Annotated in this window: 52 protein-coding genes and 1 pseudogene (1 of these 53 cut by a window edge); 28 read left to right on the top strand and 25 right to left on the bottom strand. The window is 64.8% G+C overall.

Features of this window, described 5'->3' with window-relative positions:
* Positions 1-33 precede the first annotated feature (33 nt).
* The gene (locus W911_RS10395) at positions 34-1,662 is read left to right on the top strand and encodes an acyl-CoA synthetase (protein WP_023787499.1); all 1,629 of its coding nucleotides are present in this window, start codon (positions 34-36) and stop codon (positions 1,660-1,662) included.
* 346 nt (positions 1,663-2,008) lie between these two features.
* Here W911_RS10395 and W911_RS17820 read toward each other — a convergent pair whose 3' ends face one another.
* A complete protein-coding gene (locus tag W911_RS17820; protein ID WP_081717848.1) occupies positions 2,009-2,179 on the bottom strand; it encodes a YdcH family protein in 171 nt (56 codons plus the stop codon).
* A gap of 268 nt (positions 2,180-2,447) precedes the next feature.
* On the opposite strand from W911_RS17820, the gene W911_RS10385 reads away from it, so the two are divergent.
* From W911_RS10385 to W911_RS10375, 3 genes and pseudogenes are all read left to right on the top strand, one after another.
* Positions 2,448-2,654 carry a YdcH family protein gene (locus tag W911_RS10385; RefSeq protein ID WP_023787497.1) on the top strand — a complete coding sequence of 69 codons (207 nt, stop codon included), beginning with the start codon at positions 2,448-2,450 and terminating at the stop codon, positions 2,652-2,654.
* 292 nt (positions 2,655-2,946) lie between these two features.
* Positions 2,947-3,964, top strand: a pseudogene (locus W911_RS10380) (ligase-associated DNA damage response exonuclease).
* A 4-nt stretch (positions 3,965-3,968) separates the two neighbouring features.
* Positions 3,969-5,648: a cisplatin damage response ATP-dependent DNA ligase gene (locus W911_RS10375; protein WP_023787494.1), complete on the top strand. Its 1,680-nt coding sequence runs from the start codon at positions 3,969-3,971 to the stop codon at positions 5,646-5,648.
* Here the strand turns inward: W911_RS10375 and W911_RS10370 are convergent.
* A complete protein-coding gene (locus W911_RS10370) occupies positions 5,620-7,623 on the bottom strand; it encodes a L,D-transpeptidase scaffold domain-containing protein (RefSeq protein ID WP_023787493.1) in 2,004 nt (667 codons plus the stop codon). The two genes, W911_RS10375 and W911_RS10370, sit on opposite strands and share 29 nt — an antisense overlap.
* A 307-nt stretch (positions 7,624-7,930) precedes the next feature.
* Here W911_RS10370 and purE point away from each other — a divergent pair, with 307 nt between their 5' ends.
* From purE to W911_RS10350, 4 genes are all read left to right on the top strand, one after another.
* Complete coding sequence (gene purE / locus W911_RS10365; RefSeq protein ID WP_023787492.1) at positions 7,931-8,425, top strand: 5-(carboxyamino)imidazole ribonucleotide mutase; 495 nt, start codon at positions 7,931-7,933, stop codon at positions 8,423-8,425.
* The gene (locus W911_RS10360) at positions 8,422-9,504 is read left to right on the top strand and encodes a 5-(carboxyamino)imidazole ribonucleotide synthase (RefSeq protein WP_023787491.1); all 1,083 of its coding nucleotides are present in this window, start codon (positions 8,422-8,424) and stop codon (positions 9,502-9,504) included. Before purE ends, W911_RS10360 begins: the two co-directional genes overlap by 4 nt.
* Positions 9,505-9,710: 206 nt before the next feature.
* The gene (gene rpsU, locus W911_RS10355) at positions 9,711-10,067 is read left to right on the top strand and encodes a 30S ribosomal protein S21 (protein ID WP_023787490.1); all 357 of its coding nucleotides are present in this window, start codon (positions 9,711-9,713) and stop codon (positions 10,065-10,067) included.
* Between the two features lie 100 nt (positions 10,068-10,167).
* Positions 10,168-11,859 carry a zinc metalloprotease HtpX gene (locus W911_RS10350; RefSeq protein ID WP_023787489.1) on the top strand — a complete coding sequence of 564 codons (1,692 nt, stop codon included), beginning with the start codon at positions 10,168-10,170 and terminating at the stop codon, positions 11,857-11,859.
* A gap of 14 nt (positions 11,860-11,873) precedes the next feature.
* Here W911_RS10350 and W911_RS10345 read toward each other — a convergent pair whose 3' ends face one another.
* The gene (locus W911_RS10345) at positions 11,874-13,076 is read right to left on the bottom strand and encodes a D-alanyl-D-alanine carboxypeptidase family protein (RefSeq protein ID WP_023787488.1); all 1,203 of its coding nucleotides are present in this window, start codon (positions 13,074-13,076) and stop codon (positions 11,874-11,876) included.
* A gap of 147 nt (positions 13,077-13,223) precedes the next feature.
* Complete coding sequence (locus tag W911_RS10340; protein WP_023787487.1) at positions 13,224-13,916, bottom strand: hypothetical protein; 693 nt, start codon at positions 13,914-13,916, stop codon at positions 13,224-13,226.
* A gap of 293 nt (positions 13,917-14,209) precedes the next feature.
* On the opposite strand from W911_RS10340, the gene W911_RS10335 reads away from it, so the two are divergent.
* Complete coding sequence (locus W911_RS10335; protein ID WP_041318365.1) at positions 14,210-16,150, top strand: acyl CoA:acetate/3-ketoacid CoA transferase; 1,941 nt, start codon at positions 14,210-14,212, stop codon at positions 16,148-16,150.
* A gap of 100 nt (positions 16,151-16,250) precedes the next feature.
* Positions 16,251-17,177 (top strand): hypothetical protein, encoded by a 927-nt coding sequence (locus W911_RS10330; RefSeq protein WP_023787485.1) that lies wholly within the window; start codon positions 16,251-16,253, stop codon positions 17,175-17,177.
* On the opposite strand, the gene W911_RS10325 is transcribed toward W911_RS10330, so the two are convergent.
* Positions 17,167-18,285, bottom strand: a complete 1,119-nt coding sequence (locus tag W911_RS10325; RefSeq protein ID WP_244438491.1) for an aminotransferase-like domain-containing protein — start codon at positions 18,283-18,285, stop codon at positions 17,167-17,169. The genes W911_RS10330 and W911_RS10325 overlap by 11 nt on opposite strands.
* The gene (locus tag W911_RS18750) at positions 18,261-18,512 is read right to left on the bottom strand and encodes a GntR family transcriptional regulator (RefSeq protein ID WP_244438489.1); all 252 of its coding nucleotides are present in this window, start codon (positions 18,510-18,512) and stop codon (positions 18,261-18,263) included. Before W911_RS18750 ends, W911_RS10325 begins: the two co-directional genes overlap by 25 nt.
* 132 nt (positions 18,513-18,644) lie before the next feature.
* Between W911_RS18750 and W911_RS10320 the strand changes: the two genes are divergently transcribed.
* From W911_RS10320 to W911_RS10305, 4 genes are all read left to right on the top strand, one after another.
* Positions 18,645-19,055 carry a DUF983 domain-containing protein gene (locus W911_RS10320; RefSeq protein ID WP_023787484.1) on the top strand — a complete coding sequence of 137 codons (411 nt, stop codon included), beginning with the start codon at positions 18,645-18,647 and terminating at the stop codon, positions 19,053-19,055.
* Positions 19,056-19,129: 74 nt separating this feature from the next.
* The gene (locus W911_RS10315) at positions 19,130-20,038 is read left to right on the top strand and encodes an EamA family transporter (RefSeq protein WP_023787483.1); all 909 of its coding nucleotides are present in this window, start codon (positions 19,130-19,132) and stop codon (positions 20,036-20,038) included.
* 57 nt (positions 20,039-20,095) lie between these two features.
* Positions 20,096-21,298: a putative DNA modification/repair radical SAM protein gene (locus W911_RS10310; protein ID WP_023787482.1), complete on the top strand. Its 1,203-nt coding sequence runs from the start codon at positions 20,096-20,098 to the stop codon at positions 21,296-21,298.
* Complete coding sequence (locus tag W911_RS10305; RefSeq protein WP_023787481.1) at positions 21,298-22,731, top strand: UdgX family uracil-DNA binding protein; 1,434 nt, start codon at positions 21,298-21,300, stop codon at positions 22,729-22,731. Before W911_RS10310 ends, W911_RS10305 begins: the two co-directional genes overlap by 1 nt.
* Here the strand turns inward: W911_RS10305 and ettA are convergent.
* From ettA to W911_RS10285, 4 genes are all read right to left on the bottom strand, one after another.
* Positions 22,712-24,373, bottom strand: coding sequence for an energy-dependent translational throttle protein EttA (ettA, locus tag W911_RS10300; protein ID WP_023787480.1), 1,662 nt, complete (start codon positions 24,371-24,373; stop codon positions 22,712-22,714). The genes W911_RS10305 and ettA overlap by 20 nt on opposite strands.
* Before the next feature lie 212 nt (positions 24,374-24,585).
* Positions 24,586-26,433, bottom strand: a complete 1,848-nt coding sequence (locus W911_RS10295; RefSeq protein ID WP_041316470.1) for an inverse autotransporter beta-barrel domain-containing protein — start codon at positions 26,431-26,433, stop codon at positions 24,586-24,588.
* 111 nt (positions 26,434-26,544) lie between these two features.
* The gene (locus W911_RS17405; protein ID WP_158412859.1) at positions 26,545-27,285 is read right to left on the bottom strand and encodes a CPBP family intramembrane glutamic endopeptidase; all 741 of its coding nucleotides are present in this window, start codon (positions 27,283-27,285) and stop codon (positions 26,545-26,547) included.
* A gap of 103 nt (positions 27,286-27,388) precedes the next feature.
* Complete coding sequence (locus W911_RS10285; protein ID WP_023787477.1) at positions 27,389-28,369, bottom strand: mitochondrial fission ELM1 family protein; 981 nt, start codon at positions 28,367-28,369, stop codon at positions 27,389-27,391.
* Between the two features lie 185 nt (positions 28,370-28,554).
* On the opposite strand from W911_RS10285, the gene W911_RS10280 reads away from it, so the two are divergent.
* Both W911_RS10280 and W911_RS10275 read left to right on the top strand, forming a co-directional pair.
* The gene (locus W911_RS10280; protein ID WP_023787476.1) at positions 28,555-29,040 is read left to right on the top strand and encodes an Lrp/AsnC family transcriptional regulator; all 486 of its coding nucleotides are present in this window, start codon (positions 28,555-28,557) and stop codon (positions 29,038-29,040) included.
* 178 nt (positions 29,041-29,218) lie between these two features.
* Complete coding sequence (locus tag W911_RS10275; RefSeq protein WP_023787475.1) at positions 29,219-30,163, top strand: sensor domain-containing diguanylate cyclase; 945 nt, start codon at positions 29,219-29,221, stop codon at positions 30,161-30,163.
* A 22-nt stretch (positions 30,164-30,185) separates the two neighbouring features.
* Here W911_RS10275 and W911_RS10270 read toward each other — a convergent pair whose 3' ends face one another.
* The 7 genes from W911_RS10270 to carA form a co-directional block, all read right to left on the bottom strand.
* Positions 30,186-31,442, bottom strand: a complete 1,257-nt coding sequence (locus tag W911_RS10270) for an MFS transporter (RefSeq protein WP_023787474.1) — start codon at positions 31,440-31,442, stop codon at positions 30,186-30,188.
* A 41-nt stretch (positions 31,443-31,483) separates the two neighbouring features.
* Positions 31,484-32,377 (bottom strand): penicillin-binding transpeptidase domain-containing protein, encoded by an 894-nt coding sequence (locus tag W911_RS10265; RefSeq protein ID WP_158412858.1) that lies wholly within the window; start codon positions 32,375-32,377, stop codon positions 31,484-31,486.
* Between the two features lie 8 nt (positions 32,378-32,385).
* The gene (gene greA, locus W911_RS10260) at positions 32,386-32,859 is read right to left on the bottom strand and encodes a transcription elongation factor GreA (RefSeq protein WP_041318354.1); all 474 of its coding nucleotides are present in this window, start codon (positions 32,857-32,859) and stop codon (positions 32,386-32,388) included.
* A gap of 121 nt (positions 32,860-32,980) precedes the next feature.
* Complete coding sequence (gene carB / locus W911_RS10255) at positions 32,981-36,334, bottom strand: carbamoyl-phosphate synthase large subunit (protein WP_023787471.1); 3,354 nt, start codon at positions 36,332-36,334, stop codon at positions 32,981-32,983.
* Between the two features lie 173 nt (positions 36,335-36,507).
* A complete protein-coding gene (locus W911_RS10250) occupies positions 36,508-37,191 on the bottom strand; it encodes a hypothetical protein (RefSeq protein WP_023787470.1) in 684 nt (227 codons plus the stop codon).
* A 101-nt stretch (positions 37,192-37,292) separates the two neighbouring features.
* Positions 37,293-37,937, bottom strand: a complete 645-nt coding sequence (locus W911_RS10245) for a hypothetical protein (protein WP_210163465.1) — start codon at positions 37,935-37,937, stop codon at positions 37,293-37,295.
* 93 nt (positions 37,938-38,030) lie between these two features.
* Complete coding sequence (gene carA, locus W911_RS10240) at positions 38,031-39,233, bottom strand: glutamine-hydrolyzing carbamoyl-phosphate synthase small subunit (RefSeq protein WP_023787468.1); 1,203 nt, start codon at positions 39,231-39,233, stop codon at positions 38,031-38,033.
* Positions 39,234-39,488: 255 nt separating this feature from the next.
* Between carA and W911_RS10235 the strand changes: the two genes are divergently transcribed.
* From W911_RS10235 to rpoD, 3 genes are all read left to right on the top strand, one after another.
* Positions 39,489-39,941, top strand: a complete 453-nt coding sequence (locus W911_RS10235; RefSeq protein ID WP_041318351.1) for a GatB/YqeY domain-containing protein — start codon at positions 39,489-39,491, stop codon at positions 39,939-39,941.
* A gap of 299 nt (positions 39,942-40,240) precedes the next feature.
* Entirely contained in the window at positions 40,241-42,211 is a 1,971-nt protein-coding gene (gene dnaG / locus W911_RS10230) for a DNA primase (RefSeq protein ID WP_023787466.1), read from the top strand.
* A 236-nt stretch (positions 42,212-42,447) separates the two neighbouring features.
* Positions 42,448-44,418 carry an RNA polymerase sigma factor RpoD gene (gene rpoD / locus W911_RS10225; protein WP_023787465.1) on the top strand — a complete coding sequence of 657 codons (1,971 nt, stop codon included), beginning with the start codon at positions 42,448-42,450 and terminating at the stop codon, positions 44,416-44,418.
* Positions 44,419-44,463: 45 nt separating this feature from the next.
* Here the strand turns inward: rpoD and W911_RS10220 are convergent, their stop codons facing one another.
* Positions 44,464-44,658, bottom strand: coding sequence for a hypothetical protein (locus W911_RS10220; RefSeq protein ID WP_023787464.1), 195 nt, complete (start codon positions 44,656-44,658; stop codon positions 44,464-44,466).
* A 334-nt stretch (positions 44,659-44,992) separates the two neighbouring features.
* Here W911_RS10220 and W911_RS10215 point away from each other — a divergent pair, with 334 nt between their 5' ends.
* Positions 44,993-45,676: a hypothetical protein gene (locus W911_RS10215; RefSeq protein WP_023787463.1), complete on the top strand. Its 684-nt coding sequence runs from the start codon at positions 44,993-44,995 to the stop codon at positions 45,674-45,676.
* A gap of 345 nt (positions 45,677-46,021) precedes the next feature.
* Entirely contained in the window at positions 46,022-46,393 is a 372-nt protein-coding gene (locus W911_RS10210; protein ID WP_023787462.1) for a hypothetical protein, read from the top strand.
* Between the two features lie 69 nt (positions 46,394-46,462).
* Here the strand turns inward: W911_RS10210 and W911_RS10205 are convergent, their stop codons facing one another.
* Positions 46,463-46,699 (bottom strand): hypothetical protein, encoded by a 237-nt coding sequence (locus W911_RS10205; RefSeq protein WP_023787460.1) that lies wholly within the window; start codon positions 46,697-46,699, stop codon positions 46,463-46,465.
* 185 nt (positions 46,700-46,884) lie between these two features.
* On the opposite strand from W911_RS10205, the gene W911_RS10200 reads away from it, so the two are divergent.
* Positions 46,885-47,361, top strand: coding sequence for a YbhB/YbcL family Raf kinase inhibitor-like protein (locus tag W911_RS10200; RefSeq protein ID WP_023787459.1), 477 nt, complete (start codon positions 46,885-46,887; stop codon positions 47,359-47,361).
* A gap of 168 nt (positions 47,362-47,529) precedes the next feature.
* Complete coding sequence (locus W911_RS10195) at positions 47,530-49,053, top strand: GGDEF domain-containing protein (protein WP_158412857.1); 1,524 nt, start codon at positions 47,530-47,532, stop codon at positions 49,051-49,053.
* Positions 49,054-49,077: 24 nt separating this feature from the next.
* On the opposite strand, the gene W911_RS10190 is transcribed toward W911_RS10195, so the two are convergent.
* The 3 genes from W911_RS10190 to greA (W911_RS10180) form a co-directional block, all read right to left on the bottom strand.
* The gene (locus W911_RS10190; protein ID WP_023787457.1) at positions 49,078-49,629 is read right to left on the bottom strand and encodes a BPSL1445 family SYLF domain-containing lipoprotein; all 552 of its coding nucleotides are present in this window, start codon (positions 49,627-49,629) and stop codon (positions 49,078-49,080) included.
* A 167-nt stretch (positions 49,630-49,796) separates the two neighbouring features.
* Positions 49,797-50,261, bottom strand: coding sequence for a hypothetical protein (locus tag W911_RS10185; RefSeq protein ID WP_023787456.1), 465 nt, complete (start codon positions 50,259-50,261; stop codon positions 49,797-49,799).
* A 111-nt stretch (positions 50,262-50,372) separates the two neighbouring features.
* On the bottom strand, positions 50,373-50,840 hold the full coding sequence (gene greA, locus W911_RS10180; RefSeq protein WP_023787455.1) for a transcription elongation factor GreA: 468 nt from the start codon (positions 50,838-50,840) through the stop codon (positions 50,373-50,375).
* Between the two features lie 86 nt (positions 50,841-50,926).
* Between greA (W911_RS10180) and W911_RS10175 the strand changes: the two genes are divergently transcribed.
* The 5 genes from W911_RS10175 (at position 50,927) to W911_RS10155 (ending at position 54,504) form a co-directional block, all read left to right on the top strand.
* A complete protein-coding gene (locus W911_RS10175) occupies positions 50,927-51,346 on the top strand; it encodes a secondary thiamine-phosphate synthase enzyme YjbQ (protein WP_041316467.1) in 420 nt (139 codons plus the stop codon).
* Between the two features lie 451 nt (positions 51,347-51,797).
* The gene (locus W911_RS10170; protein WP_051388543.1) at positions 51,798-52,058 is read left to right on the top strand and encodes a hypothetical protein; all 261 of its coding nucleotides are present in this window, start codon (positions 51,798-51,800) and stop codon (positions 52,056-52,058) included.
* Positions 52,059-52,423: 365 nt separating this feature from the next.
* Positions 52,424-52,849 (top strand): ketosteroid isomerase-related protein, encoded by a 426-nt coding sequence (locus tag W911_RS10165; protein WP_023787452.1) that lies wholly within the window; start codon positions 52,424-52,426, stop codon positions 52,847-52,849.
* A gap of 156 nt (positions 52,850-53,005) precedes the next feature.
* Positions 53,006-53,596, top strand: coding sequence for a hypothetical protein (locus tag W911_RS10160; protein ID WP_023787451.1), 591 nt, complete (start codon positions 53,006-53,008; stop codon positions 53,594-53,596).
* Positions 53,596-54,504, top strand: a complete 909-nt coding sequence (locus W911_RS10155) for a carbon-nitrogen hydrolase family protein (protein WP_023787450.1) — start codon at positions 53,596-53,598, stop codon at positions 54,502-54,504. The genes W911_RS10160 and W911_RS10155 overlap by 1 nt, the downstream gene beginning before the upstream one ends.
* A 55-nt stretch (positions 54,505-54,559) precedes the next feature.
* Here W911_RS10155 and W911_RS10150 read toward each other — a convergent pair whose 3' ends face one another.
* The 3 genes in view from W911_RS10150 to W911_RS10140 are tightly spaced (at most 9 nt apart) and all read right to left on the bottom strand, a layout consistent with a single transcriptional unit that may run on beyond the window.
* On the bottom strand, positions 54,560-55,381 hold the full coding sequence (locus tag W911_RS10150) for an ABC transporter permease (protein WP_023787449.1): 822 nt from the start codon (positions 55,379-55,381) through the stop codon (positions 54,560-54,562).
* Positions 55,378-56,274, bottom strand: a complete 897-nt coding sequence (locus tag W911_RS10145) for an ABC transporter permease (protein ID WP_023787448.1) — start codon at positions 56,272-56,274, stop codon at positions 55,378-55,380. Before W911_RS10145 ends, W911_RS10150 begins: the two co-directional genes overlap by 4 nt.
* A 9-nt stretch (positions 56,275-56,283) precedes the next feature.
* On the bottom strand, positions 56,284-56,588 hold the end of the coding sequence (locus W911_RS10140; protein WP_023787447.1) for an ABC transporter ATP-binding protein. The gene runs 898 nt beyond the window's last position; only the last 305 of its 1,203 coding nucleotides appear in the window; the start codon falls outside the window, past its right edge; its stop codon occupies positions 56,284-56,286.

Below are 56,588 nucleotides of genomic sequence, written 5' to 3'. Positions count from 1 at the left end.
CCTTCTTCCACGGCAGAGAACCGAACGGCCCTGATGAGCGACAATCCCTACGCGACCGGCCTCGACAAAAATCCGGCGAACTATCAGCCCCTCTCCCCAATCGGCCTCCTGGAACGGGCGGCGACCGTCTACCCGCAGCACACCGCGATCGTTCACGGGAGCCAGCGGACAAACTACGCGACGTTCTACGCTCGGAGCCGGAGGCTTGCGTCGGCGCTCGCGAAGCGGGGTATCTCTCCGGGCGACACGGTCTCGGTGATGCTCTCGAACACACCCGCCATGCTCGAAGCGCACTATGGCGTGCCGATGACGGGCGCCGTGCTGCATTGCCTCAACACGCGGCTCGACCCGCCCATTCTCGCCTTCCAGCTCGACCACGCGGAAAGCAAGGTCCTGATCACCGACCGCGAGTTTTCGGCGTCGATCAAGGAGGCGCTTGCGCTCGCGTCCGTCAAGCCGCTTGTGATCGATTACAACGACCTCGAATTTCCTCAGGCTGGCGAAGCGCTCTCCGGTCTCGACTATGAGGCGTTCGTCGCCGGGGGCGATCCCGAGTTCGATTGGCGCAAGCCCGACGACGAGTGGGAGGCGATCAGCCTCAACTACACGTCCGGCACGACGGGGAATCCGAAGGGCGTCGTCTATCATCATCGCGGCGCGGCGTTGATGTGCTACGCGAACACCATCGCGACAGGCATGGTCCGCCATCCGGTGTACCTCTGGACCCTGCCGATGTTCCACTGCAACGGCTGGTGCTTCCCGTGGACGCTGTCGCTGGTGGCTGGCACGCACGTGTGCCTGCGCTGGGTGCGCGCCAAGGCGATGTACGACGCCATCGTGGATCACAAAGTCACCAACCTTTCCGGCGCGCCGATCGTGATGGCGACGCTGCTCAACGCCAGCGACGATGAGAAGCGCGAGATCAAGCATCGCGTGGCATTCAACCACGCGGCCGCCCCGCCGCCAGAATCAGTGATGGCGCGCATGAACGAAGCAGGCTTCGCGCTGACGCATCTCTACGGGCTGACGGAAACCTACGGGCCCGCCACGCTCAACGAATGGCATAGCGCGTGGGACGATCTGCCGAAGGCCGAGAAAGACGCGCGGCGGGCCCGGCAGGGCGTTCGCTATCCGGCGCTCGAAGGGCTCACCGTCATGGACCCTACGACGATGACAGAGGTGCCAGCCGACGGCGAAACGCTGGGCGAGGTCATGCTCCGCGGCAACATCGTCATGAAGGGCTACTTGAAAAACCCGGAGGCGACGGCGGAGGCTTTCGCGGGCGGATGGTTCCATTCCGGTGACCTCGGCGTGCTGCATCCGGACGGCTATATCCAGCTCAAGGACCGCTCGAAGGATGTCATCATCTCCGGCGGCGAGAACATCTCGTCGATCGAGGTCGAGGACGTTCTCTACAAGCACCCGGCCGTGGCGCTCTGCGCAGTGGTGGCCAAGCCCGACGACAAGTGGGGCGAGACGCCGTGCGCATTCGTCGAGCTCAAGCCGGGAGCAACCGCGACGGCGGACGAAATGATCGCGTGGTGCCGCGAGCGGCTCGCGCACTACAAGGCGCCGCGCCACATCGTGTTCACCGAGGTGCCCAAGACGTCCACCGGCAAAGTGCAGAAGTTCAAGCTGCGCGAACTGGCGAAAGACGCCTAACAACGACGCATGGCAGAGAGCGCGGCGAGCGAGCGCATCTACGCGCCCGCGCAACGCCGCCGCTCTCAACTTTTTAGCGTCAGATCACGAATCAGCACAGCGTCGAGTGCATACGCATGCCCTCGCACCCGCTGAATGTCGGCATCTCAAAAACGGGGACGCGGGGCTGCTTCGCTAACGGCACGGACAGATCTTCGCCGACAACGCGCGACGCAAAAATCCCCGCATGCACCCTCCCTCGTCGGATCCGGCCGGAAGACTGACCGGCTCGAAGTTTGCCGGCTCGGCTTCCGATTTCGGATCGATGCGAAAAGGAAGGGTGGTGGGGGAAACCCCGCAGTCTACGTCAGTGGCGTGTTTCGAGCCGGACGATCTCGTCCTTCAGCTTCAGTTTTTCTTGCTTAAGCCGGCGGATCGTCACGTCGTCCGAACCGGGTCGTGCCGTCTCCTCTTCGATCCGGCGCTCAAGGAGCCGGTGCTTCTCTGAGAGTTCCTGAAGATGAGCCGAAAGCGCCATCCTGACCTCCTTTTCAGAGTTGAAGACCGTAGCATTGTTACAGATATGCCACGGATTGTCCATTGGAAGGGGTGCGTCCGAAAGGAACACGTTGAACGAATTCTTTACCGCCAAGAGTGTGCTCGCGCCGCTTTATGCAAAGCCATTCGCGCGCTCAACGCCCGACTTGCTTGCGGAACATAACGTTTGGCCCGATATTGCCTTTTGTCGAGCAGGGTACGCGGGGTCCCCGGCAACGCTGCCGGCTGACCTTCGAGCAGTGAGCGACATGCAGCGGCAAAACGACAGGGAGCTTCGAGACGAACTCGTGCAGCTCCGGAGTGAGCACCGGGCTCTCGACGACGAGATTTCGACGCTCGAAGCCGATGGCGCCATCGATCAACTCACGATTCGCCGGTTGAAGAAAAAGAAGCTCGCCCTCAAGGACCAGATCACCAAGATCGAGGATCAGCTTCTGCCGGATATCATCGCCTGATCCCGGTTCCCCGCGTAACGATCCAGGGGCACGCGCCTAAGCGCCGGTGGGCTTCCGCCCCCTTTGTCATCCCGGCCAAGCGAGGGCGGAAGCCCGAGCGCCGCGCCGGGAGCCAGCAAAAGCTCCTATCGCAAAATATCGCCTCTTCGACGAGCCTTGCGCTGGGTTCCGGACAAGGCTTCGCTTGTGTTCCGCCTTTCCGGGATGACAAGGGCAGGGCAACCGCCGGCGGCTGCCCTGCGTTTGTTGGCAGCCGGCGTCAGGCCGGGTAGATCAGCGGGTGTTTTCGTTCATGCGTTCTTCCGGCGTCGATCAGTGGCTCTACCCAACGGACCGCGGGCTCTATTGCGCACCCGCCGACGTCTACGTCGATCCAGCCCGCCCCGTTCCCCGCGCCATCATCACGCACGGACACAGCGATCATGCGCGCGCCGGGCATGACGCCGTGCTGGCGACGCCCGAAACCGTCGAGGTAATGAAGCTCAGGCTCGGCATGGACGGCGCGGGGCGCTTCGAAGCGGCGGCATACGGCGAGGCGCGCAACCTCGGCGGCGTCACTGTTCGTCTGGTCCCCGCCGGGCACGTGCTCGGCTCCGCGCAGGTTGTGCTCGAATGGCAAGGACAGCGGGCCGTCGTCTCCGGCGATTACAAACGCGCGTCCGATCCCACGTGCCCCCCGTTCGAACGCGTTTCCTGCGACGTGTTCGTGACGGAAGCGACGTTTGCGCTGCCTGTGTTCCGACACGAGCCCGCGGAGCGCGAGATCGGCCGCCTCCTCGCCTCGCTCGCGCGCAATCCCGAGCGCACGCATCTCGTTGGCGCATACGGGCTCGGAAAGGCGCAGCGCGTCATGCGCCTCGCGCGCGATGCCGGGTACGATGCCCCGATCTATCTTCATGGCGCGCTCGTCGAGATGACGGCGCTCTACGAGCGGCTCGGCGTCGCTCTCGGCGACGTCCGCCCCGTGCCGCTCGATGCGAAAACCCCCCGAATTCACCGGCGCGCTCGTGCTCTGTCCCCCGTCCGCGCTCGGCGACCGCTGGTCGCGCCGCTTTGCGGATCCGGTCACCGCGTTCGCCTCCGGGTGGATGCGGATCCGGGGGCGCATCCGGCAGGCAGGCGTCGAACTGCCGCTCGTCATCTCGGATCACGCGGACTGGCCCGAGCTGATCGCGACCGTGACGAAGACCGGCGCGGACGACGTCTGGGTCACGCACGGGCGCGACGACGCACTCGTCTACGAACTCGCACGCCGCGGACGCAAGGCGCGTGCGCTTTCGCTCGTCGGCTTCGAGGACGAGGGAGAATAGCGTCATGCAAGCGTTCGCGCTTCTCCTCGACACGCTCTCGACCACGCCCTCGCGCAACGCGAAGCTGGCGCTTCTCACCGAATATTTTCGCACAGCCCCGGACCCGGATCGCGGGTTTGCGCTTGCGGCTTTGACCGACGGGCTGTTTCCACGCCTCCCGCTCCGGCGCAGCCTCGCTCTCCTGATGGACGGGCGCATCGACCCCGTGCTTTACGCGCTCTCACGCGACTATGTGGGCGATACGGCCGAGACGGTCGCGCTCATGTGGCCCGATCCCGACGCCCCGCCCGTCACGCCGGGGCTTGCGGAGACGGTTGAGCTTTTGGCATCTGCCGCGCCCGCCGATATTGCCGGCACGCTCGGCCACCTGCTCGACCGTCTCGATGCACGCGGACGATGGGCGCTTTTGAAATTGATCGGCGGGGCACCGCGTGTCGGCGTGTCCGCGCGCCTCGCGAAAGCGGCGCTCGCCGAGATGGGCGATGAGCCTCTCGCGGAGATCGAGGAAGTCTGGCACGCGCTTGCCCCACCCTACACCGATCTTTTTCGATGGCTTTCAGGCGAAGGTCCACGCCCCGATGCAGCAGGCAAACCCATCTTCCGCCCGCTCATGCTGTCCCACGCCATCGAAGAGACCGATTGGTCGGGCTTTTCCGCCGAAGATTTCGCCGCGGAGTGGAAATGGGACGGCATCCGCGTGCAGATCGCCGCCCATGGCGCAAGCGTGCGCATGTTCTCGCGCGCGGGCGATGACATCTCGCGCGCATTCCCAGAGATCGTGGCCGCCTACGAAGGGCTCGACGTGCTGGCGGACGGCGAGCTTCTCGTCGTACGCAACGGGATCGTCGCGCCGTTCAACGACTTGCAGCAACGCCTCAACCGTAAGGCCGTAACCGGCCGGCTCATGCGCGAGCATCCGGCCCACATCCGTCTCTACGACCTCCTGATCGAGAACGGCGAAGACATGCGCGCGCTATCTTTCCGCGAGCGCCGGGCTCGGCTCGAAGGCTGGGTGTCCAGGTATCGCCCACCCCTCAGCGACGTCAGCGAACTCGTTTCTTTCGACACCCGCGAAGAGCTGGGCGCGCTCTGGGCCGAAACGCGCAGCAGCGGCATCGAAGGGCTGATGCTCAAGCGTTGGGACAGCCCCTATCTGTCGGGGCGGCCGCGCGGACATTGGTTCAAATGGAAGCGCGCGGCGCTGACGCTCGACTGCGTCTTGATGTATGCCCAGCGCGGCTCGGGAAAGCGCTCGTCCTATTATTCCGACTACACGTTCGGCGTCTGGCGCGAGATCGCGGACGCTCCGTCCGGCGGGGCGCGCGGTGACATTCTGCCCGGCCATGAGCTGGTGCCGGTCGGCAAAGCCTACTCAGGCATGACGGACGCGGAACTGATCGAAATCGACCGCTTCGTGCGCAATCACACCGTGGAGCAGTTCGGCCCCGTGCGGGCGGTGGAGCCGAAGCTCGTGCTCGAAATCGCGTTCGACGCGATCTTTCCCTCCGCGCGGCACAAGTCGGGCCTCGCCATGCGTTTCCCGCGTATTCACCGCATCCGCTGGGACAAGCCTGCGGCAGAAGCCGACACGCTCGATGCTGCGCGGCAGTTGGTGACGAAAGCGGAGAGCGAGGTGGAGATGCCGCGCGCCCGGTCTAAAACCCGATCCCGAACTGGCTCATGAACGTGCTGTTGGCCGTGCCGGAGCGCGGCGTCGCCCGCTGTTGCGCGCCGCTTTGCGCGCGCGAGATCTGCCGCCGGTCGGGCACATGCGGAGCCAGATGATTGCGCCCCTTGTTGATCTCGTCCCACTTGCCGTCGAGAGCGAGCGTCACGCGCTTTTCGTGGCCGTAGATGTCGCTGTAGGTCTTGAGCGTGCCGTCCTCGTCCACCCATGCCGTCTGGTAGACGATGTGCATCGGGATGCGCCCGTCGATCAGCACCTCGTTGTTGAGGGGCCCGCGCTTCGCCAGCTCATCCACCTTCGCCGCGCCCCAGCCCTTGTCGTGTTCCAGCACGAGTTCCGCCATGCGCAGCGGATTGCGCAACCTCAGGCAGCCCGCAGACAACGTGCGCTGGCGCTGGCCGAACATCCATTTGTCCGGCGTGTCGTGCATGAAAATCGTGTGCTGGCTCGGGAAGGAGAACTTCACGTAGCCCATGGCGCTTTTCGCGCCCGGCGGCTGCACGACCTCGTAATCGCGGATGTCGGTGTTGGCCCAGTCCATGGTGCGCCAGTCGAGGCGGCGACCGCTCTTGGTTTCGACTTCAAGACCGTACTGGCGCATCATGCCGCCCCCGCGCAGCAGGCTCGGCCACAGCTCGCGCACCTTGATGCTTTCGGGCACGCGCCACATGGGCCGGAACGTCACGTCCTGCAGGCGGCGCGAGAAGATCGAGGTCTGCTTGCCGAGTTCGCCCACGACGATGCGCTCGGTGTGGATCGTCTTGCCGTCCTTGACGACGTCGATCGTGTAGGAGGGGACGTTGGCGATGATGTGGAACTCGCCGATGTCCGGCCACTTCCACCGCCACATCTCCATGTTGGCGCGGAGCCGCTTGGCGGCGGCATTGGGCGTGGCGTGCTTATTCTTGCCGAGGGCTGCGACGTACTTCTCGCGCAGCAGATGGAACTGTGGATGCTTGGGATGCGTGTCGAGCAACGCCGCGCCCTTATCGGAAGCATCTGCGACGCTCGCCAGCACGTCGGCCGGCTCGATGAGCTGGGCGCGCCGGTCGAGGTTCGAATTGAGCTGCTCGGACGGCTGCATGATGCGCCCGCCGCGCGCGTGGCGCGCGTACTTGAGCACGATCTGCATGAGATCGACCTCGGCCGCGGCCTGGTCGGCAGGAGAGAAATCCCGGCTTTGCGCATCCGACAATGCAGGACGCGGGAAGTCCTCCGGATTGAGGCCCCATTCGTTGGCCGTGCCGAACGCGTCGATGACGGACGTCGCGTCGGCGTTAAGCCCATCGGCGCTCACCCACAGCGGTGCGTAGCCGCGCGTCGCATAAAAATCGAGAAGCGCCTCGCGCTCCTTGACCTCCTGCTCTTCTCCCTCTTCCGGCAGTTCGGCGAGACGCGCACGGATGGCCTCCGCGACGGGCGTTGCCGGATCGATGGGAGGCTTTTCCGTTTTCTCGGTGACCTGCTCGGCAGGGACGTGCGCGCCGGATTCGTCAGCGATCACCGCTTCGGTCGCGTCCGTTTCCGCCACAGGCGTTGCGGGCGCATCGGCGGCGGTCGTCTCTTCGGCGGGTTCGGTTTCCTCGTTCGCGGCGGTCTCGTCGCGTTCGGTCCCGTGATCGGCTTTGACGGTCGCAGGATCAGCGTCTGCCGCCCCGGCCTCGATCTCGACGTTCGCCTCGGTTGACGGTTCCGGTTCGGCGTCGGGCGTCAGGGCCGCTTTCTCTCTTACCGGCTCAATCTCCTCAGGCCGACCGGCGGTCTCTTCGGCCGCGCGCTCGGACTGGACCTCATACGTGACGTATCCCGCCGGAACCGTCGTCACCTCGGGGATCACGGACGAGACCGGCGCGCCGGGCTCGATCGCTCCCGTCTCCAGGCTCCCGGCGGACCGGCGCGGCTCGGCCGTCGGCGCATCGGCCAAGCCGAGACCCAGCATCAAAGCCAGCGCCGTAAGAGCGAGGCGGCCCATCACGCGTCTCCCATGTCAGCTCGCATATCTGCGTCGCCCCCGGCCCGTTTCGGAGCGCTAAGGCGCGGAAACACTAGGTGATTCGGCGTGCGCCGAAGAAAGACGCCGCGCACTGCTCCCACTTTTCTCGCGCGACTTTGGGCCGGGAACGGGGCGGCATCCCCCCTTCCCTTAAGGAAAATGAACAGTGGGTCCCGTTTGCAACGGTGCCGGATCTGCCTTGCCAGAGGTGGCCCTCTTCCTCTAAATGCCCCGTTTTCCCGTTGGGCCCGCCTCGCGAGGCTGCCCAGGCACCGGAACCAAAGGCATGACCGAACGCCGCGCGGACGTGGGGATCATCATGGGCAGCCAGTCGGACTGGCCCACCATGAAGGCGGCTGCGGCCATCCTGGATGCGCTTGCCGTCCCCTACGAAACCAAGATCGTCTCGGCGCATCGCACGCCCGACCGGCTGGTGGACTACGCACGGTCCGCGGCGGAACGGGGCATCAAGGTGATCATCGCGGGCGCGGGTGGCGCGGCGCATCTCCCCGGCATGACGGCCTCCATGACCGCCCTTCCCGTCCTCGGCGTGCCGATCAAGACCAGCACGCTGTCCGGCATCGACAGCCTCTATTCCATCGTGCAGATGCCGGGCGGCGTTCCCGTCGGCACGCTCGCGATCGGCGAAGCGGGCGCAACGAACGCGGGCCTGCTCGCCGCCCAAATCCTGGCGCTTTCGGACGCGGCGCTCGCGGCCCGCGTCGCGGACTGGCGCGCCGATCAAACCGCATCCGTGGCCGAGGTTCCGAAGTCCGAATGAGCGCACTTCCTCCCGGCTCCACCATCGGCATTCTCGGCGGCGGACAGCTCGGCCGCATGATGTCGCTCGCGGCGGGCCGCCTGGGCCTCAAGTGCCACATCTATTCCGACGTCCGGGGCCCGGCGTGCGACTTCGCGGCCGCCTCCACCATCGCCCCTTATGAGGATACGGCGAAGATCCGCGCCTTTGCCGAAGCCGTGGACGTCGTCACCTACGAGTTCGAGAACGTGCCGCTTGAAGCCGCCGCCGCGGCCGAAGCCGTCGCACCCGTTCGTCCGGGACCCAAGGCGCTCGAAGTTGCGCAGGACCGGCTGGCGGAAAAGACCTTCATTCGCGATCTCGGCATTCCCGTGGCCCCGTTCGCCGCCGTCGACAACGCGGCCTCGTTCGACGCGGCCGCCGCCGGGATCGGCGGGGCCGGCATCCTCAAGACGCGCCGGCTCGGCTACGACGGCAAGGGGCAGATGCGCATCGCAAGCGCCGCCGAGTTGCCGGGCGCATTCGAAGCGCTGAAAGGCGTGCCGTCGATCCTCGAAGGGCTGGTGCCGTTCGCGTTCGAGGTGTCGGTGCTGGTCGTGCGCGGCGTCAACGGCGAGACGCGGTTCTACGACGTGCCGCTCAACACTCATAAGGAGGGCATCCTCGACACCTCTACGGTGCCCTCGCCGATCCCGCCCGCCCACGCCAAGCGCGCAACCGAGCTTGCCGCCGCAATTGCGGACGCGCTCGGCTACGTCGGCGTGCTGGGCGTCGAGATGTTCTATCTCGGAGCGGACGCACCCGAGCCGCTCGTCATCAACGAGATCGCGCCGCGCGTGCACAACTCCGGGCACTGGACGCAGGACGCCTGCCTCGTCAGCCAGTTCGAGAATCATATCCGCGCCGTGGCGGGCTGGCCGCTCGGCGCGACGGAGCGGCATTCGGACGTGACGATGACCAACCTGATCGGGGCGGACGTCGACCGCTGGGCGGCTCTCGCAGCCGAGCCCGGCACCGCGCTCCACCTCTACGGCAAGCCGGAAGCCCGCCCAGGCCGCAAAATGGGTCACGTGAACCGCATCAGGCCGCGGAGCGCATAAGCCCTCGCGTTGGGACTCCATCCCGATTGGGTTTGGGGCCTAAAGCCGCATTTTGGGCCCCAAAATGGCGCCGTCCCCGTGGACAAGCGCGGTAACGTTTGATAGAAGCCAGCCAAATCTTAAGCGCTCGACGCGCCGGCGGGTTGGTTCGCCGGGGCTTTGAGCGGTGTTATTTTCAGCCAATTCAGAACTTTAGAGGTCACCGCTTGCAGGTACTCGTTCGCGACAACAACGTCGACCAGGCCCTCAAGGCGCTCAAGAAGAAGATGCAGCGCGAGGGTATTTTCCGTGAGATGAAGCTCCGGAACTACTTCGAGAAGCCGTCCGAGAAGAAGGCGCGCGAGAAGGCCGAGGCCGTTCGCCGCGCCCGCAAGCTCGCCCGCAAGAAGCTGCAGCGCGAAGGCCTGCTGCCCGGCAAGCCCGCCGCCGCACGCGGCGCCAAGGGTCCGGGCCGTGGCGGCCCGGGTGGTGCGCGTCCGGCCGGTAGCGGCTTTGGCGGCAACAGCGCTGGCGCAGGTGCGAGCGCTGCCGGTGGCAGCGGTGGCTACTCCAGCAACCGCTAAACGCTTGGGTCCTCCGGGGATCCGCACAACACCTTGAATTCGATGTCGCCGCCGGCTGATTGTCCGGCGGCGATTTTCTTTTTGGGGATCGTTAGGGCGGATGCGCTTCCGCTCCGCCGTTGCGCTGGCTCCCGCGACGGGCCTCGACTATCGTCGCGGCATGGCCAAGCTCTATTTCGCGTCCCTCCTCACCCTCTCGCTGCTCGTCGCCATGGTGGCGGGCGTCGTCATCGCAGCGCTCGTCGCGACAGGTGCGATGAATGTGGGCCCCGCGCTCGTGCTCGTCGTGCTCATCAACGGCGTGACCTTCCTCATCAGCCCGTGGCTCACGGACCTGATGCTGCGCTGGGTCAACAAGGTCCAGTTCATCGACGATGCCACGCTCAAGGCCCGCTATCCGCACGTCCACGCCATCGTGCACGACGTGGCGCGGGATTACCGCTTCTCGGCGCCCTCCATCGGCATCATTCCGGACCGCAACCCGACGGCCTTCACCTACGGCCTGTTCCGATCCAATGCGCGGATCGTGCTGACAGACGGCATTTTCGAGTTCCTGAACGAGGAGGAAACGCGGGCGGTCGTGGCGCACGAACTGGGCCACATCGTCAACCGCGACTTCCTCGTGATGACGGCGGCGGGGATGCTCGTGCAGATGCTCTACGTGCTCTACGCGAGCTTCCGGCGGGCGCGGTCGGGCGGCGGCGACAGCAAGGGCCGCGACAAGCTCTTCATCGTCGCGATCGCCGCCTACGTAATGTACGTGCTCGGCACCTACATCCTGCTCTACCTCTCGCGCACGCGGGAATATCTCGCCGACAGCTTCGCCGCCGAGCGCGTGGAAGCCCGTCATCTCGCGAATGCGCTGGTCAAGATCGCCTACGGCATCGCGACGGCTGACGACACCGAGCAAGGCCGGGAGCTTCTCGCCTCCACGCGCCACATGGGCTCGGTCGACTTCAAAGGCGCGCGCCATCTCGGGCTCGTCGTCGAGGCGTCCCGAGCGCGGCCGGAGGCGACGGCGGAGGCCATGCTGTTCGACATCTACAATCCCTGGGCGCGGATCGTTGAGCTTTCGTCCACGCATCCGCTGACGGGCAAGCGCATCAAGGCGCTCTCCGTGATCGCGAAGGAGAAGCGGCAGGCGTTTGCGGACATCGACGTCGCCGCGGCCGCGAAACGCGCGAACGTGAACCCGGCGGCACTCTGGAGCAAATTCCTGCGGGAGCTTGGGATCGTCTCGCTGCCGACGCTCGTTTTCATCGGCGTGGGGCTCGCCGGGCTCGCGAGTTCATCGCCGTTGTTCGCGGTGCTTGCGTTTCCTGCCGCTGCGCTCGCCTGGGCCGCCATGATCCCTGTCGTCTACCCGTTTCACGCAGCGCAGCACACCGACGTGGTCTCGCTCATGGGAGATGTGGCCGCTTCCCCCATCGTCGGCAGGCCGGTGCATCTCGACGGGGAGGTGATCGGTCGCGCGGACGCCGGTTCGATCGTCGGCGAGGATACGATTTTCGCCGACCCGACGGGACGCATGACGGTGGATTTTCGATCCTTGCTCGGGCCGCTCGGCGATATGTGGGCCGGATGGCGCCGCGTTGCGCGCCACATCGGGCAGAAGGGCGAGGTCGTGGGCTGGTTCCGCCGCGGCATGGGCGGCCACGTCATCTTGAGCGAACTCAACACGACAGCGGGGCGGCTCAAGGCCTATCCCTATCTGGCGGGCGTCTCGACAATGCTCATCGTGTTCGTCGTGATCCTCGTCATCGCCGGCGTCGTGGCGGTTTCCGGCGCTTAGGCGGCACCTTGCGGCTAAAGCGGAACGAGGCGCAGCGCGAGGTGCAGGATGGCATCGACCCCGCGCCACATGAAGCCGCCCTCGTCGACATCGCTCTCGGCATAGAGCGGCGTCTCGCTGACAGCGACGGGCTCGGGATTGCCCGGCACCGTGCTGGTGACGCGGAACATCGCGACCTGCTCGCCCTTGCGGATCGGCGGCTTCAACGGCCCCTCGTAGACGATCTCGCCGCGGATGCGCTGATCGAGCGGAAACTTCGGCAGAATGACTTCGAGGTTCCCCTGCCCTGTGAGCGGCACATAGAAATTCTCGCCGCCCCAGACGCGCGCATAGCCCACGGCCTCGCCCGCCTCGAACAGCTTGGCGCGCGAGACGCTTTTGGCACCCCACTCCAACATGCGGCGCGCTTCGCTGCGCCGGTCGCGCTCGCTTTCGAGACCCATGATGACGCCGATCAGGCGGCGTCCTTCCGTCACCGACGACACGACCAAGCCATAGCCCGCGGCGCTGGTGTGGCCGGTCTTGAGACCGTCGACGCCGAGCCCTTCCTCGGACAGCAGCGGGTTGCGGTTGTAAAATTTGTGGCGGCGATAATCGAACTGGCGCTGACTGAAGGCCTTGTAGTGCTCGGGATACTCGCGGATCAGGTGGCGCGCGAGCATCGCCAGTTCGCGCGCGGTCATCAGGTGCTCGGGATCGGTGAGGCCGGTCGGGTTGCGGAAGGTCGATTTCTTGAGCCCGATGCGGGACGCTTCCTCCGCCATCAGCTTGAGGAAGCCTTCGACGGAGCCGCCAATCCCTTCCGCGACCGTGATCGCGGCATCGTTGCCGGACTGAACGGCGATGCCCTGGATCAGCTCTCTGACCGGCGTCTTGGTGTTGATGGGAATGAACATCGCGGCCGTGCGCGACGGCGCGCCGCCCGTCCGCCAGGCATGCTCGCTGGTGGTGAACTCGGTTTCGAGCGTGACATCGCCCTCCTTGAGCTCCCGGAACAGCACGGCGAGCGTCATCAGCTTGCTCATGCTCGCAGGCGGGACAAGCTGGTCGGCGGCCTTCTGGTAGATGATCGAGCCCGAATCGTAATCCATCAGGATCGCGTTGCGGGCCTTGGTGGAGAACCCGCCCTGCTGGGCCATGGCGCTCGCGGCAAGCGGCGGCACCGCCGCAAGCACAAGCATACCGATCGTCAGCAACCGTCTCGTCAGACGTTTCATGGGGGCCGATCGACCTCGTTCGCCGCTAGGATAGACGACGTTAACTAAAGTCGGCTCAACACCCAAGTCAATTGCGGGCGAGCCCTAACGGGCGCTGGCAACGCGGAACAAACAAGATGCACGATCTCGCGGACAGCCAGAAGCGCGTCAGTCGCTTTTGACGTTTGTCGATGTCGTCCAGTCCGCGGCGTGCATGGAGATGGTGCCTTCATTGAAGGCGCGTGCATCGTAGAAGGGCAGCGTACGCTCGAACGTCACCGAGACCGCATCCTTCGCGTCCTCGATGCCGAGCACGCCGCGGTCCTCCGCCTGCCTCACGGTGAGCGTAAAGGTGTAGGGGCCAGTCTCGCGGATGATCTGCTCGGGCTTTTCGCCGTCGCCGCGCGTGTAGAACAGCACCTGTTCGGTGCGGCTCGTGCGGCCCACGAGCGGCAGCGGCGCGAAGCTGTCATAGCTCCGTGTCCGCGTGCGCTCCATCGACCAGACGCCGAGTTCGGCCGCATAGAAATGCTTCGTCTGCTTCGTCCGCGGGTCGGTGACCGCGAGGTCGAGATCCAGCACCGTGCCCGTCCGCGCGCCCTCGTTCGACAGCGTCACGGGGATCGAGATCATCTCGAAGTTCGTATTTTGATACGGTGCAGCATAGGAAATGACGCGGGGCACAAAAACCTGCACGTCGGCCGTCTTGAGCGAGCTTTCCCATAAGCTGTACCCGGAGAACAGCACCGCGACGCCCGACAAGATCGTCGCTCCGAGACCACCGTTCGAGACATGGCGGGCCGTGTCGGTCGCGATTTCAGTGGCGTCGTGCGTGGTGCCACGCGGCTTGAAGATTTTCATTATACGCTCCCCAACTCCCCTTAGCTCCCGCGCGGACGCAAATGTCCGCTCAAATCCGGCGAAGGTGTGGCTCTGCCGATGTCCGAGCGGTTCTCCCGTGGTTAAAGACGGGTGGGTAGGTCGATCCAACCCCTTGGAGTAGGACGATCCGCGGCGGGTTCGTGGCATTGCGGAGAGGCTAGGCGCTCTCGTATACCGGCGCCCTATAAACACGCATGGCCTCGGCACGTCCTCCGATCGGCGATCCGGCGGAAGACGTAAGCAAGGCGGCCGCTCCCGGGGAAGAAACGCTCATGCAGAACAGCAAGGTCATGACGGCCGACGAGGCCATCGCGCGGATCAAGGACGACGACGTCATCGCGACGACGGGCTTCGTCCAGAGCTGCATCCCGGAGATGTTGCACGCCGCGCTGGAGAAGCGTTTCGTCGAGACCAGGGCCCCGCGTGATCTGACCCTCATCATGTGCGCGGGCGCGGGCGACAGCAAAGGGCTCGGCACGGGCCGCCTGCATCACGAAGGCCTTTTGAAGCGCGTCATCGCCGCCAACTTCGGCCGCATGCCGAAGGTTGCCGAGGCCGCGCAGAACAACAAGATCCAGGGCTACAACCTGCCCCAGGGCGTGATCTCGAAGCTCTACCGCAGTTGCGCCTCCGGCAGTCCGGGCCTGTTCACGAAGGTGGGGCTGCACACCTACGTCGATCCGCGCTTCGGCGGCGGCAAGGTGAACACGGTCACGCGCGAAGACCTCGTCAAGCTGCTCGAAGTCGAAGGCCAGGAGTGGCTGTTCTACAAGGCGACGCCGATCAACGTCGCGCTCATCCGCGCCACCAGCGCCGATCCGCTCGGCAACCTCAGCATGGAGAAAGAGTGCCTGACGCTCGACGTGCTGGCGCAGGCGATGGCCGCGCACAACAACGGCGGCGTCGTCATCGCGCAGGTGGAGCGTCTCGTCGCCGACGGCTCGATCAAGCCGAAGGACGTGAAGGTTCCGGGCATTCTCGTCGATTGCGTCGTCGTAGCCGATCCACCCGAGATGCATCGAATGAACTACGGCGTCGTCTACGATCCGGCGCTTGCGGGCGAAGTGCGCGTGACGGTCGATAACCTGCCGACGATGGCGCTCGACGAGCGCAAGATCATCGCGCGCCGCGCCTCGTTCGAGCTGCCGCTCAACGGCGTGATCAATCTCGGCGTCGGCGCGCCGGACGGCGTGGCGAACGTCGCCAACGAAGAGAAGGTGACGCCCTACCTCGTCATGACGACGGAAGCGGGCGCCATCGGCGGCGTGCTGGCGGGCGGGTCGAGCTTCGGCTCATCGGCCAACGCGCATTCGATCATCGACCAGAACCAGATGTTCGACTTCTACCACGGCGGCGGCCTCGACCTCACCTGCCTCGGCATGGCGGAGTGCGACAGCCTCGGCAACGTCAACACATCGAAGTTCGGCGGCCGTCTCAACGGCTGCGGCGGCTTCATCGACATCTCGCAGAACGCGCGCGCGGTCGTGTTTGCCGGAACGTTCACGGCAGGCGGTCTCAAGATCGCCATCGAGGACGGCAACCTCAAGATCGTGCAGGAAGGCCGCGCGCGGAAGTTCGTCAAACAGGTCGAGCAGGTTACGTTCTCGGGACAGTACGCCGCCGACAAGAGCCAGCCCGTAATCTACGTCACCGAGCGCTGCGTGTTCCAGCTCACCGATCACGGCCTCGAACTGATCGAGGTGGCGCCCGGCATCGACATCGAGCGGGACATTCTCGCGCACATGGCCTTCAAGCCGCACATCCACAGCCCCATCGCCATGAACCCGGCGCTGTTCGCGGAAGGTCCGATGGGCTTGCTTGCCGACCTCCTGAACGAGGGCCTTAAAGACCGCATCAGCTACGACGCGAGCCGGAACCTGCTCTCGATCAACCTCTCGGCGTGGGCTGCGCGCAAGAAGGCCGATGTTGCGGATCTCCAGCGCGCGATCTCGGAAGCCTGCACGGCAGCCGGGCGCAAGGTCAACGCCGTGGTCAACCAGGACGGCTGCCGCATCGCGGAAGACCTCTACGACCAGTACGCCGACATGGTCGCCTACGTGAACAAGCACCACTACGAGCGCATGGCGCGCTACGCCACGAGCGCCATCACGCGCACGAAACTGCAGGACGCGCTGCGCCGCCGCGGTCTCGAAACGCGCGTGTACGACAGCGCCGAAGCGGCTTATGCGTCGCTTGGGATTTCGGCGGCCTGATCGGTCTTCGCAATCCGGTCGTCTCGGAAGGCCGTAAATACGTCGGCGGCGATGGTCGGTTAGCCATGCCGTCGGCTTTTTCATTCCAGGCGATCTCGCCATGTCCAACCGCAGTCTCGGCCTCATCTGGTGCGCTGTGTTCGTGGTGCTCGACGCGGCCCAGGCGGTGGTGTTTGGTACAGTCCTCCAGCGGATGGACTCTCTGCTGGTCGGAATTTACGTCTTCGGGACGTCGGCGCTTCTCTGCCTCGTCATCGTTGTGGTTCGCGCGCGCCACGAGTTGCAGATCGCTTGTGTCAACCCGGCGCTCTTAGCGGCACTCAACGTCTCGTCGGCCGTTGGATGGCTTTTCTATCTCGGCGCCGTTCAGCTCATCGAGCCCGCGGTGGCGTTCACGCTGTTCTCCGGGATCATTCCGCTCTCGATCGTCGTTGCCCGTAGAGCGGACGGCGACGGCCCACGTTTGCCTCTGTCGGCGTGGGAACGCTGCGGGCTCTTCATTTTGGCGATTGGCCTCGTCGCACTCGCAGCATCCACAATCGGGGGGCTCTCAGGATTTGTGCGAGGAGGATTTTTCGTCGCCGTGTGCGGCGTGCTGCTTTCGCTTTTTTCCGGTGTCGCGATGGCCGGGATGGTTCTTGCAAGCTATCGACTGAGCGACCGCGGGCTTAGTCCGGCGGCTGTGTTCGCGTTGCGCTTTCCACTCTATCTCCTCTTCGCAACGTGCGGCTATCTGCTGGGGTTCGACGACAAGGGCGCCGTTCCTGCAGCAGATTTCGCTGCTGCCGTTGCGCTCGGTCTCGCGGTCCTCGCGTTTCCGATTTATGCGGTTCAGAAGGCGGTCTCGCTCAGGTCATCGTTGACGCTCGGCGCGGCGACCGCGCTGATCCCAGTGGCCGCACTGTTTTTGCAAACTCTGGAAGGCCGCGTCGGTTTTTCGGCGGCGACCGCGCTTGGCCTTGCGATCTACACGGTGGGAGCGGTGATAGCTGCGGCAGCCCGCACGCGTGCCGAACTCAAACGATAACGTCGCCGGTCGCACCTTCGCCGAGCGCTTCGGCCAGGATCGCGAGCGCGCGCGCCAACTGCGCCTGATTGCGCGCCGCGCCCAGCGCGAGGCGAATGGCGTTGGGTGGCGCGGCATCGGTCGCGAAGGCATCCGCAGTGACGACGGCAAGGCCGCGCCCGCCCAAATGCGCGACGAAGCGCGGCGCGGGCCAGCGGTTCGGCAAGCCGAGCCAGACATGCAATCCGGCCGGATGCGCAATCGCGTCTTGTCCTTGAAGCGCGTCGCGCGCGAGCGTCTGACGGGCCGCCGTTTCCTTGCGCGTCGCCTTGATGAGATCGGCGGCCGTGCCGTCGCGCATCCATTGGGTTGCGATTGCGGCCATCAAGGGCGACGACATTTGCACCACCGCGCGCAGAAGCGCCGCGCAGCGCGCAGCGGCCGCCGCATCTGGCGCCACGACGATCGACGTGCGCAGGCCCGGTGCAATCGCCTTCGACAGGCTTGCCGCGAAATAGCTTCGCTCCGGTACGAAAGATGAAATCGGCGGAAGGCCAGGCGCGAGGAAAGTGTAGGGATCGTCCTCGATCAGCACGAGGCCACGCTTGCGCACGACGGCTGCGATGCGTTTGCGCCGGTCGGCACTCATCGTTGCCGTCGTGGGATTTTGCATCGTCGGCGTCAGATAGACGATCTTTGCGGTCCCGCCGCGGGCCGCGCGGTCGAGCGCCCCCGGGATCATCCCCTCCCCGTCCATCTCGACGCCAATCAGCGCCACGCCCAGCGCCGCCGCCGCCGCCTTGAACCCCGGATAGGTCAGCTTTTCCGTGAGGATCGCGTCTCCCGGCGCGGCATGCGCGAGAAGGAGCGCGAACAGAGCGGGCTGCGTGCCCGGCGCGAGGATCAGACGATCCGCTGTCAGTCCCCCTGCGAGATCCGCCACCATGCCGCCGAGCCATTCGGCTGCGGCCTTCCGCTCCGCACCGGTGCCGCCCGGCTGCTGATACGTGAGATAGGGCGCAAGGCCGCTCTCGGCGCGCACCTCCGCAAGCGCCCGCGCCAGGCGTCCGTCGAGATCGGCATCCGCCGGCTGCGGCGGCAGGTTCATCGAGAGATCGATGCCCGGCATGGCGCTCGCCCTGAGGCCGCCTGCCGGCTGTCCCTTGACGAACGTCCCCGCCCGACGGTTGCGTCCGTCAGGCCTTGGCGCCGCGCTTCGGCATAGGCGCGCGTCACGGTCGTAAGATCGATACCCAGCGCACTTGCGAGCGCGCGGTGCGTCGGCAACGTCTGCCCTGCCCGCAGACGCCCGTCCTCGATGGCTTCCGCCAGTGCGTTGACGATGCGCTGAAACATCGGCCCCTGTCGGCCGGAAATTGTATGCGTCCAATCCATACAAATGGGTCATATAGCGCATTGATCATCCATACAATGCGTTTTATGCCTTTCCGTGCCGGCGTGCAAAAAGCCCATCGCAGGAGCATCGCAATGACCAATGTCGAGGACGAGCCCACCGTCTCCAAAGCGCTCTTTAACGGCGTGCGCTGCACCTGTCCGAGCTGCGGCGAAGGGAAACTCTTCCGCCGCTTTCTGAAGGTCACGGAGACGTGCCCGGCCTGCGGCGAAGCGCTCCATCACCATCGCGCCGACGACATGCCGGCCTATATCGTGATGTCCATCGTCGGACACATCGTCATCGCGCTCGTGTTCTGGGTCGAGTTCCGCCTCGGCGGATGGCCGACGTCGCTGCACCTCGCATTGTGGCTGCCGTTGACCGTGATCCTCTCTCTTGCCTTGCTGCAGCCGGTGAAGGGGTTCATCGTCGCGCTTCAGTGGGCATTTCGGATGCACGGGTTCGGCGGGAGCCGGCCTCCGAGACCGGCCGACGCCGCTGGCTGACAAGGCGGCCTGACCGTCGAGCGTTATTAATCCGGGCGCGTTTCGCGTTGCCTTTCTAGAAAAGCGTCACGGCCTTGAGCCCTTCCTCCTCCGCTTTGCCGCTCTCCCACGCCTTCCTGGCGCTCGCAGTCACGGCGGTGTGGGGGACGAACTTCGTCGTCATCCACATCGGGCTCGACCACCTGCCGCCGCTGCTCTTCGCTGCACTCAGGTTTCTCGGCGCGCTGCTCCCGGCCGCCCTGCTGCTGAAGTGGCCTAAAGGTGTGCCGTGGCGGAACTTGGCGGCCTACGGCGTTCTCGTCGGCGCCGGGCAATTCGGCCTCCTCTACATCGCCATGAACGGGCACATCACGCCGGGGCTCGCCTCGCTCGTGGTGCAGACGCAGGTGTTTTTCACCATCGCCATGGCAGCGGTCTTCAACGGCGAGCGATTGCATCGGCGGCAGGTGCTCGCGCTTCTCGTCACGCTCGTGGGCGTCGGTGTGATCCTCATGCACACGGACCGCACAACGACGCCGCTCGGCCTCGCGCTCGTTCTTGCGGCTGCGGCCTCTTGGGCTGCGAGCAACATCGTCGTTCGCGCGACACCCTCTGCCGACATGCTGGCCTACGTCGTGTGGGCGAGCCTGTTCGCGGTGCCGCCGCTGTTCGCCCTCTCCTTCGCGTTTGAAGGATGGCCCGCGATCCGCAACGGCCTCGCCGGCGCGGATGCCGTCACGTGGGCCGCCGTTGCGTGGCAGGCGGTCGGCAACACATTGTTCGGATATGCGGCGTGGAGCTGGCTGCTGGCGCGCCATCCCGTCGCCAACGTCGCGCCGATGGCGCTGATGGTGCCGGTGTTCGGCATGGGCGCGTCTGCCATCTGGCTCGGCGAGCCGCTGCAGGCGTGGAAGCTCATCGCGGCGGCGCTCGTGATGCTGGGGCTGGCGCTCAACCTGCTCTGGCCGCGGGTCGCCGCCTGGCTCCGTGCACGCCCGCTCTGACGCTCTGCCCTTGACGTTTTTACGTAAGAACATATAGCGAACATCATGGAGGTATCCATGGAGATTCTCGATAAGCTTGCCGTTCTCGCCGACGCCGCAAAGTACGACGCTTCCTGCGCCTCCTCCGGGGCGCCGAAGCGCAAGGCCGCGGCGGACGGGCTCGGCTCGACCACCGGCGCCGGGATCTGCCACGCCTATACGCCGGACGGGCGTTGCGTCTCGCTGCTCAAGATCCTGCTCACGAACTACTGCCTGTTCGACTGCGCCTATTGCATCAACCGGCGCTCATCGAACGTGCCCCGCGCCCGCTTCACGGTGGACGAGGTCGTGGCGCTCACGCTCGGGTTCTACAAGCGCAACATGATCGAAGGCCTGTTCCTCTCCTCCGGCATCGTCCGCTCGGCGGACCACACGATGGAACAGCTCATGCGCGTGGCGAAGACGCTGCGGCGCGAGCATGGCTTCGCCGGCTACATCCACCTCAAGACCATCCCCGAAGCGAGCCCCTGGCTGATCGAGCAGGCGGGGCTGTGGGCGGACCGGCTGTCCATCAATCTCGAACTTCCGACCGCGGCGGGCCTCTCCCGCCTCGCGCCGGAAAAGAGCGACACGACGATCCGCGAGGCGATGGGGCACATGCACGCGCGCATCACCGAAGCGCGCGCGGAACGGCGGCGCTTCTCCCCGGCAGGCCAGAGCACGCAGGTCATCGTCGGCGCAGATGCGGCAACGGACACCGACATTCTGACGGCGAGCGACGGCCTGTACCGGCGCTTCAAGCTAAACCGTGTCTACTACTCTGCGTTCAGCCCCATCGATCATGCAAGCGGGCTCCTGCCGCCGAAGCCGCCGCCGCTCGCGCGCGAGCATCGGCTCTATCAAGCGGACTGGCTGCTCCGGCACTACGCATTTTCCGTCGATGAGATCGCGTCCACGAGTGCGGACAACATGCTCGATCTCGATATCGATCCCAAGCTCGCCTGGGCGCTGAAGAACCGCGGCGCGTTTCCAATCGATGTGAATACCGCACCCAAGGAGATGCTGCTGCGCGTGCCCGGGCTCGGCGCGCGGGCGGTGGACAAGATCGTCGCCGCGCGGCGGCATACGACGCTTCGCGCGGCCGATGTCGCGCGCTTGACGGTTTCGTTTCGCCGGGCAGCACCGTTTCTGATCACGCTCGACCATCGTCCCGGTGCGTTGACCGACCGCGCGGATCTCCGTGCACGCGTTGCGCCGCCAAAGCAACTAAGCCTCTTGTGATGGGAGTTACGCCTGTCACGCTCGGAGAGGGCGCCGATTTGGACGGATTCCGCCGGGCCGTGCGCCGTCTCATCGCGGAGGCGAGGCCGCCCGACGCGGTCGTCTGGCAAACGGATGGCACGCCATCGCTGTTCGACGGCAATCGGGGCGAAGCTGGCGCCGACGCGCCGCCGATCTCGCTGCCGCGCGCAGCCGCAGATCTCATCCGCCTCGTCGTTTGTCATCGCGATCCGGAGCGGTATGCGCTGCTCTACGCTTGCGTTTGGCGCCTTCTCCATGGCGAGGGCGCGCTGCTCGACATTGCGAGCGATCCCCTGGTCGCGCGCCTCGCGCTCATGGAAAAATCGGTGCGCCGCGATCTTCACAAGATGCACGCGTTCCTGCGCTTCCGCCGCGTGACCGATGACGAGGACGAACGCTACGTCGCGTGGTTCGAGCCCGAGCATGACATCCTGGAGGAAACCGCGGATTTTTTCGTCGATCGCTTTCGCCGCATGACCTGGTCGATCCTGACTCCGACCGGCTCGCTGCATTGGGACCGCGAAACGCTGACCGTCGGGCCGCCCGGGGAGAAGAGCGCGCTGCCCGCGACGGGCGCGGTCGAAGCCGGGTGGAGCACCTATTACGCGAGCACGTTCAATCCGGCGCGGGCGAACCCTTCGGCCATGCTGCGCGAGATGCCGAAAAAGTACTGGGCCAACATGCCCGAGACGAATTTGATCCCGGATCTGCTTCGCGCCGCCGGCTCGCGCGTTGAGACACTCATGAGCAATGCCCCTGCCCCCTCCCGCAAGAAAGATCCGGCCAAAGCCGTGGCGCGGATGCGCGAGGACCACGTGCGGACGCTCGCGGATCTCAACGCCGTGATTGCGGCTGCGGAGCCGTTCGTCACAGGCGGCACGCGCGCAGTGCTTGGCGAGGGGCCGCTGAAGCCGTCGCTGGCATTCGTCGGCGAACAGCCGGGAGACCAGGAGGATGTCCAGGGGCGTCCGTTCGTCGGCCCGGCGGGACAGATTTTGGCGCGCGCAATGGCGGAGGCGGGCATCGACCGCGACGCCTGCTACCTCACCAATGCGGTCAAGCACTTTAAGTTCGAGCCGCGCGGGAAGCGCCGATTGCACAAATCACCGACCGCGGGAGAGGTCCGCCACTACCGCTGGTGGCTCGACAAGGAGCTCGACCTCGTCGCGCCGAAACTTATCGTCGCCCTCGGCGCAACGGCCGTGCAGGCGCTTACCGGCAAGGCGCTGCCGATCATCAAGACGCGCGGTCCGTTCGACTTCAACGGTCGAGCCGGTTTCGTCACCGTGCACCCGTCCTATCTGCTCCGGGTACCCGACGAGGCGGCGAAGCGCGAGGCCTACGCCGCCTTCGTCGAAGATCTCGCGGCAGCCGCGGCGCTCGCCCGCAACCCTACCGCTCGAAGCGCTTGAACTTGATGCGATGCGGCTCCACGGCAGCGTCGCCGAGGCGGCGCTTCTTGTCCTCCTCATACGCTTCGAAGTTGCCCTCGAACCATTCGACATGGCTGTCGCCCTCGAAGGCCAGGATGTGGGTCGCGAGGCGGTCCAGGAAGAAGCGGTCATGCGAGATCACCACGGCGCAGCCGGGGAAATCTTCGAGGGCCGCTTCCAGTGCACCCAGCGTCTCGGTGTCGAGATCGTTCGTCGGCTCGTCGAGCAGCAGCAGGTTGCCGCCCTCCTTCAGCATCTTGGCAAGATGCACACGGTTGCGCTCGCCGCCCGAGAGCAGGCCGACCTTCTTCTGCTGATCGGCGCCCTTGAAGTTGAACCAGCCGCAATAGGCGCGCGAGCTCATCTCGCGCTTGTCGCCGAACTTCATGATGTCGAGACCGCCCGAGATCTCCTCCCAGACCGTCTTCTTGTCGTCGAGGTGGCTGCGGCTCTGGTCCACATAGGAGAGCTTCACCGTGGGCCCGAGCTTGATCGTTCCGTTGTCCGGCTTCTCGGCGCCCGTCAGCATCTTGAAGAGCGTCGTCTTACCGGCACCGTTCGGGCCGATCACGCCGACAATGCCGCCCGGCGGCAGCTTGAACGAGAGATCGTCGATCAGGAGACGGTCGCCGAACGCCTTCGTGAGGCCCTCGGCCTCGATGACCATATCGCCGAGGCGCGGACCCTGGGCGATGGAGAACGACGCCTTGCCCACCTCTTCGTGGCCGGCCTGTTCGACGAGCTTGTCGTAGGCCGAAATACGGGCCTTCGACTTCGCCTGACGTGCCTTGGGCGACGAGCGGATCCATTCCAGCTCGCGCGCCATCTGCTTCTGGCGGCTTTCCTCGGCGGATTTTTCGCTCTCGGCGCGCTTGGCCTTCTGCTCCAGCCAGCTCGAATAGTTGCCCTTCCACGGCACGCCCTGGCCGCGGTCCAGCTCCAGCGTCCAATCGGTGAGGTTGTCGAGGAAGTAGCGGTCGTGCGTGACCAGGATCACGCAGCCCGTGTACTCCTTCAGGTAGCGTTCGAGCCACGCGACGCTTTCGGCGTCGAGGTGGTTCGTGGGCTCGTCGAGCAGCAGGATGTCGGGCTTCGAGAGCAGAAGCTTGGTCAGCGCCACGCGCCGCTTCTCGCCGCCCGAGAGCTTCGTCACGTCCGCGTCGCCCGGCGGACAGCGCAACGCGTCGAGCGCCTGTTCGACCTGCGTGTCGAGGTCCCATAGATCCAGCGCATCGATCTGGTCCTGGAGCGCCGTCATCTCGTCGGCGGTTTCCTCGGAGTAGTTGGCGGCGATCTCGTTGTAGCGATCGAGAATGGCCTTCTTCTCCGCCACGCCTTCCATGGCGTTGCCGAGCACGTCCTTGTCGGCATCGAGCTCCGGCTCCTGCGGCAGGTAGCCGACCTTGACGCCGTCGGCGGCTTTGGCTTCGCCCAGGAAATCGTCGACCGTGCCGGCCATGATCTTCAGGAGCGTCGACTTACCCGCGCCGTTGAGGCCCACGACGCCGATCTTCGCGCCCGGCAGGAACGACAGCGAGATGTCCTTCAGGACCTGCTTGCCCCCCGGGTAGGTCTTGGAGAGCTTGTGCATGTGGTAGACGTACTGGTGGGCTGCAGCCATTTGGGCGCCTCTTCTGCGAACGGGTTTGGGAATTGGAGCGGGTTTTAGCCCATCGGGCGGGCAATCTCAATCGCGCGCTGGCGGCGGGGTCACCGCGCCTTGGGAGCCTTATCGGCGGGTGCCGCGTGGCGGCCCACGCAACCGTTCAATTCTCGGGCTCGGAGTCACTCGTGACGGGTCCAAACCGTATGCGGCCCGTTCGCCCCGCTGCCTCAGCAATCCGCGTCGGTGTAGGTCGTGCCATCAAACTCGAATGAGCCGTTCCAGCTTCCACTGTCACAAAACGCATTCGTGTGGGTGGTGCCGGGTGCGATGGTGTTGCCCGTGCCCGCGACGGTTGTCCCGCCCGTCCCTGCATCGATGACAAGGATATTGCCGCCGAAAAAAGATATCGTCTGATCGAACGCCCCGCTTACGGTTAGTCCCGTAAACGACACCGTTGCGTCGCCGCGGATGACTAGCGCCAAGCCCGAGCCATTGGCGCCATGTATGGTCGAGTCGGAGAGCGTCGCCTCGCTGTTGCGGCCGAAAAATATTCCGGTGAAGACGCCGCTCATTTCAAGATTGGTGAGAGTTATATCTCGGGCACGGTCTCTGATCAGTATGCCGCCATACGTGTTCCCCACAATCCGGCCAAGGTCAAAGAATGAAGAGTTTCTCACAGTAACATCTGACGAATCCTCTCCGATAAAAATGCCGGAGGCGGTCAGAGTGCGAATATCGACATCGTCGATGAGGACGTTGTCGCTGCCGTCAGCCAGCACAATTCCATAAATCATTGGGTAAGCCGACGAGGTGGCGCCGGCGATATTGATCCCGGTAACATGCGTGTCGCTGGCCGTATTGAGCACCACCTGATCGCCTCCCGCACCGGCGGACGGTTGGAAGGTCGGGCGGGAGCCTTCTGCGGTGAATGCCATCACCGTGCCTGACGTCGTGCCGCGCACCTCGATGGTCGAGCCTGCGCCCATCAGGGTTTGCGCCCCCTCTATGGTGTGTTCACCGACGAGCGCGCCCGCGTCGCCGTTGGCAATGATAAGCGAGTTCGCGCCGGCTGTTGACGATGTCGTGGTCAGGTCTCCCGTCGCGTCGACAGTTGCGACGCGGTCGAAGCGAACGCCGGTCTCGGCGTCTTCGACGGCTTCCGTGGCTGTCGAGTCCGTCGTCGTGCTCGTCGTCCGGGTATCGGTGACGATGTCGGTATCGCGCTCCAGGCCTTCCGACATGCGGCGTTCCTGAGCTGTGAGCGCGCGCGAGGCGTACGCGGAGCGGCCTTCCGCTCCGAACGGCAGGCGAAGCCTCGCGCCAATCTCGAAGCGATCGTCGCGCAGGTCGTCGTGAGAGTATTCTCCTTCAAACGTCAGGCGGGAGCCGTCCCACTCGCCGAGGATCTCGTCCACACGCCATTCCGCGCGCAGTCGCGGCCCGGTAAGCGAATCGGGCAAGTCCGGATGGTCGAAGTGGTAGGCGCCGGCATAGACCCGCAACTCGTGGCGCGGTCCCGGAAGATCGAGTGGCGTCGCGTACAGCTTGGCGCCGATCTCGGCATCGATGCCCCACAGCGCAAGCTCGTCCTGGCTGATCGTCGTGGTGGTTGTGTTTGTGACAAGTCCGATGGTCGACCCGGTGAATTCCAATACCGGGGCCGTCGTGACGAAAGACGACGCGCGGAACAGGTTCTCGCTGTCGTTCAGCGGCAGATAGGCGTTGGCGCGGAAATCCCAGCGGTCGGAGAGGGCCTCGATGCCGCCCGTGAGCTGTCGGAAGGTGTTGCCGAACTGGCTTTCGCGGATGTCGTAGCCGCCCCAGAAACCGAGGTTCCAGCCGCCGGAACTCATTTGCCGATAGCCGAGCGCGAAGTTTCCTTCGCGCATGTCGTCCTCGAACAGCTTGCCGCGCATTTCGCCGAACAGCAGCGAGGTGGCCCCCTGCGCCAACGGCACCCAGAGCACCGCTTCGCCTCGGCTTGTGTCGCTCGAACCGTAGAAACCGCCAAGCTCCAGCCATGGCGCCCATTTCTCCTGGGCAGCGACCGGAGACGCCGAGCCGAGCAGAAACATCGCACAAGCGGCAGATCGTCCGACGGCTAATTTCAACGGAATTGCCCGATAGTTAAATGCGATTCGTCAGTATGGCGAACTTCCTGATAACGAAATCGATCGATCCAATGGTCACAAGTTGGACACACCTGTAAAAAAGTAGCGGCCGAGGCCGATGGTGAAGATCAGCCAACCCCACAGCGTGTGCTCGATGAAGACGGCCCAGAACGAGCGCGTGACCGCATAACGCGCGGCCAGGATCAAGCCGCCGAGCGCCGTCGCGGCAATGGCGAACGGAGAGCCCATGACGATGTGCGCGTATCCGAACAGAAGCCCGTTCACGATCACGATGAGCCAGACCTGCGAGCCGAACATCGGCCCGTAGCGGTGGAAGAAGAACGAGCGGTAAAGCAGCTCCTGTGCCGCCACCGAGAAGACGGGATAGCCGATCATGATGCGCATGTACGTGTCGGGGCGATTGGCCGGAAATTCGAGGAACCACGCCGGGTGATAGCTTTTCACCCACCATGTCGCCGCCCCGCCCATGACGAGAAAGATCAGCACAATCGAGAGCGCGTTGCGCCACCGGATGCCGCGCCGCAACTCGTCGCGCAGGCGGAACGTCGGATCGATTAGAAGCAGGAACGCGGCGATGAACAGCACAGGGAGAAGCGCGACGAAGATCGGGATCTTGGTGCCCGCCGGAATGTAGTCCGACAGCAGCGGAATGCGCTCGCCGTGGACGAGCCACATCATCACGAGCGGCGCGAGCCCGAACAGCAACGCCATCTCGGCAAGCCGCCAAGTCCATCCAAAAGGCGAGAGCCGCTCGGGCGAGGCCACCGTGCCGCCCGCCTTGATCACGTCCGCCACGGCGTCCCCCAACACATCCCCTTGCCTCGGCATCCGCTGCCGATAGTTCTCGTCTCCGAGAGTTTCCCGCCCGTCGCAGCTACGTCAAGCTGGTCGACGGACCTTAGCGGCGCTGCCAGCGGTGCTCGATTTCGGCGGCAATGGATTGTGCCGCGTCGAGCGCGGGATAGCTCCACGTCTCAAGCGTTTCGAAGCGCTCCGGCGCGGGCCGCGTCACCCCGAGATCGTGCAGGGCGGCGTGGAACACCTTGAATTTCTCGGCGCCGCCTTCGGGCTCGAAGACATAGATAGGACGGCCGGTCGCCGCCGCCTCGCCCGCCATGTTGACGCTGTCGGCCGTGACGAGGAATGCGTCGGCGCCCGCTAGAAACGCGGGATAGGGATTTGGCCCCTCCCCCGTCCACAGCAGCGCGCCGGTCTCGCGTTGCAGCGCTTCGAGCGCGGTCACAAGCGCATTCGGCGTGCGCCGCGACGTGGTGATCATCAGACCGGCGCCAAGCATCGCAAGCGACCGGACAACATCCTGAAACCTCCCAATCACCGGCTCCGGGTAGAGGTAGCGCTCGTTCGGCCCGCCGACGAGGACGGCAACGCGGGGGGAGCGAAGTGCGCCGATGGCGGCGTCGGGCTCGGCACGGATGTCCGCAAGGCGGCGCGCGGAAAACCTGTGCGGGGCCGTCAAGGTCGTGACGACATTCGCCCCGCGCCGTTTGTCATGCTGCGGCACCCAGAAGAGATCGGCCGTCGCGGGGCTTGTCTTAGGATCGAGCATCACGACCGTGTACGTCTTGAGGCCCGCTCGCCGCTTCAAGGCGCGGATATAGGGCGTGGTCGTGCGGCCCGCCGCGAACGCGATCGGCGGCCACGGCGGCGCAAACAGCGAGCCTGCACGGCCGAACCGTTCGGCAGGCGAGACCGGCCCCCATGGCGCCATCGCCGTCCAAATGCCGGACGGCCGGATGCGCTTCATCTCGACGTCGAGCCCGAGGGCTTCCGCGACCCCGAGGCACAGGGCTTCATGCCCCGCCTTCCCGTCACTAATGATCCACGCTTTCGCACCCGCCATGGCGCGCTCAGGTTCCATGTGCGCGCTCCGTCGGCCGTATCGCGTTCTGCATGGGGCTCACATTGTCTCGCGGCGAGGGAGCTGTCTACTGCTTCCGGCAGCGGTATTTCGAGCAATAGACCGCTCTTTATGCACAGGAAATCTTTGCATTTGTTGCCGTCCTGCCCTACGCCGGGAGACACCGACGCCATCGAGGACATGTTATGGCCTTCCGCCTGGACGCAACCGACCGCCGCATTCTGCGCGAGCTGATGGCCGATGGCGCGCTTACCAACGTCGCATTGGCCAAGAAGGTGGGGCTGTCCGCGCCGCCATGCCTCCGGCGGGTGCGTGCGCTCGAAGCCGCGGGCGTCATCCAGGGCTATACGGCGCTGGTGGACGAACGGGTGCTCGGCTTCGAGCTGACGGCGTTCGCCCTCGTCGGGTTGCACAACCAGGCCGAGCCGGACCTGCGCGCCTTCGAAGACCTGGTGCTGTCCTGGCCCGTCGTACGGGAGGCTCACATGCTGTCGGGCGAAAGCGACTACATCCTGAAGTGCGTGACGCCCGATCTCTCGACCTTCCAGGACTTCGTCCTGAAGGAGCTGACAGCGGCCCCGAACGTGGCCAGCGTCAAGACGAACCTCGCCATCCGCCGCGCGAAGCTCGCGCCCGGCGTGCCGCTCACCGTGCCGGACGATGCGGGCTAACGCCCGCTATTTGTGGTGAACGCTAAGGAATTTCTAACGTTTTTCGCCGAGGCTCTCGCGCTTGGACGCGATCCTGCGAGCAGATCGCCTCCTTTCCTCCCCTGCCATCCGCGGTCGGTACGCCCGGCGTTCGAAGCGGTTTCTTCGCTCGCAGGTTTGCGTGCGGAGTCGTTTCTCAATGGTCACACGGTTTACGAACCAGGCGGGGCAGGCAACGTTCTCGGACGAGGATCTGCGCGTCTTTCTCGATGCGATCCCCACGCCCCTGTCGTGGGCCAGTATCGCCGACGAAAAGATCCGCTTCGTCAACCGAAGCTTCAAGAGAACGTTCGGCTACACCGACGACGCCTTCGACACCGTCTTCCAGTGGATCGATCAAGTCTACCTCCGCGCGGAAGACCGTATCAAATCGCGTGCGCTCTGGGAGCGGCTCTGGATGGGTGGCCAGGGCGCGATCGACGATGTCGACACCGTCGAGCTTCAGATCCTGTGCGGCGACGGAAGCGTCAAGACGGTGCAGCATCGCGGCGTTCTGCTGCATGACCTCGGAATCGCCATCGCGACGTTCGAGGACGTTTCACATCACAAAACCGCAGAGCACGCGTTGCGCTCGATTGCATTTCTCGATTCCTTGACCGGCCTGCCCAACAGGCGCGCGCTGGAGCTTCGCTGGGCGCAGGATCTCCCCACACGAGAGGCCGGCACTGCGATGGCCGCGTTGTTGCTGATCGATCTGGACGGCTTCAAGGCGGTCAACGATGGCCTCGGACACGAGGCCGGGGACGAAGTTCTCGTCGAGGTCGGCCGGCGCCTCCGCGCAAGTGTGCGCCATGACGACTTGACGTGCCGTCTCGGGGGCGACGAGTTCGTCGTCTACCTGCCAACGCTCGCGGACATGGCCCGCGTTCCACATGTGTGCCAACGCATCAAATCGGCCGTTTCACGTCCCATCCAGATCGGAAACGAGCGCGCGACAGTGGGATGCACGGTCGGCGTCAGCCTGTTCCCTCAGGATGGGCGGGACTTGAAGGAGCTGCTGAATTGCGCGGACCAGGCGCTCTATCGCCTCAAGGCGGCGCGCAAGGGAAGCTGGGGATGGTTTCGCGTTCCGGCCGTGGCGTGATGGTGCACAACGGCTGCGGCGATCACGTCACCTTCTGCTTGTTGTAAAGATCGGGGAACAGGCGCGCCCACAAGGCTGCGATGCCGATCGCGCCCGCGCCGCCGATCACGACGGCAGGTACCGCACCGATGAGCGCGGCCATCGTGCCGGCACGGAACTCTCCCACCTCGTTCGATGCGCCGATGAACACGCTGTTGACGGCACTGACACGCCCACGCACGTCGTCGGGCGTCGCGAGTTGGATCAGCGTCGCACGGACGTTGACGCTCAGCATGTCGGCCGCGCCCATCATGAACAGCATCGGGACCGAGAGCCAGAGCGTCGTCGACAACCCGAAAATCACGATCGAGAGGCCATAGACCGCAACGCCCGCGAACATGATGCGGCCTGCGTGATTGCGGATCGGGTTGCGCACGAGATAGATGGCGGTGACGAGCGCACCGACGCCCGCCGCCGAACGCAGGAAACCGAGACCCATCGGTCCCGCATCGAGGATGTCGCGCGCGAAGATCGGCAGCAGCGCCATGACCCCGCCAAGCAGCACCGCGAAAAGGTCGAGCGTGATCGCGCCGAGCACGACGGGATTGGAGCGGATGTAGCGCACGCCCGCCAGCATGGTTTCGACGGAGCGTTTCTCTCCGCTCGCGCGCTGCGTCGTTCTCGGAATGAGGGCCGTCAAGACAATCGCCACGCAAAACATCGAAAAGGCGACGATGTAAGGCACCTGAAAGGAGAGTCCATAGAGCAGGCCGCCGATGGCGGGGCCGATCGTGAAAGAAGCCTGCATGGCCGAGGAATTCCACGCCACCGCATTGGCGAAGACTTCGCGCGGCACGAGATTGGCGGCGAGCGACTGCAACGACGGCGTCAGGAACGCGCGCGCGAGGCCGAACAGCGTCAGGACGGCGAACACCGGCCAGATGGGGTGGCCCGAGTCCACCTCCGCCGTGTGCAAGACCCAGAACACGCCGAGAGAGGCCGCACAGATCGCTTCGAGCGCGATGCAAAGGCCCATGACGGCGCGGCGGTCGTAGCGATCCGCAACGGCGCCCGTCGCGAGCACGAACAGCAACGCGGGCGCGAACTGCACGAGGCCAACCATGCCGAGCAGAAAGGCGTTGCGCGTCTCGTCGTAGATCTGCCAGCCGACGGCGACGGACACGATCTGGATGGCAAAGCTGTTGCAGAAGCGCGCCAGCCAGTAGAGCACGAACGCCCGGTAGGCGAAGGCGGATTTCGGGGCAGTGGCCGCCGCGCCGAGGCTTTTTTTCTCACTCATCGCTCAGCTCGCACTCAAACGCCGGGGCATTGCATGCCCTTTCAAATAAGGTGCAGGTCTCGTGCTGCGGACTTCACGATCTCGACGCGCGATTGCGCCGATGCGGCATTCGCCATGTCGATGTTCAATACAAACAAACGCGATCCCTTGCCGCTCTCGATCCAGCCAACGAACCAGCCGAGCGCGATCTCGTCGGCCCATCCCGTCTTCCCGCGAAGGACATAGTCCGACGTTCGCTCGACCTCCATGACCTCATGGACGAGCGTTTGTGCGCGCTCGGAAACGGCCAGGCGTTTTGCACGCAGCTCATCGAGAAAACGGATCTGCTCAAGCGCGCTGATCCGAAGCTTGCCGGTGAGCCAGAAGGCGTCGATCGCCGCGCCGGAGAGATCGCAGTTTCCGTACCCCATTTTATCGACAAACTGCTGCATGCGCTCCCGGCCGATACGCCGCGCGACGTCCTGATAGACCCAAACGGCAGAGTTGCGGAAAGCATCGCGCAAAGGCTGGTCGCGGTTCCAGGCCGCAACGGGCTGACCCGAAAAACCACGCTCCTTGCCGTCCCACCGAAACACCGGCGCATCGAGGCTGTCGGCAACGCCGGTTTCGAGCGCGATCAGCGTGTTCGGGATCTTGAATGTCGAAGCGGGCAGAAAACCCCGCTCGGCACGCGCCCGGTCGGAAACGCCGATGTCGCCGTTTTCGAGTTCGAAGACGAGAACGCCGGTCTGCCCTGCTGCCGCAATCGGACGCGACAGGCTTGGCACGAGCGATACGGGTTTCGTCGCTGCAAAAGCCGCGGATCCCACCGACGCGAGAAACCCGCCGACAGGGAGAGCGGCGAGCGCCGTGAGCAGGCGCCGCCGGTCGAGATGCGAACTCGGTGATTTCCCCGCGAGCGAAGAGCGCACCCCAGCGTCAGTGTCGCGGGGCACGGCCGCCCTCACTTCCACTCGATCTTGAGGACTTCGTAGGAGCGCGCGCCTTTGGGCGTCGTGACTTCGGCGGTATCGCCCTGGCCCTTGCCGATCAGCGCGCGCGCAATGGGGCTCGAAATCGAGATCTTGCCGGCCTTCACGTCGGCTTCGAGATCGCCCACGATCTTGTACTTCACCTTCTCGCCGGTGTCCTCGTCCTCAAGATGGACGGTCGCGCCGAACTTGATGGACGTGCCCGAGAGCTTCGACGTGTCGACGACCTCGGCGCGATTGATCTTGTCTTCGAGTTCGGCCACGCGCGCTTCGTTAAAGCCCTGGGCTTCCTTCGCGGCGTGATACTCGGCGTTCTCCGAGAGATCGCCGTGTGCGCGAGCCTCAGCGATGGCCTGGATGATCCGCGGGCGCTCCTCGGCTTTCAGACGATGAAGCTCCGTTTCGAGCGACTTGAAGCCCTCGATCGTCATCGGAACCCGTTCCATCGACATCGCTAAATTCTCCCATTCGGTCTGGCCGCTTGACCAGAACCCACATGATCCCAACGATTTCGGTACTCGGTAGTGCGACTTTACGCAGGCTAACGCCCGACAGAGCCAAAACGCCTCAAGAGGCGGGGCCCACGTAGGCCTGCAGAGGAGCCACTTTGAGGATATCGGCCTTCAAGGCCTTGATCGCGCGCGTCACGGCGACGGCGCCTGCCAAAGTTGTATAATACGGCGTGTGGTGAAGCAAGGCCGTGCGCCGGATGTCCTTGCTGTCGGACACCGCCTTGGCGCCTTCAGTTGTATTAAAGACCAGGGAAATTTCCCCGTTCTTGATCGCGTCCACGATGTGGGGACGCCCCTCCAGCACCTTGTTTACAACTTCACATTGTACGCCGTTGGCTTCGAGGTGCCGTTTGGTGCCACGGGTGGCGACAACCTTGAAGCCAAGCTCCACTAGCTCGCGGAGCGGAGCCAGGATGCGATCCTTGTCGCTGTCCTTGACCGAGACGAAGACCGTGCCGGAAAGCGGCAGCTTCTGGCCCGCGCCGAGCTGGCTCTTGGCGAACGCAATCGAGAAGTCGCGGTCGATGCCCATCACCTCGCCCGTGGAGCGCATCTCCGGCCCGAGGATCGGGTCCACGCCCTGGAAGCGGGCGAAGGGGAACACGGCTTCCTTGACCGCAACATGCTCGACGCGCGCGGGCTTGAGGCCGAAATCGGCGAGCGGACGGCCCGCCATCACCTCGGCGGCGATGGCAGCGATCGGAAGACCGATCACCTTGGCGACGAACGGCACCGTGCGCGACGCGCGCGGATTGACCTCAAGCACGTAAACGGCCTCGTCCTTGATCGCGAACTGGACGTTCATGAGGCCGACGACGCCGAGCGCCAGCGCCATCTCGCGCGCCTGGCGCTCAAGCTCTGCGATGACGGCGGGCGAAAGAGAATGCGGCGGCAGCGAGCACGCCGAGTCGCCCGAATGGATACCGGCTTCCTCGATGTGCTCCATGATACCGGCGATGAACGTATCCTTTCCGTCGGAGAGACAGTCCACGTCCACTTCGATAGCGTCGGCGAGATAGCGGTCAATGAGCAGCGGGCGCTTGTCCGACACGACAAGCTCCGACGGACGGTCGAGCGTCGCCGACAGGCGCGTGATGTAGCGCTCCACTTCCGCGCGGTCGTGGACGATCTCCATCGCGCGGCCGCCCAGCACGTAAGAGGGGCGGATGACGACGGGGAACGTCACAGCTTCCGCGATGCCCGCCGCTTCGCCCGGCGTGCGCGCGATACCGCTTTCCGGCTGCGTGAGACCGAGCTTTTCGATCAGCGCCTTGAAGCGGTCGCGGTCCTCCGCGAGGTCGATGGCGTCCGGCGAAGTGCCGAGGATCGGCACGCCTGCCTCCTCCAGTGCCTCCGCGAGCTTGAGCGGAGTCTGGCCGCCGAACTGCACGATCACGCCCTTGAGCGTGCCGTTCTCCTGCTCGCGCCGGATGATCTCGATCACGTCTTCGGCCGTCAGCGGCTCGAAGTAGAGCCGGTCCGACGTGTCGTAGTCGGTCGAGACGGTTTCGGGGTTGCAGTTGACCATGATGGTCTCGTACCCGGCCGCCGTCAGCGAAAAGCAGGCATGGCAGCAGCAGTAGTCGAACTCGATGCCCTGGCCGATACGGTTCGGGCCACCACCGAGGATGACGATCTTTTCGCGGTCGGAGGGCGCGGCTTCGCAGACCGGCTGATCCGTTAGACCCCGCTCATAGGTCGAGTACATATAGGCGGTGGGAGAGGCGAACTCCGCCGCGCAGGTGTCGATGCGCTTGAAGACCGGGCGCACGCCCGCCGCGTGGCGCGCAGCGCGCACGTCGGCTTCGGTCTTTCCGGAAAGCGTTGCGAGGCGGGCGTCCGAGAAGCCCATCGCCTTGAGGAAGCGGATATGCTCGGCCGACGTCGGAAGCCCATGCGCCTTCACGCGCGCTTCGACGTCGACGATCTCCTGAATGCGCGCGATGAACCACGGGTCGATCTTGCACGACGCGTGCACCTGCTCGGCATCGACGCCGAGACGCAGCGCCTGCGCGACTTTGAGCAGGCGATCCGGTGTCGGGCGGCCGAGGGCTGCGCGGATCACGTTCTTGTCGTCGCCCGCACCGAGGCCTTCGAGCTCGATGTCGTCGAGGCCGGTGAGACCCGTCTCCATGGAGCGGAGCGCCTTCTGCAGGCTTTCGGCGAAGGTGCGGCCGATGGCCATCGCCTCGCCGACCGAGCGCATGGCGGTGGTGAGCGTCGGGTCGGCGCCCGCAAACTTCTCGAACGCGAAGCGCGGAATCTTCGTGACGACATAGTCGATGGTCGGCTCGAACGACGCGGGCGTCGCGCCGCCCGTGATGTCGTTCTCCAACTCGTCGAGCGTGTAGCCGACCGCGAGACGGGCCGCGACCTTTGCAATCGGGAACCCCGTCGCCTTGGAGGCGAGCGCAGACGAGCGTGACACGCGCGGGTTCATCTCGATGACCACAAGGCGGCCGTCGTCGGGGTTGACGGCAAACTGCACGTTCGAGCCGCCGGTCTCGACGCCGATCTCGCGCAGCACCGCCAGCGAGGCGTCGCGCATGATCTGGTATTCTTTGTCGGTAAGCGTGAGCGCGGGCGCGACGGTGATGCTGTCGCCCGTGTGCACACCCATCGGATCGATGTTCTCGATCGAGCAAACGATGATGCAGTTGTCCGCACGATCGCGGACCACCTCCATCTCGTACTCCTTCCAGCCGAGCAGGCTCTCGTCGATCAGGATCTGGCCGACTGGCGAGGCGTCGAGGCCGGAGCGGACGATCTGCTCGAACTCTTCGCGGTTGTAGGCCACGCCGCCGCCGGTGCCGCCGAGCGTGAAGGCCGGGCGGATGATGGCCGGAAGTCCGACCATATCGAGCGCGCGCATGGCTTCCGCGAAGCCCGCCTGCGTGTCGTAGCGGACGATCTGTCCCGTTTCGTCTTTGATCGGCGGCGACGAGGCGATCATCGCGCGCGGGCTTTCGAGACCGATGCGATCCATGGCCTCGCGGAAGAGCTTGCGGTCCTCCGCCTTGTCGATGGCTTCGGCGCGGGCGCCGATCAGCTCCACATCGTATTCGGCGAGCACGCCCTGCCTTTCGAGCGCGAGCGCGGTGTTGAGCGCCGTCTGCCCGCCCATCGTCGGCAGCAGCACGAGCTTATCGTTCGGGCGCGCCGTCCGCTCCGCCGCGATGATCTTGGCGACGATCTCGGGCGTGATCGGCTCGATGTAGGTCGCATCCGCCAGGTCCGGATCCGTCATGATCGTGGCCGGATTGGAGTTGACCAGAATGATCCGGTAGCCCTCGGCTTTAAGCGCCTTGCAGGCTTGGGTTCCGGAATAGTCGAACTCGCACGCCTGGCCGATGATGATCGGGCCGGCACCGATGATGAGAATGGAGTCGATGTCTGTGCGTTTGGGCATGGCGAGGGCGGTTCTATTCGACGGTTTCGGGTTTGGCTATAGCCCAGACGCACTCGTTCCAGCGGTCGACCTGCGACCCGTTGGACGGCGGCGGGCAGTGAACGGCTTCCGACAACAAGCGAGGGCACCTTTCGGCACCCTCGCAGATTCTTTCAACCCCTTTTCCGGCGATGTTACTGGCCACCATCCGTTTTCGGCGGCTCGATCACATCCTTAGGGGGCTCGATCTCGATTTTGTCGGGGTAGGTGTAGACTTCCTTGAAGAGCGGCTTATCCAGGTGCCCCTGCCGGGCCAGGATGCTGCGCACCGGCAGACCCGTTTCGGGGTTGAGGTACACCATGCGGACGGCCTCGTTTTTCTGCGCGGTGCTCGGCATCTGCCTCATTTCCTCAGGCATATCCGTCGGCGGATCCGGATCGAGCCCGCGATAAGCCCGAACCTTCTCGCCCTCAAGCGTCTCGGCGCCGAGGCACTCGAACTTGCCGACCTCCTGATAAACCTGGGCAATGCTCTTGATCATGTACTGAAGGAGCATATCGGTCTCGGCCGCCGGCAGCAGGGTCCAGCCCTGGCCGCTGTTGGTCCAGGCCTTCTCGTCCACGACGACGCTTTCCACCCGCGGGCCCGTGCCGCCGATGGGCTCCACGATCTGGCGCATCCGGTTGGGCGTCTGATACTCGACGGTCATTTTCACCGGGCCCGATTCGGTAATCATGTTCGTCTCTTTGCGCAGGAACGGCTGCTTGCCCTGCGACATCACCGCGAGTGCGACCTCCTGGGAGCAATCGGCCGCGGCGGGCGTGGTCATCAGGCTCGCGGCAACTGCGAGGGCGGCGAACGTCGCATGACGTATCATCGTGTCGGTTCCTTCCCTTTGGCGGCTTCTTAGCCCCTTTTTTCAGGGGTCCGAAGCTTCGTGTGTGAATTAAGTCGTTTTCCGTTTGCCGCAAGTGGTCGTCACGGCTGGGCGTCGAGATCCCTGTTGCCCATCGGCGGAATGATGTTGATGTCCGTCGGATAGGTAAACTCTTCGCGGTGAACCGGCACGCCGCTGCCGTCCGGCGCACCGACGACGTTGAACGCTGGGAGGCGCGTGTCCGGGTCGACGTAGATCGTGCGCGCCAGAACTGCCCCGTTCTCGCCTGTCTCCGCCGGGCTCTGATAACCGAGGTAGGTTTTACCCTCGTAGCTCACCTCGCCGAGACATTTGAAATCGATGCTCGCCTTGGGCGGCTGGAACGTGTTCAGGATGTGGATCGCGACAACCCGGGCGTGCGGGGCTTCCATCTCGCTCCAGGCGCCGTTGTCCGCGCTCCAGGCCCAACGGTTCACCCCGATCGTTTCAACCGTCTGATCGCCTACCTTGACCGTGCGGTGCATGCGGTTCGGCGGCTGATAATCGAAAATCTGCTCCTGCGCGATGCCCGCGTCGCTTTCCGACACGATGCGCGTGCGCCACGGCTGCTCCTGTTGCTTCACAAAAGAGGCCTCGACCTCGGCACGGCCATCGCAGGCCTGCGCCGCGGGCGCGCCGGCGCACAAGGCAAAAAGCGGAAGAACAAGTAGTTTCAAGCGCATGGGGCCACTCATTTCACGACGCAAGGTTTCATCTACCGACGGGCGCGCACTCTATACGCCTCAGCAGGAAAAAGTCGATCATGATATGGGAACTTTGCTAAAGCGCGGCCGGCGACATCACCGTTCGGGCTCGGCAGTGACGCCCTTCTGCGCGCGCATGGCGTTCACGAAGCGGGTAAACAGGTAGTGGCTGTCCTGAGGACCGGGCGAGGCTTCGGGGTGGTACTGGACCGAGAAGATCGGCCGCCCTTCGAGCCGAATCCCGCAATTCGAGCCGTCGAACAGCGAGACGTGGGTCTCCACGACGCCCGCGGGAAGTGTTTCCCGATCGACGGCAAAGCCGTGGTTCATCGACGTAATTTCGACCTTGCCGGTCGTGGAATCCTTCACCGGATGGTTCGCGCCGTGATGGCCCTGATGCATCTTCTGCGTCTTGGCGCCGAGCGCGAGGCCCAGCATCTGGTGGCCGAGACAAATCCCGAACATCGGCAGGCCGGACTCGACCAGCTTCTGGATCTCCGGCACCGCGTAAGTGCCGGTGGCCGCCGGATCCCCCGGACCGTTCGACAGAAAGACGCCGTCGGGCTTGCGCGCGAGCACATCCTCGGCCGAGGTCGTGGCCGGCACGACCGTCACCTTGCAGCCGGCGGACGCGAGACAGCGCAAGATGTTGCGCTTCAGGCCGTAGTCGATGGCGACGACGTGAAAATCGGGGCTCTCGTTGCGGCCGTAGCCCTCGCCCCAGACCCAGCGCGTCTCGTCCCACGAATAGCTCTGCCCGCTCGTCACGTCGGGCACGAGATCGAGCCCGAGCAGGCCCGGCCATGCCTTCGCGTCTCCCTTGAGCTTCTCGATGTCGAACACGCCCGACGGATCGTGCGCGATGACCGCGTTCGGCATCCCCTTCTCGCGGATGCGCGCGGTGAGCGCGCGCGTATCGATGCCGGCGATGGCGATGATCCCGCGCGCCTTGAGCCACCGATCGAAGTGGGCGGTCGCGCGATAATTCGACGGGTCGGTGATGTCGGCGCGGAGCACCGCACCGCGAACCCCCGAGCGCGAGGCGAGATTCGACGTCTCGGTGTCCTCGTCGTTGGTGCCGATGTTGCCGACGTGGGGGAACGTAAAGGTGATGATCTGCCCGGCGTAGGATGGATCTGTCAGGATTTCCTGATAGCCCGTCATGGCGGTGTTGAAGCAGACCTCACCGGCCGCGCTGCCGGTGGCGCCGAGGCCCATGCCGGCGATGACGGTGCCGTCATCGAGCACAAGGCGGGCCGTGAGCGCGGTCTCGGTCCAAGGTGCGGGCGTGGCGGTCATCGTGAGCTCGATTTTGGGCTCGCAGGGGACGGTCTCGCACGCTCAGGTCACATGCAAGGGACAGTCCGCTCGAAGCCTGGTCCATGGATCGCGGCGGACCCTATGCGAGGGTGTTTGCCGCGTCAAGAAATTGGCAACCGCATGCGTTGGCACACGCTGTCGCTCCCCGCGCCCGAGCCGAACGCCGCCGTTGCTCGCGTTCGGAGGGCTCTTGTCCTATATAGCGGCCAAACATTCGGACAGAGAGAGGGTTCCATCATGCGCGCGCGCATCACGCAGGACATCAAGGACGCGATGAAGTCGGGCAACAAGGCGCGCCTCTCGACGCTCCGGCTGATCTCGGCGGCGATCAAGGATCGCGAAATCGGCGTCGGCGGCGCGGCCCCGGCGGAGGTGGGCGATGCGGACGTCGTCACCATCCTGCAGAAGATGGTGAAGCAGCGCCGCGAGAGTATCGCGACCTACGAAAAGGCCGGACGACAGGATCTCGCCGACCAGGAGAAGGCGGAAGTCGCGATTCTCGATGAGTATCTGCCGCAGCAGATGGACGAAGCCGCAACGAAGGCCGCCATCGGTGCGCTGATTGCGGAGCTGGGCGCGGCGGGCCCCAAGGACATGGGCCGCGTCATGGGGGCGCTCAAGGAGCGGTTTGCCGGGCAGATGGACTTCGGAAAGGCGAGCGGGCTCGTCAAGGAGTTGCTGAGCTAATCAGACCGCTTCAAGTGACGTGCCAGGGGCTTAACCCCTGGACCCATTTTTGATTGGCTGGAGAGCCAGTCAAACGCTCTTCCAAACCAAAAAAGGAGGGGGTCCGGGGGACACGTCCCCCCCGGGCGGGTGCGGGCGGCAGCCCGCTCGCGAAGCGACCGGCTGATTTTCGCGACCGGCCTGTGGATTGGGCTGACAAGTGCGTTTGGGCGCTCTTGCCGCCAATTAGGACACGAAGGAATCGCGTAACTTCGAGTTACGTAATTTCCACATCGACGAAACTAGGCCCACTGAAACCCATGCGTTTTTCGCCTCACCTCCTGGACGAGATCCGCGCCCGGCTCCCGGTGAGCCAGGTCGTGGGCCGCAAGGTGTCGCTCAAGCGCAAGGGGCGCGAATACGCCGGGCTCTCGCCGTTCAAGATGGAGAAAACGCCGTCGTTCTTCGTGAACGATCAGAAGGGTTTCTATCACTGCTTCGCCTCCGGCGAGCACGGCGACATCTTCAAGTTCGTCATGGCGACCGAAGGGTTGAGCTTCCCCGAAGCCGTCGAGCGGTTGGCGCAGGAAGCAGGCGTCACGCTGCCGAAGCCTGAAGCACACGATCAAGAGCGCGAGGACCAGCGCACGCGGCTGGTGGCACTGATGGAGGCGTCCGCCAAGTTTTTCGAGGACGCGCTGGTGGGTCCGCAGGGGGCGGACGCGCGCCGCTACATCGAGCGCCGCGGCCTCAAGCGCGAGACGCTCGCGACGTTCCGCATCGGATATGCGCCGGGCTCACGCTCGGCCCTGAAGGACCATCTGGCGGGCGCGGGGTTCTCGCTCGAAGAAATGGTCGTCTCCGGCATGCTGATCTCGGGCGACGACATCCCCGTCGCCTACGACCGCTTCCGGCACCGCGTGATGTTTCCCATCGCAGACGCACGCGGGCGTATCGTGGCGTTCGGCGGCCGCGCACTCGACCCCGATCAAAACGCCAAGTATCTGAATTCTCCGGAAACTCCGCTCTTCCACAAGGGGCATTTGCTGTTCAATGCGCATCGGGCCCGCGCGGCCGCGCACGACAAGGATCGCGTGATCGCGGTCGAAGGCTACATGGATGCGATCTCGCTGTCGGAAGCGGGGTTCGTCGAAACCGTGGCGCCGCTCGGAACTGCGCTGACGGAAGACCAGCTCAAGCTCCTCTGGCGCATGGCGCCCGAGCCGATCCTTTGCTTCGACGGCGACAGCGCGGGCAAGCGTGCGGCGTTCCGGGCCGTCGACACGGCCCTCCCCCACCTGCAGCCGGGCGCGAGCCTCTCGTTCGCATTCCTGCCGGACGGGCTCGATCCCGACGATCTGGTGCGCCAGCAGGGGCCCTCGGCGCTGGAAACCGTGCTCGGACGCGCCCGGCCTCTGGTCGATGTGCTGTTCGAGCGGGAATGGGCCGACCGCGACTGGTCCACGCCCGAGCGGCGCGCCGGGCTCGAAAAGACGCTCAAAGGCCTGATCGGAAAAATCGCTGACGACAGCGTCCGCACGCACTATCGCCAAGCGCTTGGCGAACGGCTGGCGGCCGCATGGGGCACGGCAGGGGGTGCGGCTTCGGGCGGAGGATACGGCCGCCCGAACGCAGGCGGCTGGGTCCAGGGCGGGCGCACGGCACGCACAATGGGTGGAAAGCCCGGCCGGCGGGCGTTCGGCCGAGGCACCTTTCCGCCGGGCCTGGGGGATGGCACGGAACACCTTAACGCCAGCAGCAGCCTCAGAAAAAGTGCCCTCGTCGCGCCGGACGGCGGGCTCGCTCCGCCCCGGCGGGAGGCGCTGCTGCTTAAAGTGGTCCTTAACCATCCGTGGCTAATCGAAGAGGAAGCGGAAACGCTGGCCGACCTTTACTTCACGTCGAGTGCGCTCTCGCGGCTACGGGACGCCATCCTTTCCGCCCACGCAATCGACAATTTACTTGACACAGAGAGGCTTCGAACCCACTTGAACAAATCCGGTGTTGGCGGGGTCTTGACCCTCGTCGAACGCGCGGTTTCGCACAAGTGTGATCGGTTTGCTGAGCCCGGGGCCGGGCGCACCGAGGTGGAAGATGGCTGGCGCCACGCCCTCGCGTTGCACGAACGGCATGTGGGACTGCAACGATCGCTCGAAGCGGCCGAGCAGGCTTGGCACGAAGATCGCAGTGAGGCGTCTTTTGCCCGCATCTGCGATCTCAAGCGGCAGCTTGAGCTGATGAGCAATCCGGATTCGCTCGGCCCAGGGGCCGGGCCCGGTCACACACCTTGACGGTTAGCGGGGGGAGGATACGCGACGTCACGGAAACCCGGCCGGATCGATAAATCACAGGCGGACTTCGGCCTTCGCGGGGGCCAGGTGCGCCATATGGCATGTGTGCTTGGCATAGGCCCTTGGGAAAGCCGCGAGACGGCGCCCCTCGACGTGCGGTTCGAACCCGACGGCCCGAACGCGCACATGCTGACCGGAGGCCAGCCTCCCTCATTTTTGGCGGACGATTGAGAGACATGGCAAACGCTGCAAAGAAAGACGAGCAGGATACGGCGACGGCTGAATCCCAGGAGCGCGACAGCCCCCTGCTCGACCTCTCCGATCAGGCGGTCAAGCGGCTGCTCAAGACGGCCAAGGCGCGCGGATACGTGACGCTCGACGAGCTTAACTCCGTGCTCCCCTCCGAAGAGGTCTCGCCCGACCAGATCGAAGATACGATGGCGATGTTGTCCGACATGGGCATCAACGTCGTCGAGACCGACGAAGGCGAAGAAGGCGCGGACGCGGCGGAGGGCGAGTCCGACGAGGAAGAGGGCGGCCGCTCAGTCGTTCAGGCTGGCCTGCCCGCGCGCTCGGAGACGCGTGCGGAGCCGGCCGAGCGCACCGACGATCCGGTGCGCATGTATCTGCGCGAGATGGGCTCGGTGGAGCTGCTGTCGCGTGAAGGCGAAATCGCCATCGCGAAGCGCATCGAGGCCGGCCGCGAAGCGATGATCGCAGGTCTCTGCGAAAGCCCCCTCACCTTCCAGGCCATCATCATCTGGCGCGACGAGCTCAACGACGGCAAGATTCTGCTGCGCGACATCATCGATCTCGAAGCCACCTACGAAGGGCCCGAGGCGAAAGCCCCGCCCGCGGTCGCCGGGGACAGCGAAGACGGCGCAGAGGGTGAAGGCGCAGAGGCGTCCGAATCCAACGACGACGACGACGAGTACGAGAACGCGCTTTCGCTCGCCGCGATGGAAGCCGAGCTCAAGCCGAAGGTTCTCGAAACCTTCGACAACATCGCGAACACGTACAAGAAGCTCAGGAAGCAGCAGGACAAGAAGCTTGAGCAGCAGGTAGCCGGCGAAAGCGGCTCGCGCCAGCAGCAGAAGGCTTACGACAAGCTGCGCGAAGAGATCATCGCGGACGTGAAGAGCCTTTCGCTTAACAACGCGCGTATCGAAAGCCTCGTCGAGCAGCTCTATTCGATCAACCGGCGCCTCGTCGGCCTCGAAGGCCGGCTGATGCGGCTCGCCGACAGCTATGGCGTCGCGCGTCTCGTGTTCATCGACGAATACTTCGGCAACGAGCTCGACCAGACCTGGCTCGACCGCATGGCCGAGAACGGCAAGAAGTGGGGCCAGCTCGTCAAGAACGAGCGTCCGACGATCGAGCAGATCCGCAAGGAGATCCACGAACTCGCGACGGAAACGGGCCTCGAAATCACCGAGTACCGCCGCATCGTCAAGGCCGTGCAGAAGGGCGAGCGCGAAGCGCGCCAGGCGAAAAAGGAGATGGTGGAAGCCAACCTCCGCCTCGTGATCTCGATTGCCAAGAAGTACACGAACCGCGGCTTGCAGTTCCTGGATCTCATCCAGGAAGGCAACATCGGCCTGATGAAGGCTGTCGACAAGTTCGAGTACCGGCGCGGCTATAAGTTCTCGACGTACGCGACGTGGTGGATCCGTCAGGCCATCACGCGCTCCATCGCCGACCAGGCGCGCACGATCCGCATCCCCGTGCACATGATCGAGACGATCAACAAGATCGTGCGCACGAGCCGCCAGATGCTGCACGAGATCGGCCGCGAGCCGACGCCGGAAGAGCTGGCCGAGAAGCTCGCGATGCCGCTCGAAAAGGTGCGCAAGGTTCTCAAGATCGCGAAGGAGCCGATCTCGCTCGAAACGCCCATCGGCGACGAGGAGGACAGCCACCTCGGCGACTTCATCGAGGACCGCAACGCGGTGCTGCCGGATCAGGCGGCGATTGCGGCGAACCTTCGCGAGACGACGACGCGGGTGCTGGCGTCCCTCACGCCGCGTGAGGAGCGCGTGCTCCGCATGCGCTTCGGCATCGGCATGAACACGGACCACACGCTCGAAGAGGTGGGACAGCAGTTCTCGGTCACGCGCGAGCGTATTCGCCAGATCGAAGCCAAGGCGCTTCGGAAACTCAAGCATCCGAGCCGGAGCCGGAAACTCAGAAGCTTCCTCGACAACTGATCAAAGAAAACCCCCGAGTGATGCTCGGGGGTTTTTTGTTGGCGGCTATGCGTGCAAGCGTTTACGGCGCGTTCGCAGACTGCGCGCGAAGCGCAACACGGCCACGGCGGCCGTGCGCCCTTCCTGCGTGTCGAGCGCCGCATACCGGCGAGCGTGAGATTTTGCGTGCTCGATGATGCTCTCGTAAGTCTCGTCGCGAACCTCTGCAGCCTGGCTCTGAAGCCCACTCGTCATATACATGGATCGTCCTCCGCGATTGTTGACCTATCCACGTATGTAGGCGCTGAGAACGGCGTCGCAACGGCACGCCGGAGACCAAATTTCTACAAACGCTTCAAATTCCAGCGTAATATTGCAACATACTTCACGCGTGACGGCATGGGCGCCCGGCGATGTGTGGCGCGTTTAACGCCGCGCGTCCGAAACAATGCGCAATAGGGCGCGACGTGTCTGAGAGGCCTGCCTTCCAAGGCGCGACGGAGTTGGATGGATGATGCGGCTTTACACCGTGCGGTCTCTCTTGGCGTTCAAGCATCGATGCAGAAAAATCGGGTGCCGAGCGCTCGCGAGACGGATGTTGGTGTCATGCACGCTTCTGGCGTTGGTCACCGCCGCCACCGCGACTGCCGCCGATAAGCCTGTCCTTGACGCACCGTCCATCCCTCAAAGCGAGATCGCGAGCCCGGCGGGGCTTCCGGCCATCGGAAAATGGATGATCGCTAAGGATGGGTCGATCGCGCATTGGCTGGGCGAGCGTGTCGACGGCAAGAAGTTGCATGAGCCGATCAACGTCGTTCTGATCGATGCGTCGTCTTCGAGCGCGGACGAAGCGCGCAAGGCGCTCGTCGCGGCAGCCACGGCTGCGGGCTATCCGGTTCGCTTCGGACATTCCACAGGCTATCGCGGATACGTGGGCGGCGCGCTGTATCACCAGCTTCCGCAAGGCCGCGACGACGCCTTTTCAAATCGCGTCTTCGAGGAAACGAACAACCACGGCCGCATCTTCGGTCCTCATGCGAGCGAACATGGCTTTGTCTTCATCGGCGCGTTCAGCCGGGAGGCGGTGAACTTCCTGCGCGACCCGCCGCATCGCTACGCTTCGTTCAACCAGGCGCGCGACGGCTTCGCGCGTGCTCTTGCCGAGCATTCCCGATATCGGCAGACTGGCACGGTGCCGCTCGGCAATGCGATTGCAAACAACCCCGAGGTCACGACCGGAGATCATGACGGTCTGGCCGTCGTGCTGAGGAGGGATTAGGGTCTGTCCTCAATATTCGATGGGACATTGATGAGCTAAGACAAGCCAAGGGCCAGGAAAAGCGCGTCACGCCGGAGGCGTGCTTCCAGCACGACGCGCGATGCTTGCGCATCGGGCAAGCGATTTGACGCCGCCATTGGCTTGTCTTGGCTCACCCCGGAGGGGCGCGGTCCTTTCGCACTGCCGGGTCATGCCGGAGGCGTGCTTCCAGCACGACGCGAAAACTTGCAAACCATGGAGGTTTGCTGCGTTTCCGCTCCTGCCGGGTCATGTCGGAGACATGCTTCCAGCATGACACGAAAGTCCTCGCGTCAATGCCCATCGAATATTGAGGACAGACCCTAAATGCCCGCTCCCCTCATCCCGTTCGAGCACAAGTCGGAGAAGGTGATCCCTCGCCCGCAGTTCGCGCAGCGGATGGGGCGGGCGCTTCTGCTGTGGGCGATGCTCACGTTCGGCGGCCTCGTCATCGGCATGACCGGCTATTCCGTGACCGAGGGCATGGGACTTGCGGATTCGTTCGTGAACGCGGCGATGATCCTGTCGGGCATGGGCCCCGTGGATCAGGTGCATACGACGGCAGGCAAACTCTTCGCGGGCTTCTACGCCATTCTCTCCGGGCTCATTATCGTGATCGGCGCAGGGTTCGTGCTGGCGCCGATCGCGCATCGCGTGCTGCATCGCTTCCACGTCGAGACGAAACGCGGCGACGAGTGAAGTCCCGCCACGATGCGCAGAAGCCCCGGATAGATCTCCTGGCGCGCGATACGCGCGCCCGTGCGATCGTCAGCGCCGCCCGCTGAGGCGGCGCGCTTCCCAGCGATCCCAGCGGTCCTGCTCGGCGGCGGTGCACCACGGGTTTGCGTAATATCCGTAGCGGGCGTTGAGACGCGTGCAATCCTTCAGCGGCTTCGTCTGAGACGCGAGGCGTTTGCCGTCATCTCTGCGGCCCGCCTCGGCGGCAGACGTCACAGGCGGCAAAAGCGCGAAGGCGGCGAGAAGGAGAAGAGCGGTACGCGGCATCGGGGCATGTCCTCTGATCGTCTGGCGGCATCATGCAGGAGATCGGACCGGGCGCAACCCGTCCGCGGCTCGCGGATGGCGGTTCCCGATACCGGCGACGCCCGGAGATGTTTCCATGCACCGGAACGGTTTACGAAATACCCCCATTTGATAGCGTGGAACGGGTTCGAAACCGGAGCAACGCGATGACATTCACCCTCACCTCGACGGCTTTCGCGGACGGCGGCGAGATCCCGCGTCTCTATACATGCGAGGGGGACGACATCTCTCCGCCGCTCGCGTGGAGCAACGCACCGGCCGGGACCGAGAGCCTGGTGCTCATCGTCGACGATCCAGACGCGCCGGACCCGGCCGCGCCGCAGCGGACCTGGGTGCATTGGGTGCTCTATAATCTGCCGCCGGATTCGACCGGACTTCCCGCGGCTGTCGCGGCCGACGCGCGACCGTCGGGAACGGAAGACGGCCTCAACGACTGGGAGCACACCGGCTACGGCGGCCCCTGCCCGCCAATCGGCCGGCACCGCTACTTCCACAAGCTCTACGCGCTCGATACGCGTCTCGATGGCCTTTCGAACCCGGCCAAGGCCGATGTGGAGGCCGCGATGGCTGGCCACGTGCTCGCGGAAGCGGTGTTGCTCGGCACGTATCGGAAGGGCGGCTGATCCCGGCGCGGGCGCTTCGGCGGCGGCTCTCTCCGCATCCGGCCCGCCTCGAAAATAAACAGATCGTTGACGCGATTGCTCGCATTCGAGCCGTGCTTCGCGCGGTTCGTCAAGCGAACTCCATTAACCTGTGCAGGACTTGAGTTCATGGGGGAGCGGGGCCGGAGAATGGCTCAACGACAAAACGCACAGGGATTGAAGCTGGTCCGCTGGATCGGGCTGGCCATGGCGCTGCCGGCGCTCGCCGCGGTCTTGCTGCTCGGGCGCAACGCGGTCGTCGTCATCGAGGGCATCAACAAGGCGGCCCTCAAACAGGAAGCCGCAGCGCTCGAACGCGGCCTCAAGCTGCTGGGCGAGATCCACGCCTCGGAGCTGCTGGGACACGCGCTCCGCGACGAAGCGTTCCGCAACGTCGTGCTGTCGCAAGAAGCGAATTGGCTGCACGCAAACTTCGGAAGCCAGGCGCTCTCGTCGGAGGGACCGCAGGAACTCGTCGTCGTCGATCCGAGCGGCAAGGCGATTTTCGCGTCCGGGGTGTCCGGCGCGCCTGCGGCTGACGATGCGACGCGTCGGCTCGCCCCTGCGGCTCGCGCGATGACACGCGCACGCGACCTCTACCGGAAGGCTCACGCTGCGGGCGAAGGCTTTGGAGACCACGTGCTGGACGGCGTGAACGACGGCATCTACGTCACCGATATGGCGATCGTCGACGGGCACCCCGCCATGGTCACGGTGACACCGTTCGCACCGGAGAGCGAAGGCCATCAGGCCCCGATCGAGCCCACGCTCCTGGTCGGAATCCAGCATCTCACCGAGGCGACGCTCGACAAAGTCGAGGCGCTGGCCGACATCGGCGACATCAAACACGTCGCCGAGACGCATTCGCGGGATACCGGCGCATATACGCAGGCGGTTCGGGACGCGGACGGAAACGTCGTCACGCACCTCGCATGGGAGTTTACGAAACCGGGGAATGCGGTGATCCGGGCCGCGGCACCGGCTATCGCGCTGTCGCTCGCTATCGTGCTTCTGCTGACGCTCGCCGGTGCGTTGACCATGCGGCACCTGACGCGCCAACTCGCGGAAAGCGAGGCGGCCGCCGTTTTCGCTTCGCAGCACGATACCGCGACGGGCCTCGCCAATCGCGGCTGGTTCATGAGCACGCTTGGAGACGCCTTGCACGACGCGTCAAGGCCGGCGTCCATCCGCGCGGTGATGCTGATCGACTGCGATGACTTCAAGACGGTCAACGATACCCTGGGCCACGCCGCGGGCGATGCGGTCTTGCAAGCCATCGCGTCTCGTCTCAAAGGCCAGGGCGACGCTCTTGCCATCGCGGCTCGCCTCGGCGGCGACGAATTTGCGCTTCTGACCGCGCCTCTCGCACACCCCGGCGATGCGGAGGCCATCGCAGGGCGCATCGCCAAGACCCTGATGGCGCCCGTGCGGTTCGGAAAACACATCGTCCCCGTCAGCATCAGCCTTGGGGCGGTTGCGGTCGAACTGCCGACAGACTGCGAAATCGATGCGGTTCTGGTGAAGGCCGATCTCGCGCTCTATCGCGCCAAGCGCGACGGGCGCGGCTGTGTCAGGGTGTACGACGCCGGTCTAGATACGGGGCCGCCCGCCCCAGCGGAGGGGCCGTCACTGGGGGCCGTCGCCCGTCGAACGCGAACCTCCGTAGCGGCGTGACCTCACAACGGGCGTCGCGACGGCTCAGCGATCGATGCGTGAGATCTTGGAGCCTTCGAGGGTGAGGTTGTACATCAGGCCCTTCTGATCGAGGATAAAGCCGATCACGGGCCTCCTGATCTGGTTGGTGTCGATCGATCCGCCGACACCGACCGTGACGAGCGTCACCGATCCATCCACGCCGACTTTCCAGCCTTGCTTGCGCCGGAAATCCCAGAGCGCTTCTTCGGTCATGAACAGAATGATGACCGTGCGCGCCTGCACGCCGAGCTGAAAGCCGACGGAGGCCGACACCATGTTGTAATAGTCGTCCGTATGACCGTGGCGGAGCAGCGCGCCTTCGCCGTATTCCCCGCCGAAGCCGATGCCCGCCTTGATCACGGAGGGGAACACCAACACGCCGGCGGCGTCCTGTACCAGCTCTCGCGCACCGCCGACCGTCCGATAGAAGCGGCTCAGCGCGGCATCGACATCGGCGTCTATCGCGCGGGCGGAAGCGGCATGGCTCTCGCGGACGGCGCCGACGACGAGCGCGAAGGCGAGCAGGAGGTGGAAGGCGAGCGTCTTCGGCGACATGTGGGGACAGTCCTCGGATCAGGCGTGAGAGGCCCGGCGAGTCACCGGACTATGCTGAGTTTACCGAAAATCCGTGGAACCAATGTGGCGGAAGTGGGCACACTTTCCCTAAGGATACCGGCCCTAAGGATGCCGGCCCCAAGGATGCCGCTGGCCGCGCCGGTCCGTCAGCAGAAAATACAGACGCTGCACATCGTTCTCGCTTCCTCGATGTGGGCGTCCAGGATCTTTGAGTACTCGGCGAGGCGGGGTTTCATGGACTCGCACAGCGCCGTCTTCTTCTCCGGCTCTCCGTGGGTTTCTTCCCAGCCCTTGAGGTATCCGGCCTTCTTGGAGCGGAACGCTGCCGCGACACGGCGCAGCGACGTTACCTCGACACAGGGCGCAACAGCCGCCCACGTGCGGCGTTGAAGATTGAGCTTGCGGCCGCAGAATTCCAGGACGGCATCGACGGTCGCGTACTCGTCCACGCGGCGCCAAAGCGTGGCGCGATCGGCCTTGCTCAGGGTGTTGATCCCCACCTTCACCTCGACGAGCCCGGGGTTTGCACCCTCTGTGCCGCTCTCGCCGCGCGCCAGCCCGGCGAGCGACAGCGAGATCAAGGCGATCAGCCATGGACCGATCCGTTTCAAGCTTCAAGCCCTCTCAAACCCGTCTGGAAATCCCCGCCTGCGCCTCGCGGTTCGAAGGCACATCTGAAACCTAGATCGGGGATGGGCCGTCCGGCAAGCGCCGAGACACCTTCAGTCGATGGCAACGATCTCGACCTCGCCCGGGCCGATGCGCGCCGTCTCCCCCACACTCTTCCCGATCAGCGCGCGGGCGAGCGGCGAGACATATGAGAGCGTGCCCTGCGCCGGGTCGGCTTCATCCTCGCCCACGATCCGATACGACTGACGGCGCCCATCTTCACGCACGATGGTAACGCGGGCGCCGAAGCGCACCTCGCCGGTATCGGCCGGTGGCGGCACCAGTTCAGCGGACGCGCGCCGCTGGGTCCAATAGCGGACATCCCGCCCTGCGACCGCAAGAGCTGCACGGTCGACCGCGGCCTGGGCGGCGGCATAAGCCTGCTCGGCACGCGCGAGTTCCTCCTCGATGCGTGCGAGGCCCTCTTCGGTGACGAGGTTCGGGTGCGAGGAGATCAGGCGCTCGGGAAGCTCCTCGAACGCGTCCGACCCATCCTGTTCTTTGACGAAGGCTCTGCTCATTCTCTCTATATAGGCCGGCTTCCGGCAGAACGCATGGGGTGTTTGCACGCCTCGATACGCCCGGAAAACAAGACGGAGACAGGCTCATGCACCAGGATCAGACCGAGTTCACCTTCTCCACGAAAGGCCAGGGGCTCTACGAAATCACGCGGGACGCGCAGGCTTTCGTCGCCGCGTCCGGGATCGCGCTCGGACAGCTCACGGCCTTTTGCCGGCACACGTCGGCCTCTCTCGTCATCCAGGAGAACGCGGATCCGGATGTCCAGCGCGACCTGCTCGCCTTCTTTCGCCGGCTCGTTCCCGAGTGCGACCCACTCTTCGTCCACACGCTCGAAGGACCCGACGACATGCCCGCGCACGTGAAGAGCGCGCTCACTCAGACGTCGATCACCATCCCGATCTCGAACGGCCGCCTCCTGCTCGGCACGTGGCAAGGGCTCTATCTCTTCGAGCATCGCGTCGCACCCCACGCGCGCAAGATCGTGCTGCACGTCGTCGGCGAGTAGCGAAACGCATCGATCGAGCGAGACTTCGACATCGCGAGCGCGCACATGTTCGTGCTCAGTTATGCCTTTGCTTCAAGGTCTTTTGCGCACTCGCTCATCGATGCATCACACCTCGCGCAGCGTGCGCAAACCGATCGTGAGCATCGATTGTCTCGAAACGCGACACACGATCGACGATGCGATGAATGCGCAGCTTTCGATGCATCAGTAATTCACAGACGCTTAAACGTGCTCTAGAGTGCGGACCGCAACGAGCACTTTGCGAACGTTGTGATCGCGATGTCGCGACACACACGCTCGACGATCGAGACGCTCTTGCGACACGAAGCACGTCGGACAACAGGTGTCCGACCTGAGCATGATCGAGGATGAATTCCCCCCGCGGCCTGCCGCGTGCGATGCAGACCCGGCCAGAAAGGGCGGATGCCCACCTCAAGAAGGAGGAAGACCTATGGCGAAGACCAAGACCGCCGCGAGCGCGAAGCGCGCGCCTGCGAAAAAGAAACTTGCCGTGAAGAAGAAGCCGGCCAAGAAGCCGGTGAAGAAGGCCGTCACCAGAAAGACCCCGGCCCGCACCGCGGCCAAGAAGACGACGGCCCGCACGGCCGCCGCGAGGAAGACCACGGCGCGCAAGACCGCCACGAAGACGAAGGCGAAGACCGCAATCAAGAAGCGGCCGGCCGCCAAGAAGAAAGCTGCGAAGAAAAAATAAGCCCGGCGGCTTCGTGCCGTCACAGGCGGATCCGCCCGGGGCCTCGACGTCCCGGGCAGAACGACAAACACCGGCTCGCGGCGGGCAGCCCCTTCGGACATTCCGAGACAGCCCGCCGCCTGCGCGCTCGCCACGCCGCAGATCTCACCCGCTCATCCGAGGCCTCTGATCGTTCGTGCCGAGAGCAGCGGCCTGCGCGTTCGCAACCCTTTGCAAATCTAAAGAAAAGTGGATCGCGTTTGAAGCCGGACAGCCGTCCTTTCCGGCCCTCCCGCCGGGCCTCCCTGCCCTGCGCCAACAGATACCTTCAATCTCGCGGCGAAAGGCTCTATGGAGGCCGGGTTTCACCAATTGGGAGCCCCGCCATGAGCGACGCCGAAAGCAAGACCCGCATCGAGACGGCCAAACTGATCCGCAGCTACTACGACGCCTTCAATGCCGGTGACACCGACGCCATGCTCGACCACCTCACCGACGACGTGATTCACGACGTCAACCAGGGCGAGCGTCGCGTCGGCCGCGAGAAGTTCCGTGCCTTCAACGCGCGCATGACGCACCACTATAAAGAGACGCTGACCGAGATCGCGGTGCTGGTGTCGAAGGACGGCACGCGGGCTGCAGCCGAATTCAACGTCAACGGCGAGTACCTCAACACGGACAGCGAGCTGCCGCCGGCTCAGGGCCAGAAGTACGTTCTTCCGGCCGGAACGTTCTTTGCGATCCGCGACGGGAAGATTGCCCGCGTCACGACGTACTACAATCTGACGGACTGGATCGCGCAGGTGGCGTAAGCCAGCGTCCGAATTGCCCGGAGCGGGAGACCGGCGGAGGCCCTGCGGCTCTCATAGGTTCTTCTCGCCGCTTCCCTCCGGCTCTCCCGGTACCGCTTTGCCGGCGCCTCCCGTGACGGGCGGGTCGCGCCCCGGAAGGCCAGGAAAGGAAACGAGATGAGCATCGAGGTTTCCGCGCTGTCGGGGGAGGACATTCTCTCCATCCTTCCGGATCTGGCACGGCTCCGGATCACCGTGTTCCGCGACTGGCCCTATCTCTATGACGGCTCGCTTGAGTACGAGGAGACGTATCTCGCCAAATTCGCCGCCGCGAAGGGGGCCGTTTGCGTGGTTGCGCGCGATGGCGACCTCGTGGTCGGCGCGTCGACGGGTGCGCCGATGGTCGAGCACGCGGACGAATTCGGCGAGCCGTTCCGGGCCGCCGGTTACGACCTCGACAAAATTTTCTATTGCGGCGAGAGCGTGCTGCTCAAGAGCCATCGCGGGCATGGCCTTGGGCATAAGTTCTTCGATCTGCGCGAAGGGCGCGCGCACGCCCTCGGCGGCTTCACGCATTCCACCTTCTGCCGCGTGGTTCGGCCGGACGACCATCCGCTGAAGCCCGAAGATTACATTCCGCTCGACAGGTTCTGGGCCAGACGGGGCTACGCACCCGTGCCGGGCCTCACCGCGACGTACGACTGGAAGGACGTCGACCAGGCGGACGAGACAACCCACACCATGCAGTTCTGGATGAGAGCACTCTGATGGCCGAAGCGTCCGTTCTCAAAGTTGCCGCCGCGCAGTATCCGATCGGCCAGCCGGAGTCGCTCGGTGAATGGGAAACGAAGATCGCGTCGTGGGTGGCGGACGGCGCGGCAACGGGCGCCGACCTTCTCGTGTTTCCCGAATATGCCGCAATCGAACAGGCCGCCGCTCTCGGGCCTGCCGTCTACGGCGACCTCACGACGACGCTCGAACAGGTGGCGGCGCTCGCGGAGAAGCGCGTGGCATTCCACGCCGCACTGGCGTCTACGCACAACGTGCACATTCTCGTGGGCTCGGGGCCGGCGAAGACGGACGACGGACGCTTCGTCAATGCCGCACAGCTCGTGACGCCGGATGGCAAAGTCGGCGTGCAGGAAAAGCTGATCATGACGCCGTTCGAGCACGGCTGGGGCGTCACGGCGGGTGGGCCGTTGCGCGTGTTCGAGACCGACCTCGGCCGTCTCTCGATCCTCATTTGCTACGATAGCGAATTTCCGCTGCTGGCCCGCGCCGCCGTCGAAGCCGGTGCGGAAGCGATCCTCGTGCCCTCGTGCACGGAGCGGATCTCCGGCTACCATCGCGTGCGGACCGGATCGGAAGCACGCGCGCTCGAAAATACCATCGTCACCGTGCAGAGCCCGACCGTGGGAGATGCGCCGTGGTCGCCGGCGGTCGATCTCAACGTGGGGGCCGCAGGCATCTACGTGCCGCCCGAGCATGGCGTGAGCGATACCGGCGTGCTCGCGGAAGGCACGCTCAACGCGCACCAGTGGGTGTATGCGGAGGTGGATCTCGCCTCGCTCCGGCGGCTTCGCACAAGCGGGGAGATGCGCAACTTCGGCGACTGGCCGGCTCAGCCGGGCGCGGAGCCGCTGGCTCATACGGTCGAGATCGTACCCCTCACGTAGTCCAAAGAGGAGCGCGTGCCCCGTCACCCGCTCGCGCGAAGAGCGCGCGCCCGCGCTACGTTCCACCCGCCTCGGCAGTCCTCAAATCGCGCTCGCGGCGCGCGCTCGATCGCTTCGTGGCATAAGACGCAATAAGCACGCCGATCGTCACGAACCCGATCATCACTGTCGAAATCGCGTTGATCTCCGGCGTCACACCCAATCGCACCTGACTGTAGATCCGCATCGGAAGCGTCGTCGCGCCGGGCCCTGTGGTGAAGCTTGCAATCACGAGGTCGTCGAGCGACAGCGTGAACGCCAGGAGCCACGCCGAGATCACCGAAGGCGCGATGATCGGCAGTGTCACCTGCATGAAGGTGCGCACCGGCGTCGCGCCGAGGTCCATGGCCGCCTCCTCGACCGACTTGTCGAAATCGTAGAGGCGCGCCTGCACGACGACGGCGGCAAAGCACATCGAGAACGTGGCGTGCGCAATCACGACCGTCCAGAACCCGCGCGCGAACCCTACAGCCACGAACAGGAGCAGCAACGAAAGGCCGGTGATCACCTCGGGCATCACCAGCGGCGCAAAAATGAGCCCCGAGAACAGCGTGCGCCCGGGAAACCGCCCCGCACGAACCAGAACGACAGCCGCCAGCGTGCCCAGAATGACGGCCAGCGTCGATGAGACGAACGCAACGCGCAACGTCACCCACGCGGCCGTCAGCAGTTGCTCGTTCTGCAACATGCTGGCGTACCACTTCGTCGACCAGCCGCCCCAAACCGTCACGAGGCGCGACTCGTTGAAGCTGTAGATCACGAGCAGCAGAATGGGGATGTAGAGAAACGCGAAGCCGAGCGCGATCGACGTGGCGTTGAACCAGCTAAAGCGTCTCATCGCCCGGCCTCCCTTTCCCTGAGTTGCTCCTGATTGCGCTGGAACAGCACAATGGGCACGACCAGCACCAGCAGCAGCACGACCGCCACGGCCGACGCCACCGGCCAGTCACGGTTCGAGAAGAACTCGATCCACAGCGTCTTGCCGATCATCAGCGTATCGGACCCGCCCAGCAGATCCGGGATCACGAACTCGCCGACAGCGGGAATGAAGACGAGGAACGAGCCGGCCAGGACGCCCGGCATCGAGAGCGGGAACGTCACCTGCCAGAACGATTTCCAGGGCGGCGAGCCGAGATCCGCGGCCGCTTCGAGAAGCGCCGGATTGATCTTTTCGAGGCTCGCATAGAGCGGGAGGATCATGAACGGCAGATACGAATAGACGATACCGATATGAACCGCCGTCTCCGTATGCAAAATGTTGAGCGGCACGCTGATCAGCCCGAAACTCATGAGGAAATGATTGAGCAGCCCTTCCTGCTTGAGGATGCCGATCCACGCATAGACTCGGATCAGAAACGACGTCCAGAACGGCAGGATCACAAGCATCAGAAGCATCGGCTGCCACGCCTTCGGCGCACGCGCCATGCCATACGCGATCGGAAACCCGACCGCGAGCGTGATCAGCGTCGAGATGAACGCGATCCTCAGTGACGAGCCGTACGCGTTCACATAGAGCGCATCGCTGAAGATGATCCGATAGTTCTCGAAATCGAGCTGGCTGAAGAAATCTTTGATGCCGGCCCATCCCTCGGAGAGATCGAGCAGCGGCGTGTAAGGCGGGATCGCGATCTCGGTGTCCGACAACGAGATCTTGAAGACGATAAAGAACGGGACGAGGAAGAAAACGAAAAGCCAGAGATAGGGAACGGAAATCAGAAGCCACCGGCGCATGTCGCCCTCCTATCGCGTGAGCACGACGCCGGCGTCCGCCGGCCATTCGAGCCAGACCCGATCCTCCCAACTGATAGGCCGCTCCACGGTGCTCGCCGAGTTGGCGCGCAACGCCTTCACCATCTCGCCGTTGGCAAGCTCCACGTGATACTGAGAGATCGAGCCGAGATAGCCGATATCGACGACCTTGCCCTCGACCGCATTGTTGCCGTCGCCCGGCTTGTCGAGCGCGATGCGGATCTTTTCCGGCCTCAGCGACAGCCATACGTCCTGCCCCACGCTCACGCCCTCCGGCGCCACGGCCTTGAACCGGG

Origin of the sequence: Hyphomicrobium nitrativorans NL23 (assembly GCF_000503895.1) — a bacterium.
Taxonomy (GTDB): Bacteria; Pseudomonadota; Alphaproteobacteria; order Rhizobiales; family Hyphomicrobiaceae; genus Hyphomicrobium_C; species Hyphomicrobium_C nitrativorans.
This window is presented reverse-complemented; position numbering and strand designations above follow the sequence as displayed.

Bases quoted from the DNA above. Each gene is read 5' to 3' on its own strand.
- W911_RS10395 (WP_023787499.1), top strand. From the start codon at position 34: ATGAGCGACAATCCCTACGCGACCGGCCTCGACAAAAATCCGGCGAAC.
- W911_RS17820 (WP_081717848.1), bottom strand. From the start codon at position 2,179: ATGGCGCTTTCGGCTCATCTTCAGGAACTCTCAGAGAAGCACCGGCTC.
- W911_RS10385 (WP_023787497.1), top strand. From the start codon at position 2,448: ATGCAGCGGCAAAACGACAGGGAGCTTCGAGACGAACTCGTGCAGCTC.
- W911_RS10375 (WP_023787494.1), top strand. From the start codon at position 3,969: ATGCAAGCGTTCGCGCTTCTCCTCGACACGCTCTCGACCACGCCCTCG.
- W911_RS10370 (WP_023787493.1), bottom strand. From the start codon at position 7,623: ATGGGCCGCCTCGCTCTTACGGCGCTGGCTTTGATGCTGGGTCTCGGC.
- purE (WP_023787492.1), top strand. From the start codon at position 7,931: ATGACCGAACGCCGCGCGGACGTGGGGATCATCATGGGCAGCCAGTCG.
- W911_RS10360 (WP_023787491.1), top strand. From the start codon at position 8,422: ATGAGCGCACTTCCTCCCGGCTCCACCATCGGCATTCTCGGCGGCGGA.
- W911_RS10350 (WP_023787489.1), top strand. From the start codon at position 10,168: ATGCGCTTCCGCTCCGCCGTTGCGCTGGCTCCCGCGACGGGCCTCGAC.
- W911_RS10345 (WP_023787488.1), bottom strand. From the start codon at position 13,076: ATGAAACGTCTGACGAGACGGTTGCTGACGATCGGTATGCTTGTGCTT.
- W911_RS10340 (WP_023787487.1), bottom strand. From the start codon at position 13,916: ATGAAAATCTTCAAGCCGCGTGGCACCACGCACGACGCCACTGAAATC.
- W911_RS10335 (WP_041318365.1), top strand. From the start codon at position 14,210: ATGCAGAACAGCAAGGTCATGACGGCCGACGAGGCCATCGCGCGGATC.
- W911_RS10330 (WP_023787485.1), top strand. From the start codon at position 16,251: ATGTCCAACCGCAGTCTCGGCCTCATCTGGTGCGCTGTGTTCGTGGTG.
- W911_RS10325 (WP_244438491.1), bottom strand. From the start codon at position 18,285: ATGCCGGGCATCGATCTCTCGATGAACCTGCCGCCGCAGCCGGCGGAT.
- W911_RS18750 (WP_244438489.1), bottom strand. From the start codon at position 18,512: ATGTTTCAGCGCATCGTCAACGCACTGGCGGAAGCCATCGAGGACGGG.
- W911_RS10320 (WP_023787484.1), top strand. From the start codon at position 18,645: ATGACCAATGTCGAGGACGAGCCCACCGTCTCCAAAGCGCTCTTTAAC.
- W911_RS10310 (WP_023787482.1), top strand. From the start codon at position 20,096: ATGGAGATTCTCGATAAGCTTGCCGTTCTCGCCGACGCCGCAAAGTAC.
- W911_RS10305 (WP_023787481.1), top strand. From the start codon at position 21,298: ATGGGAGTTACGCCTGTCACGCTCGGAGAGGGCGCCGATTTGGACGGA.
- ettA (WP_023787480.1), bottom strand. From the start codon at position 24,373: ATGGCTGCAGCCCACCAGTACGTCTACCACATGCACAAGCTCTCCAAG.
- W911_RS10295 (WP_041316470.1), bottom strand. From the start codon at position 26,433: ATGTTTCTGCTCGGCTCGGCGTCTCCGGTCGCTGCCCAGGAGAAATGG.
- W911_RS10285 (WP_023787477.1), bottom strand. From the start codon at position 28,369: ATGGAACCTGAGCGCGCCATGGCGGGTGCGAAAGCGTGGATCATTAGT.
- W911_RS10280 (WP_023787476.1), top strand. From the start codon at position 28,555: ATGGCCTTCCGCCTGGACGCAACCGACCGCCGCATTCTGCGCGAGCTG.
- W911_RS10275 (WP_023787475.1), top strand. From the start codon at position 29,219: ATGGTCACACGGTTTACGAACCAGGCGGGGCAGGCAACGTTCTCGGAC.
- W911_RS10270 (WP_023787474.1), bottom strand. From the start codon at position 31,442: ATGAGTGAGAAAAAAAGCCTCGGCGCGGCGGCCACTGCCCCGAAATCC.
- greA (WP_041318354.1), bottom strand. From the start codon at position 32,859: ATGGAACGGGTTCCGATGACGATCGAGGGCTTCAAGTCGCTCGAAACG.
- carB (WP_023787471.1), bottom strand. From the start codon at position 36,334: ATGCCCAAACGCACAGACATCGACTCCATTCTCATCATCGGTGCCGGC.
- W911_RS10250 (WP_023787470.1), bottom strand. From the start codon at position 37,191: ATGATACGTCATGCGACGTTCGCCGCCCTCGCAGTTGCCGCGAGCCTG.
- carA (WP_023787468.1), bottom strand. From the start codon at position 39,233: ATGACCGCCACGCCCGCACCTTGGACCGAGACCGCGCTCACGGCCCGC.
- dnaG (WP_023787466.1), top strand. From the start codon at position 40,241: ATGCGTTTTTCGCCTCACCTCCTGGACGAGATCCGCGCCCGGCTCCCG.
- rpoD (WP_023787465.1), top strand. From the start codon at position 42,448: ATGGCAAACGCTGCAAAGAAAGACGAGCAGGATACGGCGACGGCTGAA.
- W911_RS10220 (WP_023787464.1), bottom strand. From the start codon at position 44,658: ATGTATATGACGAGTGGGCTTCAGAGCCAGGCTGCAGAGGTTCGCGAC.
- W911_RS10215 (WP_023787463.1), top strand. From the start codon at position 44,993: ATGTTGGTGTCATGCACGCTTCTGGCGTTGGTCACCGCCGCCACCGCG.
- W911_RS10210 (WP_023787462.1), top strand. From the start codon at position 46,022: ATGCCCGCTCCCCTCATCCCGTTCGAGCACAAGTCGGAGAAGGTGATC.
- W911_RS10205 (WP_023787460.1), bottom strand. From the start codon at position 46,699: ATGCCGCGTACCGCTCTTCTCCTTCTCGCCGCCTTCGCGCTTTTGCCG.
- W911_RS10200 (WP_023787459.1), top strand. From the start codon at position 46,885: ATGACATTCACCCTCACCTCGACGGCTTTCGCGGACGGCGGCGAGATC.
- W911_RS10195 (WP_158412857.1), top strand. From the start codon at position 47,530: ATGGCTCAACGACAAAACGCACAGGGATTGAAGCTGGTCCGCTGGATC.
- W911_RS10190 (WP_023787457.1), bottom strand. From the start codon at position 49,629: ATGTCGCCGAAGACGCTCGCCTTCCACCTCCTGCTCGCCTTCGCGCTC.
- greA (WP_023787455.1), bottom strand. From the start codon at position 50,840: ATGAGCAGAGCCTTCGTCAAAGAACAGGATGGGTCGGACGCGTTCGAG.
- W911_RS10175 (WP_041316467.1), top strand. From the start codon at position 50,927: ATGCACCAGGATCAGACCGAGTTCACCTTCTCCACGAAAGGCCAGGGG.
- W911_RS10170 (WP_051388543.1), top strand. From the start codon at position 51,798: ATGGCGAAGACCAAGACCGCCGCGAGCGCGAAGCGCGCGCCTGCGAAA.
- W911_RS10165 (WP_023787452.1), top strand. From the start codon at position 52,424: ATGAGCGACGCCGAAAGCAAGACCCGCATCGAGACGGCCAAACTGATC.
- W911_RS10160 (WP_023787451.1), top strand. From the start codon at position 53,006: ATGAGCATCGAGGTTTCCGCGCTGTCGGGGGAGGACATTCTCTCCATC.
- W911_RS10155 (WP_023787450.1), top strand. From the start codon at position 53,596: ATGGCCGAAGCGTCCGTTCTCAAAGTTGCCGCCGCGCAGTATCCGATC.
- W911_RS10150 (WP_023787449.1), bottom strand. From the start codon at position 55,381: ATGAGACGCTTTAGCTGGTTCAACGCCACGTCGATCGCGCTCGGCTTC.
- W911_RS10145 (WP_023787448.1), bottom strand. From the start codon at position 56,274: ATGCGCCGGTGGCTTCTGATTTCCGTTCCCTATCTCTGGCTTTTCGTT.